Annotated in this window: 56 protein-coding genes and 1 riboswitch (2 of these 57 only partly in view); of the genes, 25 read left to right on the forward strand and 31 right to left on the reverse strand. The window is 66.3% G+C overall.

The window, feature by feature from the left end; genetic code table 11:
• A protein-coding gene (gene ectA, locus ACU0DV_RS11795; protein ID WP_100929013.1) for a diaminobutyrate acetyltransferase crosses the window boundary here: on the reverse strand, nt 1–383 show its 5' portion. It extends 148 nt beyond the left edge of the window; only the first 383 of its 531 coding nucleotides appear in the window; the start codon lies at nt 381–383; its stop codon lies beyond the left edge, outside the window.
• A gap of 234 nt (nt 384–617) precedes the next feature.
• Between ectA and ACU0DV_RS11800 the strand changes: the two genes are divergently transcribed.
• From ACU0DV_RS11800 to choV, 4 genes are all read left to right on the forward strand, one after another.
• Entirely contained in the window at nt 618–1,109 is a 492-nt protein-coding gene (locus ACU0DV_RS11800; RefSeq protein ID WP_100929012.1) for a MarR family winged helix-turn-helix transcriptional regulator, read from the forward strand.
• Nucleotides 1,110–1,261: 152 nt separating this feature from the next.
• Nucleotides 1,262–2,182 carry a choline ABC transporter substrate-binding protein gene (locus tag ACU0DV_RS11805; protein ID WP_100929011.1) on the forward strand — a complete coding sequence of 307 codons (921 nt, stop codon included), beginning with the start codon at nt 1,262–1,264 and terminating at the stop codon, nt 2,180–2,182.
• A 319-nt stretch (nt 2,183–2,501) separates the two neighbouring features.
• Complete coding sequence (gene choW / locus ACU0DV_RS11810; RefSeq protein ID WP_100929010.1) at nt 2,502–3,335, forward strand: choline ABC transporter permease subunit; 834 nt, start codon at nt 2,502–2,504, stop codon at nt 3,333–3,335.
• A 1-nt stretch (nt 3,336) separates the two neighbouring features.
• Nucleotides 3,337–4,416: a choline ABC transporter ATP-binding protein gene (gene choV, locus ACU0DV_RS11815; RefSeq protein WP_446242642.1), complete on the forward strand. Its 1,080-nt coding sequence runs from the start codon at nt 3,337–3,339 to the stop codon at nt 4,414–4,416.
• 25 nt (nt 4,417–4,441) lie between these two features.
• On the opposite strand, the gene ACU0DV_RS11820 is transcribed toward choV, so the two are convergent.
• The gene (locus ACU0DV_RS11820; RefSeq protein ID WP_283981360.1) at nt 4,442–5,146 is read right to left on the reverse strand and encodes a GntR family transcriptional regulator; all 705 of its coding nucleotides are present in this window, start codon (nt 5,144–5,146) and stop codon (nt 4,442–4,444) included.
• Between the two features lie 169 nt (nt 5,147–5,315).
• Here ACU0DV_RS11820 and ACU0DV_RS11825 point away from each other — a divergent pair, with 169 nt between their 5' ends.
• From ACU0DV_RS11825 to ACU0DV_RS11865, 9 genes are all read left to right on the forward strand, one after another.
• Nucleotides 5,316–6,356, forward strand: a complete 1,041-nt coding sequence (locus ACU0DV_RS11825; RefSeq protein ID WP_100929008.1) for a TRAP transporter substrate-binding protein — start codon at nt 5,316–5,318, stop codon at nt 6,354–6,356.
• Between the two features lie 107 nt (nt 6,357–6,463).
• Nucleotides 6,464–8,545 carry a TRAP transporter large permease subunit gene (locus tag ACU0DV_RS11830; protein WP_283981361.1) on the forward strand — a complete coding sequence of 694 codons (2,082 nt, stop codon included), beginning with the start codon at nt 6,464–6,466 and terminating at the stop codon, nt 8,543–8,545.
• A 9-nt stretch (nt 8,546–8,554) separates the two neighbouring features.
• Entirely contained in the window at nt 8,555–8,677 is a 123-nt protein-coding gene (locus ACU0DV_RS11835; RefSeq protein WP_100929006.1) for a dihydroxy-acid dehydratase, read from the forward strand.
• Nucleotides 8,678–8,946: 269 nt separating this feature from the next.
• Complete coding sequence (gene araD, locus ACU0DV_RS11840) at nt 8,947–10,686, forward strand: L-arabinonate dehydratase (RefSeq protein ID WP_446242641.1); 1,740 nt, start codon at nt 8,947–8,949, stop codon at nt 10,684–10,686.
• A complete protein-coding gene (locus ACU0DV_RS11845; protein WP_446242640.1) occupies nt 10,687–11,130 on the forward strand; it encodes a hypothetical protein in 444 nt (147 codons plus the stop codon). It abuts the gene before it with no gap.
• An 81-nt stretch (nt 11,131–11,211) separates the two neighbouring features.
• Nucleotides 11,212–12,111 (forward strand): dihydrodipicolinate synthase family protein, encoded by a 900-nt coding sequence (locus ACU0DV_RS11850; protein ID WP_370313111.1) that lies wholly within the window; start codon nt 11,212–11,214, stop codon nt 12,109–12,111.
• A gap of 9 nt (nt 12,112–12,120) precedes the next feature.
• The gene (locus tag ACU0DV_RS11855; protein ID WP_446242639.1) at nt 12,121–12,846 is read left to right on the forward strand and encodes a ribonuclease activity regulator RraA; all 726 of its coding nucleotides are present in this window, start codon (nt 12,121–12,123) and stop codon (nt 12,844–12,846) included.
• The gene (locus ACU0DV_RS11860; protein ID WP_446242638.1) at nt 12,843–14,396 is read left to right on the forward strand and encodes a UxaA family hydrolase; all 1,554 of its coding nucleotides are present in this window, start codon (nt 12,843–12,845) and stop codon (nt 14,394–14,396) included. Before ACU0DV_RS11855 ends, ACU0DV_RS11860 begins: the two co-directional genes overlap by 4 nt.
• A 26-nt stretch (nt 14,397–14,422) precedes the next feature.
• The gene (locus tag ACU0DV_RS11865) at nt 14,423–15,946 is read left to right on the forward strand and encodes an aldehyde dehydrogenase (NADP(+)) (protein ID WP_283981366.1); all 1,524 of its coding nucleotides are present in this window, start codon (nt 14,423–14,425) and stop codon (nt 15,944–15,946) included.
• Nucleotides 15,947–16,324: 378 nt separating this feature from the next.
• On the opposite strand, the gene ACU0DV_RS11870 is transcribed toward ACU0DV_RS11865, so the two are convergent.
• The 9 genes from ACU0DV_RS11870 to ACU0DV_RS11910 all read right to left on the reverse strand — a co-directional run bounded on the left by ACU0DV_RS11870 (nt 16,325) and on the right by ACU0DV_RS11910 (nt 26,278).
• Nucleotides 16,325–16,813, reverse strand: coding sequence for a TIR domain-containing protein (locus ACU0DV_RS11870; RefSeq protein WP_446242637.1), 489 nt, complete (start codon nt 16,811–16,813; stop codon nt 16,325–16,327).
• A gap of 42 nt (nt 16,814–16,855) precedes the next feature.
• Nucleotides 16,856–18,058 carry a TIR domain-containing protein gene (locus ACU0DV_RS11875; protein WP_446242636.1) on the reverse strand — a complete coding sequence of 401 codons (1,203 nt, stop codon included), beginning with the start codon at nt 18,056–18,058 and terminating at the stop codon, nt 16,856–16,858.
• Between the two features lie 110 nt (nt 18,059–18,168).
• On the reverse strand, nt 18,169–19,044 hold the full coding sequence (locus ACU0DV_RS11880) for a DUF4231 domain-containing protein (RefSeq protein ID WP_446242635.1): 876 nt from the start codon (nt 19,042–19,044) through the stop codon (nt 18,169–18,171).
• Nucleotides 19,041–19,436, reverse strand: a complete 396-nt coding sequence (locus tag ACU0DV_RS11885) for a TIR domain-containing protein (RefSeq protein WP_446242634.1) — start codon at nt 19,434–19,436, stop codon at nt 19,041–19,043. Before ACU0DV_RS11885 ends, ACU0DV_RS11880 begins: the two co-directional genes overlap by 4 nt.
• Before the next feature lie 541 nt (nt 19,437–19,977).
• Nucleotides 19,978–20,115: a cytochrome bd-I oxidase subunit CydX gene (gene cydX / locus ACU0DV_RS11890; RefSeq protein WP_446242633.1), complete on the reverse strand. Its 138-nt coding sequence runs from the start codon at nt 20,113–20,115 to the stop codon at nt 19,978–19,980.
• 20 nt (nt 20,116–20,135) lie between these two features.
• A complete protein-coding gene (gene cydB, locus ACU0DV_RS11895) occupies nt 20,136–21,299 on the reverse strand; it encodes a cytochrome d ubiquinol oxidase subunit II (protein ID WP_446242632.1) in 1,164 nt (387 codons plus the stop codon).
• Nucleotides 21,300–21,304: 5 nt separating this feature from the next.
• Nucleotides 21,305–22,903: a cytochrome ubiquinol oxidase subunit I gene (locus ACU0DV_RS11900; protein WP_446273546.1), complete on the reverse strand. Its 1,599-nt coding sequence runs from the start codon at nt 22,901–22,903 to the stop codon at nt 21,305–21,307.
• 163 nt (nt 22,904–23,066) lie between these two features.
• The gene (locus tag ACU0DV_RS11905; protein ID WP_446242631.1) at nt 23,067–24,710 is read right to left on the reverse strand and encodes an amino acid ABC transporter ATP-binding/permease protein; all 1,644 of its coding nucleotides are present in this window, start codon (nt 24,708–24,710) and stop codon (nt 23,067–23,069) included.
• Complete coding sequence (locus ACU0DV_RS11910) at nt 24,707–26,278, reverse strand: ABC transporter ATP-binding protein/permease (protein ID WP_446242630.1); 1,572 nt, start codon at nt 26,276–26,278, stop codon at nt 24,707–24,709. The genes ACU0DV_RS11905 and ACU0DV_RS11910 overlap by 4 nt, the downstream gene beginning before the upstream one ends.
• Nucleotides 26,279–26,408: 130 nt before the next feature.
• Here ACU0DV_RS11910 and ACU0DV_RS11915 point away from each other — a divergent pair, with 130 nt between their 5' ends.
• A complete protein-coding gene (locus tag ACU0DV_RS11915) occupies nt 26,409–26,909 on the forward strand; it encodes an RrF2 family transcriptional regulator (protein WP_446242629.1) in 501 nt (166 codons plus the stop codon).
• Nucleotides 26,910–26,944: 35 nt separating this feature from the next.
• On the opposite strand, the gene ACU0DV_RS11920 is transcribed toward ACU0DV_RS11915, so the two are convergent.
• Together ACU0DV_RS11920 and ACU0DV_RS11925 are read right to left on the reverse strand one after the other, a co-directional pair.
• The gene (locus tag ACU0DV_RS11920; protein WP_446242628.1) at nt 26,945–27,496 is read right to left on the reverse strand and encodes a hemerythrin domain-containing protein; all 552 of its coding nucleotides are present in this window, start codon (nt 27,494–27,496) and stop codon (nt 26,945–26,947) included.
• Between the two features lie 31 nt (nt 27,497–27,527).
• Nucleotides 27,528–27,941 carry a universal stress protein gene (locus ACU0DV_RS11925; protein ID WP_100928991.1) on the reverse strand — a complete coding sequence of 138 codons (414 nt, stop codon included), beginning with the start codon at nt 27,939–27,941 and terminating at the stop codon, nt 27,528–27,530.
• A 286-nt stretch (nt 27,942–28,227) separates the two neighbouring features.
• On the opposite strand from ACU0DV_RS11925, the gene ACU0DV_RS11930 reads away from it, so the two are divergent.
• Both ACU0DV_RS11930 and ACU0DV_RS11935 read left to right on the forward strand, forming a co-directional pair.
• Nucleotides 28,228–28,917: a winged helix-turn-helix transcriptional regulator gene (locus ACU0DV_RS11930; RefSeq protein WP_100928990.1), complete on the forward strand. Its 690-nt coding sequence runs from the start codon at nt 28,228–28,230 to the stop codon at nt 28,915–28,917.
• Between the two features lie 103 nt (nt 28,918–29,020).
• Entirely contained in the window at nt 29,021–30,349 is a 1,329-nt protein-coding gene (locus ACU0DV_RS11935; protein ID WP_446242627.1) for an MFS transporter, read from the forward strand.
• Between the two features lie 24 nt (nt 30,350–30,373).
• Here ACU0DV_RS11935 and ACU0DV_RS11940 read toward each other — a convergent pair whose 3' ends face one another.
• The gene (locus ACU0DV_RS11940) at nt 30,374–30,691 is read right to left on the reverse strand and encodes an antibiotic biosynthesis monooxygenase family protein (RefSeq protein ID WP_283981373.1); all 318 of its coding nucleotides are present in this window, start codon (nt 30,689–30,691) and stop codon (nt 30,374–30,376) included.
• A gap of 189 nt (nt 30,692–30,880) precedes the next feature.
• Here ACU0DV_RS11940 and ACU0DV_RS11945 point away from each other — a divergent pair, with 189 nt between their 5' ends.
• Together ACU0DV_RS11945 and ACU0DV_RS11950 are read left to right on the forward strand one after the other, a co-directional pair.
• Nucleotides 30,881–31,588 carry a DUF484 family protein gene (locus tag ACU0DV_RS11945; protein ID WP_100928988.1) on the forward strand — a complete coding sequence of 236 codons (708 nt, stop codon included), beginning with the start codon at nt 30,881–30,883 and terminating at the stop codon, nt 31,586–31,588.
• Between the two features lie 146 nt (nt 31,589–31,734).
• The gene (locus tag ACU0DV_RS11950) at nt 31,735–32,661 is read left to right on the forward strand and encodes a tyrosine recombinase XerC (protein WP_446242626.1); all 927 of its coding nucleotides are present in this window, start codon (nt 31,735–31,737) and stop codon (nt 32,659–32,661) included.
• Nucleotides 32,662–32,663: 2 nt separating this feature from the next.
• Here ACU0DV_RS11950 and ACU0DV_RS11955 read toward each other — a convergent pair whose 3' ends face one another.
• Together ACU0DV_RS11955 and ACU0DV_RS11960 are read right to left on the reverse strand one after the other, a co-directional pair.
• Entirely contained in the window at nt 32,664–33,251 is a 588-nt protein-coding gene (locus ACU0DV_RS11955; RefSeq protein WP_446242625.1) for a ferric reductase-like transmembrane domain-containing protein, read from the reverse strand.
• A 13-nt stretch (nt 33,252–33,264) separates the two neighbouring features.
• On the reverse strand, nt 33,265–33,759 hold the full coding sequence (locus ACU0DV_RS11960) for a twin-arginine translocation pathway signal (protein WP_283981376.1): 495 nt from the start codon (nt 33,757–33,759) through the stop codon (nt 33,265–33,267).
• Nucleotides 33,760–34,269: 510 nt separating this feature from the next.
• On the opposite strand from ACU0DV_RS11960, the gene ACU0DV_RS11965 reads away from it, so the two are divergent.
• The gene (locus ACU0DV_RS11965; protein WP_100928984.1) at nt 34,270–34,875 is read left to right on the forward strand and encodes a glutathione S-transferase; all 606 of its coding nucleotides are present in this window, start codon (nt 34,270–34,272) and stop codon (nt 34,873–34,875) included.
• A 128-nt stretch (nt 34,876–35,003) separates the two neighbouring features.
• Here the strand turns inward: ACU0DV_RS11965 and ACU0DV_RS11970 are convergent, their stop codons facing one another.
• Nucleotides 35,004–35,657, reverse strand: coding sequence for an outer membrane protein (locus ACU0DV_RS11970; protein WP_100928983.1), 654 nt, complete (start codon nt 35,655–35,657; stop codon nt 35,004–35,006).
• 231 nt (nt 35,658–35,888) lie between these two features.
• On the opposite strand from ACU0DV_RS11970, the gene petA reads away from it, so the two are divergent.
• The 4 genes from petA (at nt 35,889) to ACU0DV_RS11990 (ending at nt 39,768) form a co-directional block, all read left to right on the forward strand.
• Nucleotides 35,889–36,485, forward strand: a complete 597-nt coding sequence (gene petA / locus ACU0DV_RS11975; RefSeq protein ID WP_100928982.1) for a ubiquinol-cytochrome c reductase iron-sulfur subunit — start codon at nt 35,889–35,891, stop codon at nt 36,483–36,485.
• Between the two features lie 12 nt (nt 36,486–36,497).
• Entirely contained in the window at nt 36,498–37,844 is a 1,347-nt protein-coding gene (gene petB / locus ACU0DV_RS11980; RefSeq protein WP_100928981.1) for a cytochrome b, read from the forward strand.
• Nucleotides 37,845–37,864: 20 nt separating this feature from the next.
• Nucleotides 37,865–38,710, forward strand: coding sequence for a cytochrome c1 (locus ACU0DV_RS11985; protein WP_100928980.1), 846 nt, complete (start codon nt 37,865–37,867; stop codon nt 38,708–38,710).
• Between the two features lie 137 nt (nt 38,711–38,847).
• Nucleotides 38,848–39,768, forward strand: a complete 921-nt coding sequence (locus ACU0DV_RS11990; protein ID WP_446242624.1) for a PLP-dependent cysteine synthase family protein — start codon at nt 38,848–38,850, stop codon at nt 39,766–39,768.
• On the opposite strand, the gene ACU0DV_RS11995 is transcribed toward ACU0DV_RS11990, so the two are convergent.
• From ACU0DV_RS11995 to ACU0DV_RS12010, 4 genes are all read right to left on the reverse strand, one after another.
• The gene (locus tag ACU0DV_RS11995) at nt 39,758–40,267 is read right to left on the reverse strand and encodes a DUF6653 family protein (protein WP_446242623.1); all 510 of its coding nucleotides are present in this window, start codon (nt 40,265–40,267) and stop codon (nt 39,758–39,760) included. The genes ACU0DV_RS11990 and ACU0DV_RS11995 overlap by 11 nt on opposite strands.
• A 65-nt stretch (nt 40,268–40,332) precedes the next feature.
• Nucleotides 40,333–41,031 carry a thiamine ABC transporter ATP-binding protein gene (locus ACU0DV_RS12000; protein ID WP_446242622.1) on the reverse strand — a complete coding sequence of 233 codons (699 nt, stop codon included), beginning with the start codon at nt 41,029–41,031 and terminating at the stop codon, nt 40,333–40,335.
• Entirely contained in the window at nt 41,018–42,529 is a 1,512-nt protein-coding gene (locus tag ACU0DV_RS12005; protein WP_446242621.1) for a thiamine/thiamine pyrophosphate ABC transporter permease ThiP, read from the reverse strand. The genes ACU0DV_RS12000 and ACU0DV_RS12005 overlap by 14 nt, the downstream gene beginning before the upstream one ends.
• Nucleotides 42,505–43,491, reverse strand: a complete 987-nt coding sequence (locus ACU0DV_RS12010) for a thiamine ABC transporter substrate-binding protein (RefSeq protein ID WP_370313462.1) — start codon at nt 43,489–43,491, stop codon at nt 42,505–42,507. The genes ACU0DV_RS12005 and ACU0DV_RS12010 overlap by 25 nt, the downstream gene beginning before the upstream one ends.
• 40 nt (nt 43,492–43,531) lie before the next feature.
• Nucleotides 43,532–43,642: riboswitch (TPP riboswitch) on the reverse strand.
• A gap of 91 nt (nt 43,643–43,733) precedes the next feature.
• Between ACU0DV_RS12010 and aroC the strand changes: the two genes are divergently transcribed.
• The gene (aroC, locus tag ACU0DV_RS12015; protein ID WP_100928975.1) at nt 43,734–44,837 is read left to right on the forward strand and encodes a chorismate synthase; all 1,104 of its coding nucleotides are present in this window, start codon (nt 43,734–43,736) and stop codon (nt 44,835–44,837) included.
• 9 nt (nt 44,838–44,846) lie between these two features.
• On the opposite strand, the gene ACU0DV_RS12020 is transcribed toward aroC, so the two are convergent.
• From ACU0DV_RS12020 to ACU0DV_RS12040, 5 genes are all read right to left on the reverse strand, one after another.
• A complete protein-coding gene (locus ACU0DV_RS12020) occupies nt 44,847–46,973 on the reverse strand; it encodes a methyl-accepting chemotaxis protein (RefSeq protein WP_446242620.1) in 2,127 nt (708 codons plus the stop codon).
• Nucleotides 46,974–47,107: 134 nt separating this feature from the next.
• The gene (locus tag ACU0DV_RS12025; protein WP_446242619.1) at nt 47,108–48,001 is read right to left on the reverse strand and encodes a DMT family transporter; all 894 of its coding nucleotides are present in this window, start codon (nt 47,999–48,001) and stop codon (nt 47,108–47,110) included.
• 139 nt (nt 48,002–48,140) lie between these two features.
• Complete coding sequence (locus ACU0DV_RS12030; RefSeq protein ID WP_446242618.1) at nt 48,141–48,800, reverse strand: cupin domain-containing protein; 660 nt, start codon at nt 48,798–48,800, stop codon at nt 48,141–48,143.
• Nucleotides 48,801–48,948: 148 nt separating this feature from the next.
• A complete protein-coding gene (locus tag ACU0DV_RS12035) occupies nt 48,949–50,046 on the reverse strand; it encodes a site-specific DNA-methyltransferase (protein WP_370316213.1) in 1,098 nt (365 codons plus the stop codon).
• A 114-nt stretch (nt 50,047–50,160) separates the two neighbouring features.
• On the reverse strand, nt 50,161–50,760 hold the full coding sequence (locus ACU0DV_RS12040; protein ID WP_283981386.1) for a ribonuclease HII: 600 nt from the start codon (nt 50,758–50,760) through the stop codon (nt 50,161–50,163).
• Between the two features lie 160 nt (nt 50,761–50,920).
• Between ACU0DV_RS12040 and ACU0DV_RS12045 the strand changes: the two genes are divergently transcribed.
• Nucleotides 50,921–51,352 carry a gamma-glutamylcyclotransferase family protein gene (locus ACU0DV_RS12045; protein WP_446242617.1) on the forward strand — a complete coding sequence of 144 codons (432 nt, stop codon included), beginning with the start codon at nt 50,921–50,923 and terminating at the stop codon, nt 51,350–51,352.
• A 3-nt stretch (nt 51,353–51,355) separates the two neighbouring features.
• On the opposite strand, the gene ACU0DV_RS12050 is transcribed toward ACU0DV_RS12045, so the two are convergent.
• The 5 genes from ACU0DV_RS12050 to ACU0DV_RS12070 form a co-directional block, all read right to left on the reverse strand.
• Nucleotides 51,356–51,622, reverse strand: coding sequence for a hypothetical protein (locus tag ACU0DV_RS12050; RefSeq protein ID WP_446242616.1), 267 nt, complete (start codon nt 51,620–51,622; stop codon nt 51,356–51,358).
• Between the two features lie 267 nt (nt 51,623–51,889).
• Complete coding sequence (groL, locus tag ACU0DV_RS12055; protein WP_100928968.1) at nt 51,890–53,533, reverse strand: chaperonin GroEL; 1,644 nt, start codon at nt 53,531–53,533, stop codon at nt 51,890–51,892.
• A 49-nt stretch (nt 53,534–53,582) separates the two neighbouring features.
• On the reverse strand, nt 53,583–53,894 hold the full coding sequence (locus ACU0DV_RS12060) for a co-chaperone GroES (RefSeq protein WP_005854733.1): 312 nt from the start codon (nt 53,892–53,894) through the stop codon (nt 53,583–53,585).
• Nucleotides 53,895–54,132: 238 nt separating this feature from the next.
• Nucleotides 54,133–54,561 (reverse strand): PACE efflux transporter, encoded by a 429-nt coding sequence (locus tag ACU0DV_RS12065; RefSeq protein ID WP_446242615.1) that lies wholly within the window; start codon nt 54,559–54,561, stop codon nt 54,133–54,135.
• Nucleotides 54,562–54,647: 86 nt separating this feature from the next.
• Nucleotides 54,648–54,792, reverse strand: partial view of a transglutaminase-like domain-containing protein gene (locus ACU0DV_RS12070; RefSeq protein WP_446242614.1) — the final stretch only. 632 nt of this gene lie beyond the right edge of the window; only the last 145 of its 777 coding nucleotides appear in the window; its start codon lies off the right edge, out of view; it ends in the stop codon at nt 54,648–54,650.

Consider the following 54,792-nt stretch of genomic DNA (forward strand, 5'->3'; position numbering starts at 1 on the left):
CAGGACGCCTTGTTGTCGCTCGTGATCGTGGTCTGCAGACGGGTCACGTCCGCACACACGTCACGGTTCAGGATCTCGGCCAGCATCTTGCCGCCAAGGCCCATGCCGCGTGCCTTTTCGGACACGGCGACCTGCCAGACGAACAGCGTCTCGGGATCGTTCGGAAGGATGTAGGCAGACACCCAGCCGATAGCTTCACCGCCCTTGTCCGCCACCACGCAGGTGTCGGAAAAGTGGTCGCACTGCAGAAGGTTGCAATACATCGAGTTCTCATCGAGCGGCTTGCAGGCGCGCACAAGCTCCCAGATGCCCGAGCCGTCCTCGGATACCGGGGTGCGCAGTGTCGGCAAGGCCTGCCGGGCAAGGTCACGCGGATGTTGCATGTATCGGTTGCTCCATTTTGCTTCGTTAATCTAAATAGCGCGGGCCGGGCATTGCTTCAATAGGCAAAGTAAATATTCTTCGGTTTCGCGCCATGTTTCGCGCAAAACCCCGCTATAAGCGCCTACAAGCCCTTTATATGGCTAAGGGCACATCCTTCGACAAGCTAACCTGTGACCTGCTTGACGCAATGGTTAGCCGTCCTTATATTTAGACAGTCTAACAAAGGAGGTTCGATGGATCGCATCGATACGTCGTTGATCGCATTACGCAGGATTCTCCGCGCGACAGAGCTGTTCGGTCGCGAACTGAAGCAGGTGGCAGGTATCACCGCGCCCCAGTTCCGCGCCTTGCAGATCATCGCGGAGAACGGTTCCGCCACCGCGACAGAGATCGCGCAACGCATGAGGGTGACTCAGGCGACGGTGACGTCGCTTGTCGACAAACTCGTGCGGCAGGAGCTCGTTGTCCGGGAGAAATCCGCCGCCGACCGCCGTCAGACCAACATCCAGGTGACGCCGCTGGGATACAAGACGCTCGACCGGGCGCCCGACCCCCTGCAGCAGCGTTTCGTGCGCAAGTTCGAGGCCATGGACGACTGGGAGCAGGCCATGCTCGTGGCGTCCCTCGAACGCGTTGCAGCCATGCTCGATGCGGAGGATCTGGACGCGTCCCCAGTGCTGGACACAGGCGACATTCGCCACGCCGCAAGGAACGGCGCGCACTGAGCGTGCCCCGGGTTCACCCCGTACGACCGGTGCCGGCGCGGAATGCCGCCTGACATGACCCTCTGACACGCCCGCGACAAGATTGCTTGAAGACAGGGCGACATTGCCGGATGTTGGGATGCATCAAAATGACCCGACAGCGGAGAAACCAGATGAAAAAGACCTTCACCCTTTGCGCCGTAGCGGCTCTTTCGGCCAATGGCGCTTGGGCCGATTGCGAGACGGTTGTCCTGTCCGACGTCGGCTGGACCGACATCACCGCCACCACCGCCGCCACCTCCGTCGTGCTTGAGGCGCTCGGTTACGAGACCGACGTGAAGGTGCTGTCCGTGCCGGTGACCTATACCTCCATGGCCTCCGGCGACGTGGACGTGTTCCTCGGCAACTGGATGCCCACGATGGAGGCCGACATCGCGCCTTACCGTGAAGCCGGGACCGTCGACACCGTCCGCGCCAACCTTGAAGGGGCGAAGTACACGCTGGCCGTCAACAAGGCCGCTGCCGACCTCGGCATCAAGGACTTCGCCGACATCGCCACCCACAGGGACGCGCTCGAAGGCAAGATCTACGGGATCGAACCGGGCAACGACGGCAACCGCCTGATCCAGTCCATGATCGAGGAGAACGCCTTCGGTCTCGAAGGGTTCGAGGTCGTCGAATCCTCCGAGCAGGGCATGCTGAGCCAGGTCGCCCGCGCCGACCGCCGCGACGAACCCGTCGTCTTCCTCGGCTGGGAACCGCACCCGATGAACGCCAACTACGAGATGTCCTACCTCACCGGCGGCGACGACTACTTCGGTCCGAACCTCGGCGGCGCGACCGTCTACACCAACACCTCCGCCGGTTTCGCCGAAGAGTGCCCGAACCTCGGCGCGCTGCTCAACAACCTCGAATTCTCCCTCGCGATGGAGAACGAGATCATGGGCAAGATCCTCGACGGCGGCGCAGACCCGGAAGATGCCGCGACCGAATGGCTTCAGGCCAACACCGGCGTGCTGGACGGCTGGCTGACCGGCGTGACCACCAAGGACGGCGGCGACGCCATGGAGGCCGTGAAGGCCGCGCTGGAATAAGCGCCCGACGACCACCCCATCAAACGCCCCCGCAGACCGCGGGGGCGTCTTTCGTTTCAGCCGCGCGCCGACCGCCGCGACCGGGGCAGAGGCACCGGAAACGAAGACCACCCGCCGGGCCGACAGGGCGATTCGCCCGGGCCCGGCAAAGCTGCCGACCTCCGCATCAACCCGGATTTCCCGGCACGCGCGGCGGAAAGAACATGAACATTCCGAAGGGTTTTGCGATAGTGCGCCGGACCCGAACCGCCAGCCCCCTTTAGAAATTGGCGCGCTTGCGGTAGTTGACTGACGGATCAATCAAGAAAGAGGGCGTGACATGGAATGGCTGGAAGAACACAAGTTGCCGATCGGCAGCGTGGTCAGGGACGCGGTTGACTGGCTGACCGACAACGCCGTGTGGTTCTTCGACGGGCTCTCCCTTGCGCTGGAATCGGTGATCGACGCGCTGCTCTGGTGCCTCCAGACGCCGCCCGCGCTGCTGATCGTCGCGCTCATCACCCTGCTGTCGTGGTTCGCCCGCCGCTCCGTCGGCTTCACGATCTTCACCGCAGCCGGGCTCCTGCTGATCATCAACCAGGGCTACTGGGAAGAAACCACCGAGACGCTGGCACTGGTGATCGCCGCCGCCGTGGTCTGCATGGGGGTCGGCGTTCCCGTGGGCATCGCCGCCGCGCGCCGTCCGTGGCTCTATAACGCGCTGTCGCCGGTGCTGGACCTGATGCAGACGATTCCGACCTTCGTGTACCTGATCCCGGCGCTGATCCTCTTCGGGCTGGGCATGGTGCCGGGGCTGATCGCCACGGTGATCTTCGCCATCCCCGCCCCCATCCGCCTGACCCACCTCGGGATCACTTCCACCCCCACCGCACTGATCGAGGCGGGCGAAGCCTTCGGCGCCACCCGCCGCCAGCTGCTCTACAAGGTGGAACTGCCTTACGCGATGCCGCAGATCATGGCCGGGCTGACCCAGACGATCATGCTGTCGCTCTCGATGGTCGTCATCGCCGCGCTGGTCGGCGCCGACGGGCTGGGCGTGCCGACGCTGCGGGCACTGAACTCAGTCAACATCGCGCAGGGCTTCGAGGTGGGCATCGCCATCGTCCTCGTGGCGATCATCTTCGACCGCATGTTCAAGAAGCGGGGGGCCTGAGATGAGCGATCCCGTGATGAACCGCCCCATGGTCCGCTTCGACGCAGTCAACATCGTCTTCGGCGACGCGCCGGAAACCGCCCTCCCGCTGATGGACGAAGGCCTCTCGCGGCCCGAGATACAGGAACGCACCAACCAGGTGCTGGGCGTGCACGACTGTACCCTCGACGTGCACGACGGCGAGATCCTCGTGCTGATGGGCCTCTCCGGCTCCGGCAAGTCGACGCTGCTGCGTGCCGTCAACGGGCTGAACCCCGTGGCGCGCGGCAAGGTGGAGGTCCGCGTCGACGACAGGTTCGTCGATGTCGCCAAGGCCTCGCCGAAGGCGCTGCGCCAGATCCGCACCCAGCGTGTCGCCATGGTCTTCCAGCAGTTCGGCCTGCTGCCGTGGCGCACCGTCATCGACAACGTGGCCTTCGGGCTGGAAATCGCGGGCGTCCCCGCCGCCGAACGCCTCGACCGCGCCCGACGGCAGCTCGACACCGTGAACCTCGGCGAATGGGCCGACCGCAAGGTGCAGGAACTGTCCGGCGGGATGCAGCAGCGCGTGGGCCTTGCCCGGGCGCTTGCCACCGAAGCGCCGATCCTCCTGATGGACGAACCGTTCTCGGCCCTCGATCCGCTGATCCGCAACCGTCTTCAGGACGAGCTTCTGGAACTTCAGCAAAAACTCGGGCGGACGATCATCTTCGTCAGCCACGACCTCGACGAGGCGCTGAAGATCGGCAACCGGATCGCGATCATGGAGGGCGGGCGCATCGTGCAATGCGGCACGCCGCAGGACATCGTCCTGACCCCCGCCACCGAATACGTCGCCGATTTCGTAGCGCACATGAACCCGCTCAACGTCCTGCGCGCGATGGAGATCATGGGCCCCGCCCCCGACACTCCGCCCGCTTCGGCGCGGCACGTCGCCCCCACGACACCAATCCGCGAGATCCTTCCCCTGCTCAGCCAGGACACCGATCCGCTGATCGTGATGGAGGACGGCAGGCCCGTGGGCACGATCGACACGCGCGCCCTGCTGACCGCCCTGATGAACGAACAGCGGCAGGTGGCAGAGGTCCGCGAAAGCGCCTGAACGCCCAGAGCGCCCCGGCGGGACGTCAGCTCGAAAAGAACTCCGGAAACTGCCCGCGGAGCATGTCGAGCCGGCGGATCGTCCCCGACAGATGGACGCGGATCGCCTCCATCGCCTCGTCGGGGTCGCCCTGCTCGATGCCGTGCAGGATGCGCCAGTGCTTCTCCACGATGTCGGCCATCTTGCCTTCGGAGGGCAGGTCCAGCATCTGGCAGCGGAACAGGTGGCCCAGCCTGCGGATCAGGATCTGCTGCAGGTTGGTCATGCCGACACCCGCGAACAGCGTGCGGTGAAAGGCGCGGTCGAGCTCGTTGAACAGCCCCATCTGCGTAGTGTCGCCGTGCAGCGATTCCTGCATGTTCATGATCGCCCGCGCGCGTGAGATCACCTCCGGATCGGGGTCGAGCGCCAGCCTGCGCACCACCTCCGTCTCCACCGAGACCCGCAGGAACTGCGTTTCGCGCAGCTGGTCGACGTCGATGCGCTTCACCACCGTGCCGGATTGCGGCATGATCCGGACCAGCCCGTCTTCCTCCAGCCGCTGCAGCGCCTCGCGCACCGGCGTCAGGCTGACCCCGTATTCCTGCGCGATGGCCGTGCGCGACAGGACGGTGCCCGGCGGATAATCCAGCGACACCACCTTCTTGCGCAGCGCGTCATAGACGGTGCCCGCCGCCGAGACGGGGTGCTTCTCTCCATGTTCGCCGAAGGCCTGTTCGATGATCGCCATGTCCGTTCCGATTGCGCCACCGTGGCGGCCTTGCCTCCACTCAATATCGGCGCTTCGCCAATTCAATCAAGATTGACCGTCTAATTCAACTAATATATTAGTCTGACCAGCTCGTGAGCGCCGGTCGAGGAGGGCCGCGTCGCGTGCACTGCACCTAGGGAGGAATTCAATGAAAACCGACATCCTGAAGAACATGTCAAAGGCGGCGGTCCTTGCGGCCTCCGTCGCGGCACTGGCCACGGCGGCAAGCGCCGCAGACAAGACGCTGAAGATCCAGACCTCGTCCAACGCCAGCCACGCCTCGCTCGCCTACCTGAACGAGGAATGGGTGCCGAAGCTGGAAACCATGACCGGCGGATCGCTGGGGGTGGAGCTTCTGCCGATCGACGCCGTGGTGCCGCGCCGCGAGACGGCCGAGGCGATCTCGGTCGGGATCCTCGACGGCGACCTCACCTCGATCAACTACTTCGCGGGTGTCGACCCGGCCTTCGCGCTGATGGGCGACCTGATCGCAGGCTACGACTCGGCCGACCAGATCCAGGCGTTCTGCGCGCAGGGCGGCGGCAAGGAGATGCTGCAGAAGCTCTTCGACGCGCATTTCGAGGGCGTGCACGTCGTCGGCTGCGGTGCCTACGCGCGTGAGGCCTTTGTCTCCAAGGTGCCGATCCGGGGTGTGGCGGACTTCGAGGGCGTCAAGGTGCGCTCCCCCGAAGGGCTTGCGGCGGACGTCTTCAAGCGCGTCGGTGCAGCGCCCGTGTCCATGTCCGGCTCCGAAACCTACGGCGCGCTCGAAAAGGGCGTGATCGACGCGGCGGACAACTCCGCCTATGCCAACAACGACGCCAACGGGATGCACAAGATCGCCAAGTACCCGATCTTCCCGGGCATCCACTCCACCCCGATCCTGCAGTTCACCGTCTCCCAGGCCGTCTGGGACGAGATGTCCGAGCAGGAGCAGGTCGCGCTCGAAACCTGGTATCTCGCCGCCTACAACGGACTGCGCCAGCACTTCGACCGCCTCGACCGCCAGCTTGTCGCCCGTGACAAGGCCGCCGGCGAGCTGGAAGTGATCGACTGGCCGCAGGAAGAGCGCGACGCCTTCCGCAAGGTGGCACAGCAAGCGTGGGAAGACTTCGCCAAGGGCTCCGACCTCGCGCAGGAAGTCTACGACGCGCACATCGCCTTCATGAAGGAAGCCGGGCTGCTCTGACGCACTCCCGCAGAGACCCGATGGCGCCCCCGGCCAAGGGGGCGCCGCAGCACCTCTAGGGCCCGTCCGCGGCCCTCTTTTCCCGGCCCCGAGGGAGGACTCCCGCTGTGACCCGAAACATCGACGACGCCATCGCCCAAACCGATCTGGAAATCGCCGATCAGGACCCCCTCGCCCACGCGGAGGAGCGGGACCTGCCGATGTCCGACTACACGGTGGTCGACCATGCCAGCCACATCACCGGCATCGCCATCTCCTCCTTCTACCTCGTCGCGGCGCTTGCCACGCTGTACGAGGTCTTCTCGCGCTACGTGCTGAACCACCCGACCTTCTGGGCGTTCGAGACCGTGATGACCACGGTTGCCGCCGCGTGGATGCTGTCAGCGGGATACGTCACGCTGAAGAAGCGGCACATCGCGATCACCGTCATCCACGGGCTGACCACCCGGCGCCAGAAATGGTGGCTCGACCTCTTCGCCATGCTGGTGGGGATCTTCGCGCTCTACATGCTGCTGACCGACGCGCCGATCCGCGCCTATGTCAGCATCGAACGCGTCGAGAAATCCGGGTCCGCCTTCAACTCCCCGCTGCCGATGATGATGAAGTCGCTGATGGTGATCGGTGCCTTCATGTACCTCGCGCAGCTCATGATGAACCTGCACCGGCACCTGAACTCCGACCTCGGGCGCCTGCTGGTCAAGATCGTCTCCGCCTACTTCGTCCTCTACTTCGCCTCCGCCTTCCTGGCCGAGGTCTTCGCCTTCGCCCCGGCCGAGATGTTCTCGGGCTTCATCTCCGGGATCGGCAAGGCGCTCGACCCGTCGCAGGCGCTCGACATGCGGTCCATGGACCTCGGCACCGTGTCGCTCATCATGGTGGTCATGCTGATCGCGCTGATGATGACCGGCATGCCGCTGGGCATCGTCACGCTGATCGTGTCGGTCATCATGGCCATCGGCTTCTTCGGGCCGCGCGGGCTGTTCCTCGTGTCCTCGAACGCGGTGGGCCTGCTGGAACACTACTCCCTCGTCGCGGTGCCGTTCTTCGTGCTCATGGCCTCCATCCTCGAACGGGCGGGCATCGCCGAGGACCTCTTCGACGCCATGTCGATCTTCGCGGGCAACCTGCGCGGCGGCGTGGCCGTGCAGACCACCGTCGTCGCCGTGATCCTCGCCGCCATGTCCGGCGTCATGGGGGGCGAGATCGTCATGCTGGGCCTCGTCGCCCTGCCGCAGATGTTCCGCCTGGGCTACGACCGCAAGATCACCATCGGCCTGATCTGCGCCGCCGGTGCCCTCGCCACGCTGATCCCGCCGTCGATCATCATGATCGTCTACGGCCTCTCGGCCGAGGTCGGCATCGGCGACCTGTTCATGGCCGGCGCCATCCCCGGCATCATGCTGGCGGTGTTCTACGCGGGCTACGTGCTGATCCGGGTCAACATCACTCCCTCCATGGCGCCCACCGCCCGGGAAGTGGCCGAGATCACCGGCACCGAACAGAAGCTCTCCTCCGAACGGATGACCGCCGTGATCCTGTCGATCGCGCTGATCGCCACGGTCATGGGGTCGATCTACGCCGGGATCGCCTCCGTCACCGAATCCGCCGCCGTGGGCTGCATCGGCGCCATGGTGATCGCCGCCATCCGCAACCGCTTCAACTGGGAGGTGGTGACCGCCGCGCTCATGGGCACCATGGCCACCGTCGGCACGATCATCTGGCTGATCCTCGGCGCGGTCTCCTTCGTGGGCATCTTCAACCTCGTCGGCGGCGGAGAGTTCATGCGCTCGCTGTTCCTCGACCTCGGGTTGTCGGCCATGGGCACCGTGATCGTCATGATGCTGATCCTGATGGTGCTCGGCACCTTCATGGAATGGATCGCCATCGTGCTGATCACCGTCCCTGTCTTCGCCCCGGTGGTCATGACGCTGGCCCCCGAACTCGGCCTGACCGAGGACCAGGCCAAGATCTGGTTCGGCATCCTCTTCGTGATGAACATCCAGATCTACTTCCTCTCGCCGCCCTTCGGCCCGGCCTGCTTCTGGCTGAAGTCGGTGGCGCCGAAGGACGTGACCCTGCAGGAGATCTTCCTCGCGGTGCTGCCCTTCATCGGCCTGCAGATCATCGGCCTCGTCCTGGTGATGGTCTTCCCGCAGATTGCCCTTTTCCTTCCCGAACTCCTGAACTGAGGTAGAGCCATGATCGGACGCGACTCACGTGAAGACATCGACGGCTACGGCATCTGGCCGTGGCTCCTCGGGCTTGTCCTGGTGGCGGTCATCATCGGCATCATGTTCGGTGCCGCACAGCCGATTTCGTGAACGCCGGCCCGTGGGAGGGGGAAGAGATGCCAGAGCACCCGACGCCCCCGCACGGGCCCCGGCGCGGACCGGACGCCGCCAAGCCCGGGGACGAACCGTTCGCAGAACCCGCCCAAGACCCCATCGGGGCCCACGTGACCACGAGCCCCGCAGATGGCATGGTGGTGCCGGGCAGCATCCTCCGGACCCCGTGCCAAACCCTTCTGCCGCGCGCCGCCGGCAATGACCCGGCCAGCGCCGCCAGTTTCGAATACCAGTAAGGAAAGACCATGACCGACCGCCGCAAGTCCCCCGAAGAGCTCCGCTCCGCCCGCTGGTTCGCGCCCGACGACCTGCGCTCCATGGGCCACAGGTCCCGCGCGATGCAGATGGGCTGGGACGACGAGGACTGGACCGGCAAGCCGGTGATCGCCGTCATCAACACATGGTCCGACCTCTCGCCCTGCCACCACCACCTGCGCGACCGGGCAGAGTTCGTGAAGCAGGGCATCCTGCAGGCGGGCGGCCACCCGGTCGAGATGCCGGTGCACTCGTTCTCCGAACAGTTCCTGAAACCCACCTCCATGCTCTACCGCAACATGGGCGCGCTCGAGGTGGAGGAAACCCTGCGCTCCCACCCAATCGACGGGGCGGTGCTGCTGGGCGGCTGTGACAAGTCCACGCCCGCGCTGGTCATGGGCGCGGTCAGCATGGGCTTGCCGTTCATCTTCATGCCCGCGGGCGCCATGCTGCGCGGCAACTACGCCGGGCAGAAGCTCGGCTCCGGCACGGATGTCTGGAAATACTGGGACGAACGCCGCGCCGGCACCATCGGCAAGGAAGAGTGGATGGGCGTGCAGGGCGGCATCGCCCGCAGCTACGGCACCTGCATGACCATGGGCACCGCCTCCACCATGATGAGCATCGCCGACGGCTGGGGCCTGACCCTGCCCGGCGCCTCCTCGATCCCCGCGCCTGACGCGGGCCACAAGCGCATGGCCAAGGCCTGCGGGCGCCGCATCGTCGACATGGTCTGGGAGGACTTGACCCCGAACAGGATCATGACAGAGGCCTCCACCCGCAACGCCGTCACCGTCGCCATGGCCACCGGCTGCTCGACCAACGCCATCATCCACATGATCGCCATGGCCCGCCGCGCGGGCATCCCGCTGACGCTCGACGACCTCGACGAGATCGGCAGGACGACCCCGGTGATCGCCAACATCCGCCCCTCGGGCAAGGAATACCTGATGGAGGACTTCTTCTACGCCGGCGGCCTCCCGGCGCTGATGAAGGAACTGGGCGACAAGCTCGACCTGTCGGTGATGACCGTCTCAGGCAAGACGCTGGGCGAAACCATCGAGTCGGCGGTGAACTACAACGACGACGTGATCCGCCCGCTGTCCAACCCGCTCTACCACGAAGGCTCGCTCGCCGTGCTGCGCGGCAACCTCGCCCCCGATGGCGCGGTCATCAAGCCCGCCGCCATGGACCCGAAGTTCCAGACGCACACCGGCCCCTGCATCGTCGCCGACAGCTACGCGGAGCTGAAGGAGATCATCAACGACGAGAATTACCCGATGACCCCGGACCACGTCCTGGTCCTCAGGAACGCCGGGCCGCAGGGCGGGCCGGGGATGCCGGAATGGGGCATGATCCCGATGCCCAAGGCGCTGCTCAAACAGGGCCACCGCGACATGGTCCGCCTGTCCGACGCGCGCATGTCCGGCACCTCCTACGGGGCCTGCATCCTGCACGTCGCGCCCGAAGCCTTCGTCGGCGGCCCGCTCGCCCTGATCCGCACCGGCGACATGATCGAGATGGACATCCCGAACCGGCGCCTCAACGTGCAGATCTCCGACGCGGAGATGGCCGAACGCCGCGCCGCCTGGACCGCGCCCGAACCGCGCTTCGAACGGGGATACGGCTACGTCTACACCAAGCACGTCGAACAGGCCGACAAGGGCTGCGACTTCGACTTCCTGACCAGCGAATTCGGCGGCCCCGTGCCGGAACCGGAAATCAACTGAGTGTCGGAGGTGGCGGCAGACGACAGGCCGGAGGGCCTTCCCGGTCCGGTGCTCTTCGGCGCACTGGCGGCCTTTGCGCTGGCGGCGCTGGCGCTGCTCTACGGCGTGCTGCTGACCGGCGTGCTCGTGGACATGTTCACCGCAGACCGCCTCTCGCGCCGGGACCTGATGCTGTCGCCGCTTTACGTCGGCCTCTGCCCGCTGATGATGGGGATCGCGTTCTGGAACGCGGTGCACTTCGTCCGCCTCTTCCGCACACCCGCGCGGCCCGCGCCGCGCGGCCTGCGGGCCGGGCTCTGGCTCATCGCTTCGGTCTGGGTCGTCTTCACCGGCATCGCGATCCGCTTCGGCGCGCTCGAAGACCCGGGCGCCCTACCCTACATCGCGGGCCCTGCGCTTCTGGCGCTCCTGTGCCTCAACGCCCTCCGGAAAGGGCAGGCATGACCCGCATTCCTCCCATCCATTTCTTCACCTGTGGCGCGCGATCCTGCCGAAGGACCGCCGCCCGGCTTCACGGAGAACCCCATGCCATCTGACCTCCACAAGAGCCTGACCGGCGTTTCCGGCATCCTCGTCACCCCCTTCGACGAGGCGGGCGAAATCGCCCCCGACCTGCAACGCCCCATCGTCGAGCGCGCCATAGAGGCGGGCGTTCACGTCCTGACTGCCAACGGCAACACCGGCGAGTTCTACGGCCTGACGCTGGAAGAGGCGCAGGCCATGGTCCATGCCGCGGGCCAACACATCGACGACCGCGTGCCCATGGTCGCAGGTGTCGGGCGCGGCGTGCGCGACGCGCAGGCGCTGGCCGAGGCGTCGGGGCTTGCCGGGGCCTCCGCCCTGATGATCCACCAGCCGCCCGATCCCTTCGTCTCGCCCCGTGGCCTCGTCCACTACGTCGAAGCGGTGCGCGAGGCCGGCGACGGCCTGCCCATCGTGCTTTACCTCCGCAACGACGCCATCGGCACCGAGGCGATCCGCGCCATGTGCCTGATCGACGGGGTGATCGGGGTCAAATGGGCCACCCCCAACCCGATGAAGCTGAAGGCCGCCATCGCCGCCTGCCCGGACGACATCGTCTGGACCGGCGGCCTGGCCGAGGTCTGGGCCCCCACCTTCTACGCCGTGGGCGCGCGCGGCTTCACCTCCGGGCTGATCAACGTCTGGCCGGAACGCTCCGTCGCGATCAACACCGCGCTCGAAGGCGGCGACTACGACGAGGCGCGCAGCCTGATCGCCGGGATGCAGGTGTTCGAGGACATCCGCGCCGAGGAACAGGGCGGCGCCAACGTGCCCGGCGTGAAGGCCGCGCTCCAGATGATGGGCGAGGACTGCGGCGCCGCCCGCCCGCCCGCCGCCTGGCCGCTCTCCGACAGCCAGCGCCAGCGGCTGGAAACCTTCATGACCGCCAACGGCCTGATCTGAGGACACCGCATGACCGACTTTCCGCTCAAACCCGACACCAAGGCGCAGCTCGAACGGGTCTCTGTCGCGACGCTGGCCACCGCGCTCTTCAAGCGCGGGCTGAAGAAGCAGGTGCTGCAGGACGTCCACCCGGTCGCGATGAAGGGACGCAACATGGTCGGCCCCGCCTTCACCCTGCGCTACATCCCCGCCCGCGAGGACCGCAACGGGATCGAGGTCTTCCGCAACCCCGACCACAAGCAGCGCGTCGCGGTCGAAACCTGCCCCGAGGGCCACGTGCTGGTGATGGACAGCCGCGGCGACGCCTCCATGGCCTCCGCCGGGGACATCCTCATCACCCGGCTGATGATGCGCGGCGGCGCGGGCATCGTGACGGACGGAGGCTTTCGTGACGCAATGAACATCGCGGGGCTGGAGATGCGCGCCTACCACCAGCGCCCCTCCTCGCCCACCAACCTCACCAACAACGAGGCGATCGAGATCAACGGCCCCATTGGCTGCGGCAACGTCGCGGTCTTTCCCGGCGACATCATGGTGGGCGACGACGACAGCGTGATCGTCATCCCCGCGCACCTCGCCGACGAGATCGCCGCCGAGGCGACCGAGATGACCTCCTACGAGGATTTCGCGCTGGAACAGGTAAAGGCCGGCGCGACCATCATCGGCCTCTATCCCTGCACCAAGGACGAGAACCGCCAGAAGTACGAGGACTGGCGGCAGAAGACCGGGCGATGACCGATACCCTGACAGCCAGCCCGGCGCACACAGTGCGCGGCCCCCTGATCCGCCTCGATGCGCAGGACAACACCGCCGTCGCGCGCGTGGCCATCGCCGCGGGCACCGACCTGGGCGACGGTCTGGTGGCGCTTTCGGACGTGCCCGCGGGCCACAAGGTCGCCACCCGGCACATCGCCCGTGGCGCGCCGGTGCTGAAATACGCCACGGTCATCGGCTTTGCGGGCGAGGACTGCCCGCCCGGCACCTACCTGCACGCCCACAACGTGCTGATGGACGAGGTGCAGAAGGACTACCGCTTTGCGCAGGACTACCGCGCCCCGGACCTGCTGCCGCCGGAACAGCGCGCCACCTTCCTCGGCTACGCACGGGGCGACGGCCGCGTCGGCACCCGCAACTACATCGGCGTCTTCATCACCGTGAACTGCGCCGCCACCGTCGCCCGCAAGGTCGCCACGCATTTCGACGAAGACCGGCTCGCGGACTTTCCCAACGTCGACGGCGTCGTGCCCTTCATCCACCAGCAGGGCTGCGGCATGGAAGGCACGGGCGAGGCGATGGACCTCCTGCACCGCACGCTGGCGGGCTACATCCGTCACCCCAACGTCGCGGGCGCGCTGGTCGTCTCGCTCGGCTGCGAACGCAACAACCTAGACCGCTTCTTCCGCGACACCGCGCTGGAAAGCGGCAAGATGCTGCACACCGTCCGCATGCAGGACGTGGGCGGCACCGCCGCCGCCATCGCCGAGGGCAAGGCCGCCATCCGCGCCATGCTGCCCGAAGCGAACGCCGCCACCCGCACGCCGCAGTCCGCCAAACACATCACCGTGGGCCTGCAATGCGGCGGCTCCGACGGGTTCTCCGGCCTCTCCGCCAACCCCGCGCTCGGCCGCGCCGTCGACCTCCTGACCCGCAACGGCGGCACCGCGATCCTGTCGGAATTCCCCGAACTCTACGGCATCGAACACACCCTGACCGCCCGCGCAAAGGACGAGGCCACGGGCCGCGCCATCCTCGACCGGATCAGGTGGTGGCTCGACTACACCGACGGCAAGGACGTGCAGATGCAGGGCGTCGTCGGCCCCGGAAACATGCAGGGCGGGCTCGCCAACGTCATCGAAAAGGCGCTGGGCGGCGCGAAAAAAGGCGGCTCCTCCGGCATTCAGGCGGTCTACCGCTACGCGGAGCCGGTGACCGCGCACGGGCTTGTCCTCATGGACACACCCGGTTACGACCCTGTCGCCGCCACCGGACAGATCGCGGGCGGCGCCAACCTGATCGCCTTCACCACCGGGCGGGGGTCGTGCTTCGGATCCTACCCCGCACCGACGATCAAACTGGCATCCAACACGCCGATGTACACGAAGATGCTCGGCGACATGGACATCAACTGCGGAACCGTGATTGATGGCGCCACCACGCTCGACGCCCTGGGTGAAACGATCTTTGCCCGCATCCTCGCCACCGCATCCGGCGAGGCCACGAAAAGCGAAGCCGCAGGCGTCGGCGCAGATGAATTTGCCCCATGGCCGATCGGAGTGACCGGCTGAGGCACCGACCACAAAGGGAGAGAACTATGCCCAAAGACACATTCACCCCCCACGGCAAGCACCTGATCGCAGGCGAATGGATTGCCTCCGACCAGACGTTCCAGTCCGAACCTGCCCACGGCCCGGCCCATGCCTATGCCGTCGGCACGCCCGACCTCGTGGACCGCGCCTGCGAGGCGGCGGAAGAAGCCTTCTGGACCTACGGCTACACCACCCGCGAGGAACGCGCCGCCTTCCTCAACGCCATCGCGGACGAGATCGAGGCCCGCGCCGACCAGATCACCGAGATCGGCACGCAGGAAACCGGCCTCCCCGAAGCACGCCTCCAGGGCGAGCGCGGCCGCACCACCGGCCAGCTCCGGCTGTTTGCCACGCACATCCAGAAGGGCGACTACCTCGACCGTCGCCATGACGAGGCCCTGCCCGACCGCCAGCCGCTGCCCCGCCCCGACCTGAAGATGGTGCAGCGCCCGATCGGCCCCGTGGCCGTCTTTGGCGCCTCGAATTTCCCGCTGGCCTTCTCCACCGCCGGGGGCGACACCGCCGCCGCGCTGGCCGCGGGCTGCCCGGTCGTGGTGAAGGGCCACTCCGCCCACCCCGGCACCGGCGAGATCGTGGCCGAGGCGATTCACGCCGCCATCGAGAAATGCGGCATGCCCAAGGGCGTGTTCTCCCTGATCCAGGGCGGCAAGCGCGACGTGGGCCAGTCCCTCGTCCAGCATCCGCTGATCAAGGCCGTGGGCTTCACCGGCTCGCTCGGCGGCGGTCGCGCGCTCTTCGACCTCTGCGCCCAGCGTCCCGAACCGATCCCCTTCTTCGGCGAGCTCGGCTCCGTAAACCCGATGTTCCTGCTGCCGGAGGCCGCCAAGGCCCGCGGCGCGCAGATCGGTGAAGGCTGGGCCGGGTCGCTGACCATGGGCGCGGGCCAGTTCTGCACCAACCCCGGCATCGCCGTGGTCGAGGCAGGCCCCGAGGGCGACGCCTTCGTGCAGGCCGCAGCCGAGGCGCTGAAGGGCGCCAGCAGCCAGTGCATGCTGACCGACGGCATCGCGCAGGCCTACAAGGACGGCAAGAAGCGGTTCGACGGCCGCAACGCCGTGCGCCCGGTGCTGGTCACCGACAGCGAAGGCCGCAACGCGCTGCCCAACCTCTACGAGACCGACGCCTCCGACTACCTGCAGGACCACGCCCTGGGCGAAGAGGTCTTCGGCCCGCTCGGCCTCGTGGTGCGCGTCACCGGCCCCGACGAGATGGAGACCCTGGCCAAGGGCTTCGAAGGCCAGCTTACCGCGACGCTGCACATGGACGACGGCGACACCGCGCTCGGCAAGCGCCTGATGCCCGTGCTGGAGCGCAAGGCAGGCCGCATCCTGGTGAACGGCTTCCCCACCGGGGTCGAAGTGGCCGACGCCATGGTCCACGGCGGCCCCTACCCGGCCTCCACGAACTTCGGCGCGACCTCCGTCGGCACCCTCTCCATCCGCCGCTTCCTGCGGCCGGTCTGCTACCAGAACATGCCCGACGCCCTCCTCCCCAGCGACCTCGGCTGAGACAGGGGGCCACGGGCGACACAAAGGGCCCCGGAGCGATCCGGGGCCTTTTTTTGTGTGGGAGCGGATCTCGACCGGCCAGAGTGTGCCTTGCCAAATACGGCCCAAACCGGACCTTCGCTTTACTTCCACGATGCCGCGATCGCAGCCCGTCTTGCGGTCATTCGCGGCAGAGGCAAAAAACTTCACACTCCTGTAGCTCGGGAACGCGGACACTCCCCACTCGCTACAAGGCAGTCGCAAAAGCTATTCGTGAAAAAAGCCGAGAATGACATTTTTTCCACGCACTGACGAGCCACATCCGCATCTGGAGCTTTATGCGGCGGTATCGTCAAGAACCCGTTGTTCGGCAAGCTTAACTTAGACAAACAGCATCATTCAGTCGAATCTTGAGTAATACCTCCATCCACCGTTGATTTCAGCCTTGCTCAATCTTCTAAATTCAATTGGCCAATTGGCCATCGTGAATTTAAGCGCTTCAAGTGTGTAAGGAATATGTACGACGCAGCCCTTGTCCCGAATGATTGCAGGGCATTGTGCGTCATCCTGCCCATTTTTCTTGTTTAAGTTGGCAGCTATTATCGGCAGCCCGAGCGCCAGTGCCAACTCCAATTCCCATCGAACAAATTTATACAAATTCTTAGTCTTTTCGCCGACCAGCACAACAACGGCTGCAGACTGCATCATTCTCTCTTTGAGCTTAGACTTAACATACTGCTCGTTTTGAGCGCGACTAGTCATCGTGTCCAAATCATGAGCGTTCTGGTATGAAAAGTCGATGTTCCGGTTCGCTTTCCAGCCATTCATGTAGCGGTAAGCCCAACCGTCATTATCGCCGTCGAATACAACGTATGCAGCGCCGGACATTTTTGTCTCCTCCAGTCTGTCTGCCTCGCTCACCAAAGGGTACTACCCCATGATTTCGTTCCAATCGACGTCGAAGCCAGCCTCTTTTAACTCTTTGCCTAGAGCTTGTTGCCATGCCCCGGCCCCATCAAGCTGAATATATACCACTCCACCAAAATCAGACGGAACCTCCACATCGCCTTGCTTGAAAACCGCCACACGTGAACGGCCCAGTTTTCCGACGAAGTAGCCTAACTCCAATATCACGTTTTGGCGGGCGCGCGGCTGCGTGCTTCCCCCCAGTGGTCCGCCCACATCATCAGGCGTCAATAAGACCACAGCAAATCCAACATCGCTATTGGCTTCGATCTTTTCGATCACTGTGCGATTCCCGCTTGCTTGCTCGTGCAGAATGATCGGTTCGAAATCGAGGCGCGAAAGAAGTCGCGCCATTTTCTCTTTGGCGGCTTCACTATGGCCATGAACAACAAAAACTTTACGTGCCGTCGATACAGTCCGTTCGGGGATGGTGGTTAACTCGACTATACCGGTCTCTTGTTTTACGTGGTCGATGAAGTCGCGACCAAATGGGACGAACACTTGCGCCACCATGCCTTGAAGTTCAGGTGTAATCTTTCGACCGCCGCTGTTGTAAAAGGTATGAGCGAAGTTGATGGCTCGATCAGGTTTGTCCGCGAACCAGTGCGCTAGAGCAATTGTCATGCCCAGTTCTTCGCGTGGGTCAACTGGCCAGTCTAGTTCCGCACTTCCAACCATACCACCTTGTGTGGCTTCTCCAGCGGCCAGCCATGCGTCCAAGTCGACCAGCTCTACTAGCTCATCCGACAATTCAATAACTTCATCAGACTTGAGCAGATTGGACAGTTTCTTGATGTGACGATCGAAAGTGTTCATGTCTGCCCATTTCAGGTCATCAATCGTGTTTTCGATCTTCCGAAAAATTGTACCGTCCATATGCTCACTTTCATCGCGTCTATCTGCGGCTATTGTCTGTGCTTTCGCAGCACGCTGTTCAATCTGTTTCTTCAAGTTGGCCTTAATGCCATCAGTCAACTCTTTAACCATTGGATTACGCGCATAGGTCGCCACACTTGCATCTACCGCGCCTTCCATCTTTGAGATGGCGGCATGAATGCTTCCAGGTTGGTTGGGATCGAATTCAACAGTCGTCAAACTGCCGTCGAGGCGCGCAAGCGCCTTTTGTGCCTGATCAAGTTCCTTAAGGAGTTTGTTCAACCCCTGCATTACCACCTCCAGCACTCGTCCAACGGGCTTGTTTTTTGGCGTGATCAGAAAGCTGCTACTCTTGCTGTTCTATTTCTGCCAGCGGAAGCACAAACTTGTTGTTGATGAATCTAGCTTGCATCTCGTCTAGCGACCCACTGTGTATGTTCCCTCGAAAACGCCAGCTCCGCTTCATTGATGAAGTCAGAAAGCTCCTCCTCTGACGTCACTGACTCTGAGTTGCCGCGAATGATCCCGATCTCGTGGGCTGTGAGGTTGTAACTCGCCATCAGCTCGCCGTGCCGTTTCATTTGCAGCCAGCCAAGGGCTGAGGTCACAACGACAATCAGAGGATCGAATGCTAGCGTTGCCTGAGGTAGACCAAGCTGCTCTGCGTTAAGCGTAATCGCTGCAACGATATACAGGACGATGGTGGCCGCGACCCAGAACATGAGAGCATTCTTATTTGCTTTCGATTTCTTTGAATACCACGTCCGCTGATTATCAATTCTGTTTTTCACGTAGTAATCCATCCGCTGATCAAGCGGCAATTTCCTGATCTCTACCATCGAGTCGGTGACCTGTTCAGTCACCGATGTTTCAAGGTTCGCTGCAATATATCTGTTGGCTTGCAAGATATCCCTTAGGAGGTTTCTGAAATTGGCCTTTGGAATCTCAATGCTGCTCGTATCCTCAAATGGATGCGCCCGCATTGAAAACCGCCATGTCGATGTCTTAACCGACTCCGCAAGCGCGCGGCAGCGATACCAGTCCTGATCCAGCCGCTTGAATATTTTGAACACGAAAAGACCCGCCAGCACGACCAACAGCAACGTAGTGATGAGCGGGTTAATCCCGGTCATCCCACGCGTGGCACTTGCAACGCTAACGCAGAACAGCAGGAAGTATTCGAGCCTAATCGTTCGCAGGAAGCGACTCTGCGCTTTGATCGAGCCATTGTTCGCGCTGTCGTATAGCGCCGGGTATTTAAGATCGGGAGCGCTCAAGTGATCTGCCTTATGCCTGCAACGATCGAGTCCGAGTTCCAGTTCACCACCAAATCAGATGCCTGAGCAACCGCAAGCGGCATGACATGCGCTCCCCGCGGGCGCACACCAAGCACTGGTTTGTTGATGCTATTTGCGAAGTCCATCTCGAACTTGATCCAATCACTGTGGTTGGCCCACATCCCCCCGATGATGATCACACAGTTGACCGGACGAATTTGACCGCGCAGTTCTTCTTCCATCTTGTACCGCGCCATAGGTCCAAAAGCCTTGGTTTCTGGCACGGAGTAATTGGTAAAGTTGAAATACGGGCGATTATTAAGCAGGTTCACCATAGCATTGTAGCGTTCGCTGTATGACCACGAGTGGCTGATGAAGAGCCGAGTCGACATTTAGTACCTTTCACTCAACGAGATCCCAATGAGTTGTTACCATGAGGCGAACTAAAGGGGAACATGTGATTGTGCATCCTTGCTGGTTGAAGCGCTCATAGCAAGCACGATCACCGAACAGCTTGCCAACTGTTTTGAATTCGCAAACGAAGGCACGAAGATGGGACCCCGGACCCGTCGGCCTACCGGGTGCGAATTTGCCCCAACTATTTCGGATCGATTGGCCCCCTGAACTTGCACATCTCTCAGTTTGCCCGCTTGCGCCGAAGCGAGCCCCGAAGTGACCGTTGTGATCTCGATTGTGCGTGAACGTCTGCTATCGAAATGCCAGGGAATTTCTTTGGCACCAGCAGCGAACTTCCGCTTTCCGCCCTTTCCGGATGAGGCAAGGCAGCCGAAACTGCGAACGCTTCCTGAGAGGCGGAGAAATCTGCACGGACGGCATTTCGAACAAACGCACCGGCCGGTCCGATCTCCCCCCGCACCCGATACCAAAAGGCCCCGGATCACCCCGGGGCCTTTTCCACGTCACGACGCAGCCTCACCGCGTCGCTTCGTCCTCCTCGCGGTCCGCGTCCTCGGCGGTCCATGCGTCGGAACGCAGTTCGAGCCACATCGCGTTCATCACCGCGAACAGCGCGGCCAGGGGCAGGCCCAGAAGCCAAGCGAAATACCACATATCCCGTCTCCTTTCGTCGATCAGTAGAGCGCGTCGGAATTGCCGGTCACGTCGTCCTCGGTGACCTTGCCCCAGAGCACCCGGTAGACCCACGCGGTGTACACCAGGATCAGCGGCATGAAGATCACCGCGCAGACCAGCATGATGAACAGCGTCAGGTGCGAGGACGAGGCGTCCCACACTGTCAGAGAGCTGTCCGGGTCCACGGTGGACGGCAGGATGAACGGGAACATCGTCAGCCCGACGCTGGAGATGATGCCGAGGATGCCCAGCTTCGACGCCAGCAGCGTCGTCACCTCGCGCCCCGCTTTCAGCCCCATGACCGCCAGCGCGATCCCGGCAAAGCCCATAAGCGGCGCCACGGCGATCCACGGACGCTCCGCATAGGCCGAGAGCCACGAACCACCGCGCACCACCTCGCTCAGAAGCGGGTTCGACGGGCCGTCCGTCACCGCCTCTCCGGCAAAGGCGAACCCGTCGACGCCCACCGCCAGCCACAGCCCGGCCAGCGCATAGCCGCCCGCGGCGACCATCCCGGCGGTCACGCCGATGGCGCGGGCCCGGTCCTTCACCGCGCCCTCCGCCTTCACCGACAGCCAGGCCGCGCCGTGCATCAGCAGCATGGCCATCGACACCACGCCCGCCAGCAGCGCGAAGGGGCGCAGCAGGCCCACGAACTTGCCCAGCATCGACCCGTCGTACATCGGCATCAGGTCCTGCGTCAGGTGGAAGGGCACACCCAGAAGCACGTTGCCCACCGCCACGCCGAACAGCGTCGCCGGCACCGCGCCACCCGCGAACAGCGCCCAGTCCCAGCGTTCCCGCCAGGCCGGGTCCTCGCGCTTGGAGCGGTACTTGAACGCCACCGGGCGCACGATCAGCGCGGCGAGGATCACGAACATCGCGATGTAGAACCCGCTGAACGACACGGCATAAAGCGGCGGCCACGCGGCAAAGATCGCGCCGCCGCCCAGGATGAACCACACCTGGTTGCCTTCCCACACCGGGCCGACCGTGTTGATGACGACCCGGCGTTCCACGTCGGTCTTCGCCACGAAGGGCAAAAGCGCGCCCACGCCCATGTCGAAGCCGTCCGTCAGGGCAAAGCCGATCAGCAGCACCCCCAGAAGGCCCCACCAGATGACGCGCAGCGTCTCGAGATCTATCAGGTCCGAAAGGATCATGTCGCTTACTCCGCCGGGGACACGACGCCGCGCGAACGCAACCGCGCCTCGTGCCGCCGTTTCCAGTCTTCGGTCTCCGCAACGTCCTGGAACGGACCCTTGCGGATGTATTTCACCATCAGGCTCACCTCGATCACGAAGAGCACCGTGTAGAACAGGATGAAGCCTGCCAGCGTGAACAAAACATCAGCCACGCTGAGGTGCGACACCGACATCGCCGTGGGCAGCACGCCCGAGACGGTCCAGGGCTGGCGGCCGAACTCCGCCACGAACCAGCCCATCTCGGCGGCGATCCACGGCATCGGGATCCACGCGACCGCGCCCCACAGCGCCCACCGCGGGAAGGTCATCCGCCGGAAGGACGCGCGCCAGAAGAAATACGCCGTCAGCAGGATGAAGCTGAAGCCGAGGCCCACCATGATCCGGAACGCCCAGAACAGCGGCGCGACGCCCGGCACGGTGTCCCATGCCGCCTGGTCGATCTGCTCCTCCGTGGCGTCGCGCGGGTCGTCGACGTAGCGCTTCAGCAGGAAGGCATAGCCAAGGTCCATGGAGTTCTGCTCGAACACGAAGCGCGCCTCGGGCGGGACATCCCCGCGGTTCTCGCGCACGGTCATCAGCGCGTCGTAGGCGATGATGCCGCGGCGCACGCGCTCCTTGTTCTCGGCCACCAGATCCTTGATGCCCGGGATCTCCTCCGTCAGGCTGCGGGTGCCGATCAGGCCCATCAGCCAGGGGATCTCCACCGCGTAATGTGTCTCGCGCGCTTCCTGGTCGGGCAGGCCCACCAGGGTGAAGGGCGCGGGCGCCTCGTGCGTCTCCCACATCGCCTCGAGGGAGGCGAGCTTCATCTTCTGCACCTGCCCGGCGGAATAGCCCGACTCGTCGCCCAGAACGACCACCGACAGCGCCGAGGCGAGGCCAAAGGCCGAGGCGACCGCGATCGACCGCCGCGCGAGGTCGGTGAACCGGCCCTGCAGCAGGTAAAGCGCCGACACCCCCAGCACGAAGAGCGAGGCGGTCACGTAGCCCGCACTCACCGTATGCACGAACTTCGACTGCGCCACCTCGTTGAAGATCACCTCGAAAAAGTCGGTCATCTCCATGCGCATGGTCTCGGGGTTGAACTCCGCGCCGACCGGGTTGTTCATCCAGCCGTTGGCGATCAGGATCCACAGCGCCGAGATGTTGGACCCGATGGCCACCAGCCAGGCGACGACGCAATGCGCGACCTTCGACAGCTTGTCCCAGCCGAAGAAGAACAGCCCGACGAACGTGGCCTCAAGGAAGAAGGCCATCATCCCCTCGATGGCCAGCGGCGCGCCGAACACGTCGCCCACGTAGTGCGAATAATACGACCAGTTCATGCCGAACTGGAATTCCATCGTGATGCCCGTCGCGACGCCCAGCACGAAGTTGATGCCGAACAGCGTACCCCAGAACTTCGTCATTTGCCGCCAGATCGGACGGTTCGTCATGACGTAGACGGTCTCCATGATGGCGACGATGATCGACAACCCCAGCGTGAGCGGCACGAAGAGGAAGTGATACATGGCCGTCAAAGCGAATTGCAGGCGCGACAGCTCGACCAGTCCGATCTCCATGAGAGAGCTCCTTGGTGTTTATTTCCGCATCCGGGATGCGGAATTCGTGGCGCTTATATATTCCACATTCGCGATACGAAATTGACACAGGTCAAATTCCGCATCACGGTTACGACATTAGCCCACTCGCCCGGGAGGGGAATGTCACAGATTGGCGCGGGTCTCAGGACGCGGGCGGACGCAGCGTCACCACCCGGTCGGCGCCCGCGATCTCGGCCTGTCGGTGGGCCGCCAGCAGGATCGCCGCATCGGGCAACGCCGCGCGCAGACCGGCCATGACACGCTCGGCCGTCGCGCGGTCCAGACCCTCTGTGGGTTCGTCCAGCAGCAGCACCTCGGGCCGCCGCAGCAGCGCACGGGCCAGCACCAGCCGCCGCGCCTCGCCGCCCGACAGGCCCGCGCCGTGGAACCCCAGCGGCGCGTCCAGCCCGCCCTTGCCTGCGACGACATGGCTCAGCGCCACCGCCTCCAGCGCCGCCGTCAGGTCCGCCTCCGTGGCCTCCGGCGCCGCCAGCCGCAGGTTCTCCGCCACGGTTCCGGCGATCAGCGCGTGGCGCTGCGGGACCATCGCGACCGTCCGGCGCAACGCGCGCTCCGGAACCGCCGAAACATCCGTCCCGCCCAGCGTCACCCGTCCGCCAACCGGCGCCAGCACCCCCGCCGCCATCAGGAGGAGCGTGCTCTTGCCGCTGCCGCTCGGCCCGGTCAGGGCCACCGTCTCGCCCGCAGCGACCCGCAGCGACACCGGCGCGAACAGCGCCCGCCCCTGCCCCTGCGCGAATGTCACGTCCTCCAGGACCAGCACCCCGGACGGCGCCACACCCCCGGCCTCCTCCGGCACATCCAGCGCCGGCGCCACCCGCCGCGCGGCAGAGATCATGCGCCCGACCTCCGCCAGCGCCCGCCGGACCGGGGCCACCGTCTCGCCCAGCGCCAGCGCCGCCAGCGTCCCGACCGCCACCTCCGGCGCGCCGATCTCTCCGGCCCGCGCCAGCGTCGCACCAAGGCCAAGCGCCCCGCCGACCACCAGCGTGCCGATCAGGTCGAGGCCGAAACCCATGCGTCGCTCCACCCGGTCGACCTCCGCCCGCGCCGCCGCATGGCACGTGACCGCGCCGCGCACCGCCTCTGCCGCGCGGCCAAGCTGCCCGAAGACCGCCAGGTCCTCGCGCGCGCCCACCATGTCCACAAGCCGCGACCGCATCGCCTGCATCGCCGCCTCCGCCCGGCGTGCGGGGCGCCGCGCCAGCCGCGCCCCGAACAGGAACACCAGCGTCGGCCCCACGAGATACCCGCAGGCGACCCACAGCCCGACCCACGGGTGCACCAGCCAGGCCAGCACCAGCCCGCTCGCAAGGATCACCGCGCCGCCCGCCAGCCCCGGCAGCAGCAGCCGCAGCATCACCCCGTCCAGCGCGTCGATATCGGCCACCAGCCGGTTCAGCACGGCCCGCGCCCGCAGCCGCTCCAGCCGCCGCCAGGGCGCCGCGACCAGCCCCTGCATCAGCCGCACCCGCAGCCGCGACAGGGCGCGCAGGGTGGCGTCATGGGTCAGCACCCGCTCGCCATAGCGTGCCGCCGTCCGCCCCAGCGCCAGCAGCCGCACCATAGCCGAGGGCACGAAGACGTTGAACAGCGCGCCCGTGCCAGCCAGACCGGCGACCGCCGCCGCGGTGATGAACCACCCCGACACGCCCAGCAGCGCCACGCCCATGACCAGCACCAGCACGGTCAGCGCAAAGCTCCTGAGCACCGCCCGGACCTCTCCGGCCACAAGCGGCCCGACGATGCGCCACAACGCCCTCATGACCCGGCCTCCAGCGTCACGATCCGGTCCATGCGCGCCGCAAGCCCCACGTCGTGTGTCGCCACGATCAGCGTGCCGCCCGCCTGCGCGAAGGACAGCAAAGCGCCCGCCACCGCCTCTGCCGTCGCCTTGTCGAGGTCCGCGGTCGGCTCGTCCGCCAGCAGCGCGCCCCGGCCGGCCATCAGCGCGCGGGCCAGCGTCACGCGCCGCGCCTCGCCGCCCGACAGGCCCGCGCCGCGTTCGCCCAGCACGGTCAGCGCGCCGCGCGGCAGGGCCGCCAGCACCTCCGCCAGTTGCGCCCGCGCCACCACGTCCCGCGGCACCTCCGCGCCAAAACCCACGTTGTACCGCAGCGACCGGTCGAGGAAATGCGGCGCCTGCGGCATCCAGCCCAGCCCCGCACGCCAGCCGTCGATGACCTCCGGCAGGGGGCGTCCGCCGACAAGCACTTCGCCCGCCGAAGGCCGCTCAAGCCCCGCCAGCACGCGCAGCAGCGTCGTCTTGCCTGCACCGCTCGGGCCCATGACGGCCACGCTTTCGCCCGGGGCCACCTCCATCTCCGGCAGCGCGATGCCCCGCGCCACCACGCCGCGCAGCGACAGCGGCCCGGCGGGCGGCACCTGCTCACCGCCGCGCATCAGCTCCGGCCGGGTCTCGGCGCGCCACGCGGTCAGCTCCGCCTCCACCGCCTCGGCCGCGGCCTTGTCGTGCCACGCGGCAGCAAGGTCGCGCAGCGGCTGGAAGAACTCCGGCGCCAGCAGCAGCAGCCAGATGCCCGCCGCCGGGGACAGCGCGCCGCCCCAGGTGCCCCAGCCGATCACGCCCAGCAGGTGAAAGCCGGTCCAGACCGCCACCATCGCCACGCCCAGCGCCGCGAAGAGCTCAAGCACGGTGGAGGACAGGAAGGCGATGCGCAGCACCGCCATGGTCCGCGCCCGCAACCCTTCGGAGGACGCCGCGAAGCCGCTCACCACCGGCCCGCCCGCTCCGACCAGCCGCAGGTCGGCCAGCGCCGACAGCCGGTCCACCAGCAGGTCGCTCAGGTCGCCGATCTCCACCATCTGGCGCGCGCTGGCCTCTTTCGCCGCCCAGCCGACCAGCGCCATGAAGACCGGGATCAGCGGCCCCGACATCAGGAAGATCAGCGCCACGGCCCAGGACTGCGACACGGCAATGGCGAGGATCAGCAGGGGGACGACCATGGCGCGCAGCCGGGCGGGGCGGTAGCGCATGAGGTAGGGGCGCAGCGCCTCCAGCTTTTCCGCCAGAAGCGCGGCCAGCGCCCCCGGTCCGCCCAGGCCCGAGGGCGCGGCGGCCTTCGCCTCCACCGCCACGATCTCGGCCCGGGCGGCGCCGATGCGGGCCTCCGCCAGCGCCGAAAGCTGCGCCTGCGCCACCTGTTCGAGGGCCGCGCGCAGCACGCCCAGCGCCACGAAGCCGCCCGCCATGCCCCAGACCGGCAGCGCGCCGGTCCCGGCCAGCAGGTCGGCCAGCAGCGCCGCCAGCAGCCACGCCTGCACCGGCCACACCAGCGCCTGCGCCAGCGAGGCCACCTGTCCGTTCTGCATCGTCACCCTCCGTCCGCGGCATTCCGCTCCGCCCCGTGCCGTGGCCCGGGACCGCGCCGCGCGCCCTGATCTGGATCAAGGTTATTCCGCACCGCGGATGCAAGAAAGACGCCCAGCCAGAGGAGCGGCCATGCGTCTCACCACACGAACCAACCTTGCCGCACGTGTCCTGATGTTCTGCGCCGTCAATCCCGGCACGCGGGTCCGCAGCGCCGAGATCGCCGCCGCCTGCAATGCCTCCGCCAACCACATAGCCCGCGTGGTGCAGCAGTTGCAGGCCGAGGGCTTCCTCGACACCCAGCGCGGGCGCGCCGGGGGGCTGCAACTGGCCCGGCCGCCGGCGGCCATCTCCATCGGCACGGTCTTCCGCCTGTTCGAGACCGAGATCCCCTTTGCCGAATGCTTCGACCCGGCGTCCAACACCTGTCCGCTGACCGGCGCCTGCCGCCTGCGCGGCTTCCTGACCCGCGCGCTCGACGCCTTCTATCATGAGCTCGACCGCGTGACGCTCGACGACCTGACGCGCGGCAATTGCGGGCTTGAGCAGCTCCTGGCGCTGGCCCCGGCGCTTGCGGGGGCCTGCGACGGCACGGATATGGCAACCGCACCCGTCCCGCGCATCCGTTCGTAGGGCGGGGCTTTGCGCCGCCTCCCCCAGCCTGCCGCTCAGTGCAGTCCGTCGGGTCCGTGCTTCAGGATCACCGGCACGATCAGGTCTTCCTCGTCGGCGAGGTGCCGGCGCAGCAGCGTCTCGAAGCCGATCACGTCCTCTCGGAAGGTCCCGGCCTCGCGCTGGCCGCGCAGCACGCCATTCGCACCATCGGCGAATCGCGCGATCAGCCCGTCCATCGCGTGGTGGTCGCGGTCGAGGATCTCGAACCCCCGGTCCAGCCGCGCCTCGCGCGCCTTCAGCACCGGGAAGTAATGCATGTCCTCGATCTGGTGGTGGCCGTGCAGGTTCTGCACCAGCATCCCGCCGTAGCGGCTCAGCCGGGCCTGCATCTCGCGCGGGTCCATCCGGCCGTCGACCACGCCCTCCGCATCGGTCCGCATCACCTCGCAGAGCTGGCGGAACATCTCGTGCCGGTCCAGCCAGAAGGCCACCAGCCCGGCAAAGTTGGGGTGCGCCTGCCAGTCGGCACGCGGGAACGCCTCCAGAAGCACCCTCAGCGCCTCCGGCAGCCCGTCCCGTTCCGTCAGATCGTAAAGCTTGTCCATACGCGCACATCTGGGCGCGCAGGGGTCCTTGTCAACGCACCACGTGCACAGCACAGGTCACATGACGCACAACATGCGCCGCGACCGAGCCGATCAGCAGGTCCTGCATCCCCGGCCGGTGCGAGGCCATGACCACAAGGTCCACGCCGTGATCCTCCACCCAGTCGACGATGGACCGCCCCGCGTGGCCGGTGATCACGGCAGGCACGCCGCCCGGCACCTCCTCGGTCAGATGCGCGATCTCCTCCGCGATCCGCTGCCGCGCCTCGGCGAGATAACCCGCCGGCAGGTAGCCCTCGATGTAGCCCGGCACCTCCTCGACCACGTGCAGCACGGTGATCGTCGCGTCCTCGCCCGCCAGCCGCCGCGCCACCTCCAGCACCTTCGGGACCGCGGGTCCCCCCGCCTGGTCGAGCGCGACCGGAACCAGAATGTTGTGATACATGGAAAGGCCTCCTGCCCCGCCGCCCGTCCGCCGGGCCGGCTCTCGGGCTCATCCTGCGCCCGGCCGCCGCGACCCGCCTTGATTCAGGTCATGCCGCGCCCGCGCCGGAAAGCGGCCACAATACGCACACATTGCACACGTAACCCGTTAAGCAGGTGACAGAACGCACCTCCCTCCGCGCCCGGCCGCCAAAACGGCTCCTCCCGTGCGCGCACCGACTGCCATGTGCGTGGCCCGCTCCGGGCCTGCCGCAGCGGACACGCTCCCGATCAGAGTGAGGAGACCGATGCGTTACCTGATTGCCGAAACCGACTGGACCTTGATGACCCTCGCCGCCGAGCTTGCCGCGAACGGCACGCTGATGACGCGCACCGACCGGATCGAGGACATCCCCCACTTCATGCGCCATGGCGAGGCCGACCTGCTGATCGTCGCCGCCGACCAGCTCGGGCCGCGCGGCCTGTCGCTCGCCGCGATCCGCCGTGCCGCGCCGGACATGCCGGTGGCCCTCGTGACGCCCAGGCCCACGCCGGAACAGATCGCCGCGCTGCTCGACGGCGGCGCCGACTGCGTGCTCGATTCGGCCCGCCCCGCCGAGGAGAACGTCGTCACCCTGCAGGCCGTCGCCCGCCGGTCGCGCGGGCTGGGCCGTCCGCAGATCCTCCACGGCCCGCTGCGCATCGACCTGCTGACCCGCAAGGCCTACCTGCTGGCCTGCCCGATCAAGCTCTCGCCGAAGCTCTACGAGCTGCTCGAATACCTCGCGCTGCGGCCGGGGCGGCTGGTCACGCGGTCGGAACTGCTGTCCCACATCTACGGGCTTGAGAACGAGCCCGACGCCCGGGTCTTCGACGTCTATGTCTGCAACCTGCGCGCCTGCCTCGCGGCGGCGGACGGGGCGGTGGACATCGAAACCGTGCGCGGCTCCGGCTTCCGATTTGCCGCCGCCGACCTCGTCACCCCGATCGCGGCCTGATCCCCGCCTGATCGGGAAGACCCTTGGCCGGGGTCGTGAAACGACGCCGCAAGGACGCAGATCCCCGATGATCCGGACCCCGGCCCTGTGCTAGGGTCCGGACATGCTGAGCGTCCTCGCCCACCCCGTCTACAGCCGCCTTTTCACCGCGCAGGTCATCGCCCTGCTCGGCACCGGGCTGATGACCGTGGCGCTCGGCCTTCTGGCCTACGACCTTGCCGGGGACCGCGCCGGGGCCGTGCTGGGCACCGCGCTCGCCATCAAGATGATCGCCTACGTGGGCCTTGCTCCGCTGGCCAACGCCGCCGCCGAACGCCTGCCCCGCAAGGCCGTGCTGATCGGCGCCGACCTCCTGCGCGCCGCCGTGGCGCTGGCGCTGCCCTTCATCGACGCGGTCTGGCAGGTCTATGTCCTGATCTTCGTGCTTCAGGCCGCATCCGCCACCTTCACCCCCGCCTTCCAGGCGCTGATCCCCGACATCCTGCCGGAAGAGGCCGACTATACCCGCGCCCTCTCGCTGTCGCGGCTGGCCTATGACCTCGAAAACCTCGTCAGCCCGATCATCGCGGGCCTATTGCTGCTGGTCATGAGCTACCACGGCCTTTTCGCGGGCACAGTGGCGGGTTTCCTCGCCTCTGCGCTGCTCGTCGGCGTCACGCCGCTGCCCGCGCGCGGCGAGACCGCCCGCCGCAGTTTTGCCGACCGGCTGACCCGGGGCGCGCGCATCTACCTCGCCACGCCGCGGCTGCGCGGGCTTCTGGCGCTGAACCTCGCGGCGGCGGCGGGCGGCGCCTTCGTCATCGTCAACACCGTGGTGATCGTCCGCGCCGCCTATGCCGGGACAGAGGCCGACGTGGCCTATGCGCTCGCCGCCTTCGGCGCGGGCTCGATGCTGACCGCGCTGGCCCTGCCGCGCCTGCTCGACCGGCTGGCAGACCGGCCGGTGATGATGACGGCGGCGACGCTTCTGGCGGCGGTCACGCTGGGCCACGGCCTCTGGCGCCTGACCGGCGGCGCCGTGCCCTGGGCCGCCCTCCTCGCGCTCTGGGCGGTGAACGGGATGCTCTACTCCGCGATCCTGACACCTTCGGGGCGGCTTTTGCGCCGGTCCTCCGCGTCCGGCGACCGGCCCGCGCTGTTCGCCGCGCAATTCGCGCTGTCCCACGCCTGCTGGCTGCTGACCTACCCGCTGGCGGGATGGGTCGGCGACGCCTTCGGCATGACCCCGGCGCTTCTGCTGCTGGGCGGGCTGGCGGCCGCAGGCGTGCTGACAGGCGCACGGGTCTGGCCCGCAGGCGACCCGTCCGAACTGGCGCACGACCACCCGGACCTGCCGCCCGATCATCCGCACCTGAAGGCCTTCGGTCACAAGCGGCACCGGCACGTCTTCGTCATCGACGACGAACACCGCGCCTGGCCCTCCCACGGCTGACCCGGCCCGCCGCTGCGGCAAAGGTCAGAACGTCGCCGCCACCTCGTAAAGCACCGGCTCGAAGCTGCGGCAGAGCGTGTTGAACCGCTTGTTGTGCGCGCGCATCTCCTCCGACCGCAGCATCTTGAGAAAGTCCTCGCGGTGCCGCCACTGGGAATAGTTGGCGATCCGCGTCTGCGCGTCGTTGACGTGCAGCGCCGCCGCAACGAACCCCGGCTGCTTCGAGATGAAGCCGGCATAGGCCTCCTTCAGGGCGTCCAGCAGGTCCTCGCAATTGCCGGGGCTGGTCTCGAACGTGGTGATGACCGTCTGGCGGTCGGTGGTCTGTCTGATCTCGGGCATGGGTGTGGTCCTCCTGCCCCCAGCTTTGCACAGCACGCGCCGTGTCCCAAGTGTCCCGTCACCCGGTTAACACCCCGGATTATCCCTTAAAATCTTGACAGCGGCGGCGCCCTTGGGACACAAAACCCGCAATCCATCAAAACCGGCGCGGCAAACGCGCCACGGGCAGCATCACGGGACAGGCACAGCATGAGCAGCATTGCACGAATCGAGGAGTCGCTCCGCGAGACGATCATTTCGCGGCCCGACATGATCCTCGACGACAAGGATCTCATGCACGCCCTGATCGCGGCGAACGAACGGGCCATGGGCGGCAACATCGTCGACCTGCGCGGCATCGCGATGGAACGGCTCGAGGCCCGGCTCGACCGGCTCGAGGACACGCACCGCTCCGTCATCGCCGCCGCCTACGAGAACCTCGCAGGCACCAACCAGATCCACCGCGCGATCCTGCGCATGCTCGACCCGCTGGAATTCGAGCCCTTCCTGAAGGACCTCGGCGGCGAGGTCGCGCAGATCCTGCGCGTCGACGTCATCAAGCTGGTCCTCGAAAGCAAGCAGAACGACCGCGAGCCGGTGATCCGCCGCCTGGGCGAGGTGCTGTCGGTCGCCGAACCCGGCTTTGTCGAGGATTTCATCGCCTCGGGCCGCGAGGCACCGATCCGCGCGGTCACGCTCCGCCAGGTCAGCCACGGCGACGGCCGGGTCTACGGCACCCGGGCAGAGTTCATCCGGTCCGAAGCCTGCCTGAAACTCGACTTCGGCCCCGGCCGCCTGCCCGGCCTCTTGGTCATGGGTTCCGAGGACCCGCACCAGTTCACGCCGCAGCAGGGCACCGACCTGCTCGCGTTCTTCGCGGGCGTCTTCGAACGCTCCATGCGGCGCTGGCTGAACTGACCGCACCACGGGCGCCCACCGCCCGCAATACCACTGTCGGGCGTATACCGCCCGCAATACCACCGCGGGCGCACACCGCCCGCACGACCACAGGCGCTGCCAGCCTGACCACAGTACCCCGGGGGACAGATGCGAAAGGCAGCGCCATGACGCTCGAGATTTCACCCGCCGCCCGCACCGCGCTCGCCGACTGGCTCGAACACGCCAAGGCGCTGCGCGATGCCTCCGACAACACGATCACCGCCTACCGCGCGGATGTCGTCGACTTCATCGCCTTCCTCACCCAGCACCACGCGGAACCGCAGGGCCTCGCCCCGCTGGCGCGCGTCACCACCGCCGACATGCGCGCATGGATGGCCCACCTGCGGCGCACCCAGATCAGTTCGCGCTCCATGGCGCGCAAGCTCTCGGCGGTAAAGACCTTCTACCGCTGGCTCTCGGAACGCGAGGGGTTCGAACCGACCGCCGTGCTCGCCACCCGCGCACCGAAGTTCCAGAAGAAGCTACCCCGCCCGCTGTCCGAGGACGCCGCCCGCGCCATGATCGACACGGTGGAACTTCAGTCCACAACAAGCTGGCAGGGCGCCCGAGACGCCGCTGTGGTCACGCTGCTCTACGGCTGCGGCCTGCGGATCTCCGAAGCGCTCTCGCTCACCGGGCGCCACCTGCCGCTGACCGACAGCCTGCGCATCGTCGGCAAGGGCAACAAGGAACGCATCGTCCCGGTCCTGCCCGTCGCCCGCCGCGCGGTCGAGACCTACCTCAGCCTCTGCCCCTATCCGCCGGAACGGGACCTCGCGCTGTTCCGGGGCGCACGTGGCGGCCCGCTGAACCCGCGCCAGATCGCCAAGGTCACCGAACAGGCCCGGATGCAGCTTGGCCTGCCCGCCACGGCCACGCCGCACGCCATGCGCCACAGCTTTGCCACGCACCTGCTGCACGCGGGCGGCGACCTGCGCGCGATCCAGGAACTGCTGGGCCACGCCAGCCTCTCGACCACGCAGGCCTATACCGCCGTCGATCAGGTCCACCTGATGAAGATCTACGATGCCTGCCATCCCAAGGCGGGCTGACCCTAGCGCGCCACCAGCCGCCACACCCGAAGCCGGATCAGCACCCGCAGCAGCACCGCCACGGTGACGGCGCACAGCGCCACCTTCGACAGGGTGCCCATGGTCCCCTCGATAAGCAGGGCGTGCACGACGCTGCCCGTGACGATCGCCACCGCCAGCGCCGAATGGCCCAGCCGCCAGCCCCGCGCGCTCAGCCGGTCGCGCAGTAGCGCCAGAACCGCCGTGGCGAACAGCGCCCACATCGCCACCACGCCCCAGGGCGAAAACGGCGTGGGCGAGGTGAAGGTCAGCGCATCCACCATGTCCGGCGGCGAGGTCACCCACAGCCCGCCCACGTGGATCAATACGGCCACCAGCAGCGCGGCACCCGTCCAGCGGTGCACCCGCCGCCCCGCCTGCATCCGCACGCCGGGCAGCAGACCGCCCGCCAGCAACGGCTGGGCCAGCACCAGCAGCATCGCCACGATCCCGGCAAAGCCCGCGGCGATGTAGACCGGTTGTCGCCACTGAAGCAGCGGGCTGAACGCCGCCTCGAGGATCGCGGCCACGGCGATCATGCCCAGCCCGCCCCAGATCAGGTATCGTATCATGGAAAGGCGCGCGTCACGCCGGTTGCAGCACGAAGTCGGCGGTCAGGCTCGTCTCCTCTGCGCTGCGCATCACCGGCCGCAGGAACACCGTCTCGAAATCGCCGCTGTCATAGGCGAGGTGCCCGTGCGGCTGGCCGAAGGCCGGCACGATCTGCGGCATGTCCATCCGGAACACGCCGTTTTCGTCGGTCAGCGTGGCGCCGTGGCTTTGGGGGTCGCGCTCGTGCCCTTCGGTGGTGTGTGCCCAGATCTGGATGCGCACGCCCTTCAGCGGCGCGCCGTCCCCGGCCCGGCGCACCGTGCCGGACATCAGGAAACCGCCCCCGCCGATCCGCTCGACTATGGGCGCGCCGGGACGATAGTTGTTCGCCCCGCCCCGCATCGACGGGGTCGGCGCGACACCCGCCGCGCGGGCGGGCACGCTCAGGCCGGACAGCAGTCCGGCGGCTCCGGTCAGGATCAGGCTGCGGCGGGTCATCGGGCCGAAGGCCCTGGGGCGGGGGGTCATGGCGGTGCCTCCTGTCGGTCGGTGCGGCCGCGCGGCAGACGCGCGGCCCGCGTGTGTCACCTCTGCAAGGGAGTATGGGTCATTCCGCGCCGAAGGGAACGGGTCCCGCGCCGATCCAACGCCATCGTGAAGGTGGCGTGGCCCGCGCCTTCCGGCGGCGTTCAGGGGCTTTCCGGGGCAGGTTAACAGGAAAAATCGCCGCGCAACGGTTTTGCGGCGGCCGAATCTGCCAAAGGTTAACAACCGGCCGGGAATCGGGGTCCAATCGGCCGGTTCGTCCCTTAATGCCCCGGGGCCATCGGTAAACTTCCGTTAAACCGTTGTGGTGGGTGGCGTCCGCTGCCGCCACATGCTGTGGCTGTCCGCACCGTGCGCCCCGTTACCCCGGCGCGCGCCGCGTTAACCGGCAAGACCCCGGCAGGGCGGGTTAACGCCATGCCGCGCGGAGGCCCTTGAGACCCCGGGGGCGCTCTGCCAATCATGGGCGCAGGCAATTTGCGGAGAACCCCCATGAAACTTCTGAAGCACGGCCCGTCGCCGTTTGTGCGCAAGGTCGTCGTGACCCTGCACGAGACAGGACAGATCGGGGATGTCGAACAGATCGACGTGGTGGCCTCGCCCATGGCGCCGGACCCGGCCCTCACCTCCGCCAACCCGGTGGGCAAGATCCCCGCCCTGATCCGCGAAAACGCCCCCGCGCTCTACGACAGCCGGGTGATCTGCCGCTATCTCGACGCCAAGGCCGGGGCAAACCTTTATCCCGAAAGCAGAATCTGGGACACGCTGACGCTCGAGGCGACCGCCGACGGCATCCTCGAAGCCGCCCTCCTCATCATCTACGAGGAACGTTTCCGCTCGCCCGAGAACGCGTCGATGGAGTGGATCGAGGGCCAGTGGGGCAAGGTCTCCCGCGCCCTCGACGCGCTGGAAACCCGCTGGATGAGCCACCTGAACGGCCCCCTCGACATGGGCCAGATCGCCGTCGGCTGCGCGCTGGGCTACCTCGACTTCCGCCATGACGTCCGCGGCTGGCGCACCGGCCACGACGCGCTGGCCCAGTGGTACGCCCGCTTCTCCGAACGGGAGTCGATGAAGGCCACGCAGCCCACCGCCTGACCGGCGGTACGGATCGGAGGGCGGGGCTGCGCGCCGCCTTGCAGGCCCGTCAGGTCATGTGAAAGCTGTTGGAAAGAAACGGGATTTTCGTAGGGCGGGGCTATGCGCCGCCCGCCCTTCGAAATCCTTCAGAACTTCATCGAGATGCCGACGTTCAGCGCGTTCGTCTTGATGTCGGTCTCGAAGGTGCCGCCCTCGTCGAACTCACCTTCGTTCGACGAATAGGTGAACTGGTATTCCCCGAAGACGGAGAACCGGTCGTTGATCGGATAGCTCGCACCCGCCATCAGCCGCGCCGCCGGGCCGGTCACCTGGAACCCGTAGGTCCGGGAGCCGGAGTCGTGCTTGGCATCGACATGCGGGAAAGCCACACCCAGACCGCCGCCGACATAGGGCGTCGTCTTGCCCCAAAGCTCCGGCCAGCGCTTCATCACGTTGACGGTCGCCACGTTGTGCCCGTCGGTGAACTCCAGCCGCGAAAAGCCGAGCGCATCCATCGTGTCGTCGGGCGCATAGGCCTTGGTGTGGGTGTATTCGACGCCGAAGCCCAGGTTATCGGCCCGCCACCACGTGGCGCGTGCACCGTAATAGGGCGGCATTTCAAAGGGCTTGCCTTCCCAACCGACCAGCTCGTCATACGATCCGCCACCGTTGGGCAGGTCGCCCGAAATGCGGCTGTGCGGGAGGGTCTGCCACCCCAGGTAAAAGGACAACTCGGTTTCGGCCGCTGCCGGGGCAGCCATTGCGCAGGACAACCCCGCGGCGAGAATCAGACGCTTCATGGGGTGTTCTCCCTCTGCTCGGGTCCTCATCTAAACCCCTGAAAGCGGGCTTTCAACCGCGACACATGCGCACGAACGGCAATCTGTGGCTTTTGCACGCTTTACCACCTGAAAGGTGACGGGTAGATACCGCTCTGAAATGTACGGGAGAGTCGACCGACTCGTTCCCTTCATTGGACGTATCTCGGCCGGAGGGCGCTTCCTCGGGCCCGAAACAAGGGAGCGACAATCGTGTCTCACGCAGACGATCATGATGCCACCCGCAGGGACTTCCTCTACTACGCCGCTGCCGGCGCCGGGGCCGTCACAGCGGGCGCCGCGGTCTGGCCGCTGGTCAACCAGATGAACCCCTCCGCCGACGTGCGGGCGCTGTCGACCATCCGCGTCGACGTGTCCGGCGTGGCTCCGGGCTCGCAGCTGACGGTGAAGTGGCTGGGCAAGCCGGTCTTCATCCGCCACCGCACCGAAGCGGAAATCGAGCGGGCCAAGGCGCAGGACGAGGAATTTGCGGCAGGCGTCAGCGTCGTCGATCCGCTGGCCCGGAACGAGAACATCGATCCGAACGCTCCCGCGACGGACATGAACCGCACGATGCCGAGTCCCGAGGGTTCGGACGAGGCCGCCGAGAGCTGGCTGGTGCAGATGGGCGTCTGCACCCACCTGGGCTGCGTGCCGCTTGGCGACTCCGGCGATTTCGGCGGCTGGTTCTGCCCCTGCCACGGGTCGCACTACGACCTGTCGGGCCGGATCCGCAAAGGCCCCGCACCGCAGAACCTGCACATCCCGCCGACCTCCTGGGTCGATGGCACCACCATTCTGCTGGGTTAAGGAGCGCGCACCATGGCTGGAATCCCGCACGATCATTACGAGCCGAAGACCGGCGCCGAGCGTTGGGTGCATTCGCGCCTGCCGATCATCGGCCTGCTCTACGACACCATCATGATCCCGACCCCCAAGAACCTCAACTGGATGTGGATCTGGGGCATCATCCTGACCTTCTGCCTTGTTCTGCAGATCGCCACCGGCGTCATCCTCGTGATGCACTACACGCCGCATGTCGACCTGGCCTTCGCCTCGGTCGAGCACATCATGCGCAACGTGAACGGCGGCCACTTCATCCGCTACCTGCACATGAACGGCGCATCGCTGTTCTTCGTCGCGGTCTACGCGCACATCTTCCGCGGTCTCTACTACGGTTCCTACAAGGCCCCGCGCGAGATCACGTGGATCATCGGCATGCTGATCTACCTCTGCATGATGGGCACCGCCTTCATGGGCTACGTTCTGCCCTGGGGTCAGATGTCCTTCTGGGGTGCGACCGTGATCACCGGCCTGTTCGGCGCCATCCCGTTCATCGGTGAGCCGATCCAGACCTGGCTGCTGGGCGGACCCGCCGTGGACAACGCCACGCTGAACCGCTTCTTCTCGCTGCACTACCTGCTGCCCTTCGTGATCGCCGCCCTCGTGGCCGTGCACATCTGGGCGTTCCACACCACGGGCAACAACAACCCGACCGGTGTCGAGGTGCGTCGCGGGTCGAAGGCCGAAGCGCAGAAGGACACCGTTCCCTTCTGGCCGTACTACGTGATCAAGGACCTGTTCGCCCTCGCGGTGATCCTGGCCGTGTTCTTCGCCATCGTCGGCTTCATGCCGAACTACCTTGGCCACCCGGACAACTACATCGAGGCGAACCCGCTCTCGACGCCTGCGCACATCGTGCCGGAATGGTACTTCTTGCCGTTCTACGCCATCCTGCGCGCGTTCACGTCCGAGGTCTGGGTCGTGCAGATCGCCAGCTTCATCACCGGCGGCATCGTCGATGCGAAGTTCTTCGGCGTGCTGGCGATGTTCGGCGCGATCCTCGCGATGGCACTGGCACCCTGGCTCGACACCTCCTCCGTGCGCTCGGGCAAGTACCGCCCGATGTTCAAGTGGTGGTTCTGGCTGCTGGTCATCGACTTCATGGCGCTGATGTGGCTCGGTGCGATGCCGGCAGAGGAGCCCTACGCCTCCTTCTCGCTGATCGCCTCGGCCTACTGGTTCGCGTACTTCCTCGTGATCCTGCCGCTGCTTGGCGTGATCGAGAAGCCGCTGCCGCGCCCGACGACCATCGAAGAGGATTTCGACGCGCACTACCCGCCGAAATCCGACACTTCCGGCCAAACCGCCAACGCTCCGGCGGAATGACCTCGAAAGGATCGCAAGAGATGTTCAAGAAGCTCACTTTCGCGGCCCTGACGGCCATCGGTCTTGCCTCCGGCGCACATGCCGCCGGGGGAGAGTCCCACGTCGAGGACTTCGCGTTCTCCTTCGAAGGCCCCTTCGGCGCCTACGACCAGATGCAGCTCCAGCGCGGCCTCAAGGTCTACACGGAGATCTGCTCGGCCTGCCACGGCCTGCAGTACGTGCCGATCCGTGACCTGTCGGCGCTCGGCTACAACGAGGACCAGGTCTTCGCCTATGCCGAGAACTTCCAGGTCTGGGACGAGGAACTGGCCGATGGCGACGGCGATTTCCGTCCCGCCCGTCCCGCGGACAACTTCCCGCGTGTCACGTCGGCCGGCGCACCCGACCTGTCGCTGATGGCGAAGGCACGGGCAGGTTTCCACGGTCCCTACGGCCTCGGCATCAACCAGTTCCTGAAGGGCATGGGCGGCGCGGAATACATCGCCTCGCTGCTGACCGGCTACCACGAAGCACCGGAATGTGCGCCCGAGGACTTCTCCGGCAGCTACAACACGGTCTTCACCGCGGGCGGCTACCCGGCAGAGTGCCTCGACGAGGAAGGCAACCACACCGTTCCGGGCAGCTGGATCGGCATGGCGCAGCCGCTCTACGGCGAGGACGTCGACTTTGACGACGGCCACTCCAACTCCCTGCACCACGAGGCGCAGGACGTCGCGGCCTTCCTGATGTGGGCGGCGGAACCGAAGATGATGGCCCGCAAGGAAGCAGGCTTCATCGGCGTGTTCTTCCTGATCATCATGTCCGCGCTGCTCTACCTCGTGAACAAGCGCATCTGGGCACCGATCAAGCGCAAGCCGCACGCCTGATCCTGATCGGACAGTGAAACGGAAAGCCCCGCCTCAACCGGCGGGGCTTTCTGCTTTTGGAGCGGTGCGCCGCCTGTGGCCCTTTGCCTCCGCCCGCGCGACCCGTTACCCATCGGGAAACCACGAAAGGCCCGCCCATGCCCGTCTCTGTCCTCGACCTTATCGGCAACACGCCCCTCGTGGCGCTGACGCGCTGCCATGACGGGCCGGGGCGTATCCTGGCAAAGGCGGAGTTCCTGATGCCCGGCGGCAGCGTCAAGGACCGCGCCGCGCTGGCCATCCTAAGCGCCGCCCGCACCGGCGGACGCCTGCAGCCCGGGATGCCGGTGGTGGAGATGACGTCCGGCAACATGGGTGCAGGTCTGGCCGTCGTCTGCGCCGCCCTCGGCCATCCGTTCATCGCGACCATGTCGGCCGGCAACAGCCCCGCCCGCGCCCGCATGATGGAGGGCCTCGGCGCGCGTGTCGTGCTGGTGCCGCAGGTCGACGGCGTCCCCGGGCAGGTCACGGGCGCCGATGTCGCCGCCGCCGCGGAGGAGGCGCAGCGCCTCGCCACCACCGAAGGCGCCTTCTACGTCGACCAGTTCAACGCGACCGAGGGCATCGCCGCACACGAGATCACCGGCGCCGAGATCCTCGCCCAGGCAGACGGCCCGGTGGATGCCTTCGTCGCGGCGGTGGGCACCGGGTCCACATACCTTGGCATATCGAAGGCGCTGAAAGCCGCGAACCCCGCGACCCTCTGCGCGCCGGTCGAACCGGAAGGGAGCGAACCGCTCGCAGGCAAACCCGTGGTGAAGGCCCGACACATGCTGCAGGGCACCGGCTACGGCCTCGTGCCCCCACACTGGGATGCGGCGCTGATGGACTTCGGACTGACCGTCACCGACGCGGAGGTCACCGACTGGCACCGCCGTCTTGCCGCGCAGGAGGGGCTCTACGTGGGTTACTCCGCCGCCGCCAATGTCTGCGCCGCGGCCAAGCTGCTGGCGTCGGGCCGTCTCGCGCGCGACGCGACCGTGGTGACGGTGCTCTGCGACACGGGTCTCAAATACTGACCGTCTGCCGTCCCGCTGCCTGCAGATCGCGGCGGGCGCGCACCATCACGTCCATCAGCCACAACTTGCCGCCCATGGCGAGGACAAGGCCCACCAGCGTCAGGGCGACGTTCAGCCAGACCAGCCCGACGATCAGCAACACGCTCCCGATGCCGCTGGCCCCGGTCAGAAGGCGCACCATGGTCCGGTGATGCGCCACCTCCGGGGCGTCGCCCTGTGCCAGCCAGTCCCGCTCACCCAACACCGCCTGCGTCATCCAGGCGTCGGTTGTTCGGGGCACCGGGAACAGCCGTGGGTTCAGCCAGACCCACAGCAGCACGGCGGCGACGGGCAGCAGCGCCCAAGGTCCGATCCACACGCGACTCCAGATCGCCAGCGCCAGCAGCGGCAGGATCGTGACGCGCGACCACGCGCTCCACGGGTTGGCATGGCGCGCCCATGTGGCCTCGTCCATGCCCATCACCCGCTCGGAAAGCCGGAATGACGCCCGTCTGTCCATGCTCTCTTACCCCCGCACCTTTGTTGGCCCGAGGATAACCGGACCGGCGGACAGACGGGAACCCCTCACTCCCCGAGATAGTCCCGGAACGCGGGCGGTGGCGCGGCAAAGAAGGCCTCTGTCGACACCGGTGCATGCACCCTGCCGTCCGCCACCAGCACGACCTCCTCGGCAAAGGCGCGTGCATCGCCCGGGTCGTGCGTGACCATGATCGTCAGCGCGCCAAGGCTTGCGCCGACCTCGCCCACCAGCGCCAGCATCTCGCGCTTGAGGCCAGGGCCGAGCGCGGCGAAGGGTTCGTCCAGCAGAAGGATCGGCCGGGCCATCAGCAGTACGCGCGCAAGGGCCGCCCGCGATTGCTGCCCGCCCGACAGCGTGCCGGGCTTGCGCGCCGCCATACCCTCCAGCCCCACACGCCGCAGCGCCTCCTCGATGCGCGCGGTGTCCTCCGGGCCGGGGCGCCTTCCGTCCGGGCGCAGCACCAGCCCGAGGTTCCGCTCCACGTCGAGATGCGGGAAGAGGTTGCCGTCCTGGAAGAGGATCGACACCGGGCGCTTCTCGGGCGGCACCGTCGTCAGGTCGCGCCCGTCCCAAAGTATGCAGCCGCTCCGTGCGGTCCTGAACCCGGCCAAGAGGTCGAGCAGCGTGGACTTGCCCGCCCCGGACGGCCCCAGCACCGCGACACGCCGCCCCGGCGATAATGACAGATCGGCCGACAGCGTGGTGCCATCCATGTCGGCGTGCAGTGCCTCAAGCGTCAGCAAGGCGCCCTCCCCGGTCGAGCATGACAAACGCGCCAAGGCTGAGCCCCAGCAACAACAGGGCCGCGCCCGCCGCAGCCTCCATCTGGTAGGACCCCATCAGCCGGTAGACCTGCAGCGGCAGCGTCGCCCGGTCCGGGTCCGCGAAAAGCGCGATGACCCCCAGGTCGCCCATCGCCAAGGCCGCCACCAGCCCCGACGCGAACCCCAGCGGACGGCGCAGGCGGGGCAGCCAGACCAGCCACCACCACGCCAAGCCCGTCATGCCCAGCGAGGCGCGCAGCCGGCCAAAGCCGGATTCCACCGCCTCTGCCTGCGGGACGATGATCCGCAGCGCGAAGGGCAGCCCCATCAGCGCATTGACCAATGCCGTCACCGGCAATGCCATGCTGAACGGATTGACGAAGGGCCGCAGCATCAGGAAAAGCCCGGTGCCCAGCACCAGCGGCGACACGGCGATGGCCGCCAGCGCCAGAAGCTCTCCGCGCCGGTTGGCGAGCGCCATGGCCCAGGCCATGCACAGCACAGTGGAGGCCAGCGCCACGGCGATCGAATGTCCCGCCGCGCGGAAGGTGTCCGGCCCCAGCAACAGCAAGCCGGGCGCCCCCCGTGTCAGGACAGTGCCCAGCGGCACCAGCAGGAACAGCGCCGCCGCCACGATCCAGGCGTAGTCCACGCCCCGGACCCAGCCCCTGCCGTCGCTGCGCGGCACGATGCGGTCTCGGCCCACGCCGAACCCTTCGCCCCGCGCGATCTTCAGCGCCGCCAGCCCGGCGACCAGACCGAGCGCAAGCTGCACCAGGGCCAGGACCGACGCCCGCCCGAGGTCGAAATCGAATCGCATCGCCTGGTAGATCGCCAGCTCGACGGTCGTCGCACGCGGCCCGCCGCCAAGCGTCAGCGCCACGGCAAAGGACGTCAGGCAGATCACGAAGATCACCACGAAGGCGCCGGGCGCCACGCGCAGCACGACCGGCGCGTCGATCACCCGCCACATCGCTCCGCGCGACAGGCCGAGCGAGGCCGCAAGGCGCAGCCGCTCGCCCGGCACCGCCTGCCAGCCGTTCAGCAGCATCCGGACGGCAAGGGGCAGGTTGAAGAACACATGCGCCAGCACCACGCCATGGAACCCGTAAACATCGACCAGCGGCAGGCCGAGTGCGCCCAGCATGCCGTTCACCAGTCCGTTCCGGCCGAAGACCGCGATCAGGCCCATCACCGCCACGATCACCGGCAGGATGAACGGCGCCCCCATAAGCGCGACCAGCGCCGCGCGTCCGGGAAAGCGTTGCCGCATCAGCGCCCGCGCGACCGGCATGGCCAGTGCCACGCTGACCGCCGCCGAGATCGCCGCCTGCACAAGCGTGAAGCGCAGCGCGGCGAGGTCGCCGGGCGCAAGCGCACCAAGCCCCCCGGCCCGCAGCAGCACAACCGCGACCGGCCCAAGCGTCAGCGATGCAAGGGCCGCGCCCGCGATCAGCGGGAGAGCGCGCGCCGCCATTCCTCGATAGCCTCGTCCCTGAGCGCCGCGGCCTCGTCCTCGGAATAGAAGATCACCTCTTCCGGCAGGTCGAGCTGCTGGAACCCTTCCGGCCATTCGTCCTTCGGCAGAGCGGCCGGGATCGACCAGTTGCCGGTCGCGATCATCGACTGGAAATCGTGGCTGAGGATGAAATCCATGAACTGTTGCGCCAGTTCCGGCTGGTCGCTGCCCGCGACCTTCGCCGCCAGTTCGACCATGAAGTAATGACCCTCGGGGAAGATCGCCGCCTTCTTTGTCTCGTCGCCCTCGGCGATGATGTGATAGGCGGGCGAAGTCGTGTAGCTGAGCACCATGTCGGCCTCGCCATCGGTGAACAGCCCGTAGCTTTCCGACCAGCCCTTCGTCACGGTGACGATGTTCGGCGCCAGCGCCTCCCAGAAGGTGCCTGCCTCCTCGCCGTAGACCGACTTGATCCACAGCACCAGCGCAAGGCCGGAGATCGAGGTGCGCGGGTCCTGGATGACGATGCGCACGTCTTCGGGCAGCGTCTCCATCGCTTCGAGCGAGGCCGGCGGCTCCATCTTCGTGGCGTCGTAGACAAACGCCGTGTGCCCGTAGTTGAACGGCAAGAAGACCTCGTCGGTCCAGTCCAGCGGCAGGGTCAGCGGCGACAGGTCGACCCCGTGCGGCGAGAAGAGGCCGCTTTCCCGCGCCTTCTGCGTGACATCGGTGTTCAGGCCGATCACCACGTCGGCTTCGGTCCGGTCGCCTTCAAGCATGATGCGGGGCAGCAGCTCGCCCGGCTTGAACTGCAGGTCGCAGCCGCACTGGGCCTCGAACAGTTCCTCGATCTTCGGGCCCGGGCCCCACTCCGAGACGAAGTAGTCCGGGGCATAAACAGTCAGAACCTCCTGCGCAGCGGCAGCCGTGACGGCGCCGGTGGCAAGAAACAATCCCGCTGCAAAAGTGAAGGTCTTCATCATCTTCCTCCAAGTTTCGCTCACGAGAGGGCAAGATTCGGAGTCAGACCGATACCTTCCCTCCGCCGGTGCTAACCGGTTCAGGTTCAACGGGTTGATGCGGCTACGCAAATCTCAGGCGGATCGTGCTCCGCCACCCCGAGGTAGGGCGGACCCTAGGGCTGTGCGCTCCGGCTGGCAAGGCGAAACCCCTTGAGCGCCCGCGCGCCCTGCCCTAGGACACCGCCCAAAGGAGACCGCCCATGAGCCTCAACACCTTCGGCCATATCTTCCGCGTCACGACATGGGGCGAAAGCCACGGCCCCGCGCTGGGGGCAACCGTCGACGGCGTGCCGCCGGGGGTGGAGATCGACGAGGCGATGCTTCAGCGCTGGCTGGACAAGCGCAAGCCCGGGCAGAACAAGTACACCACGCAGCGGCGCGAACCGGACGCCGTGCGCATCCTGTCGGGCACGTTCGAGGGGCGCACCACCGGCACCCCGGTCCAGCTGATGATCGAGAACACCGACCAGCGGTCGAAGGACTACGGCGACATTGCCCAGAAGTTCCGGCCCGGTCACGCCGACATTACCTATTTCCAGAAGTACGGCATTCGCGACTATCGCGGCGGCGGCCGGTCCTCCGCGCGGGAGACGGCCGCGCGCGTGGCGGCGGGCGGTCTGGCACGGGCGGCGCTGAACGCCTTGGCCCCGGATGTGGAGATCCGCGGCTACATGGTGCAGATGGGCCCGCGGAAGGCGGACCCCGCCCGCTACGACGATGCGCAGATCGAGCAGAACCCGTTCTGGTGTCCGGACGCCGAGACGGCGGAAGACTGGGCGGGCTACCTCGACGACCTGCGCAAATCCGGCGACAGCGTCGGTGCAGTGATCGAGGTCGTGGCACGCGGTGTGCCCGCCGGTCTCGGGGCGCCGGTCTACGGCAAGCTCGACACCGATCTGGCCGCCGCGATGATGTCGATCAACGCGGTGAAGGGCGTCGAGATCGGCGAGGGCATGGCAGCGGCGGCGCTGACCGGATCCCAGAACGCCGACGAGATCTTCATGTCCAACACCGGGCCGCGCTACAGTTCGAACCACGCGGGCGGCATCCTTGGCGGCATCTCGACCGGACAGGAGATCGTCGTGCGCTTCGCGGTGAAGCCGACTTCGTCGATCCTGACGCCGCGCAAGACCATCACGCTGACCGGCGAGGAGACGGAGATCGTCACGAAGGGCCGTCACGACCCTTGCGTCGGCATCCGCGCGGTCCCGGTGGGCGAGGCCATGATGGCCTGCGTCATCCTCGACCACCTGCTGCTGCATCGCGGCCAGATCGGCGACGCGGGCGGACGTATCGGCGGCTGAACCGCCGGATCAGAACTCGTCCCAGCTGACCGGGCCGGAGGCGGCAGAGACCACTTTTTTCGGTGCGGGGGACCGCGCCGCGGCGGGCGCGTTGACCGCCACCTTTTCTTCTTGGACTTCGACCGGGCGGGGATCGACGTTCTCCCCCTCCCAGCTGCCATGCAGCAGGCGTTCTTTCTGTTCGGCAGAGGTCCCGTCGTCGGCCCTGTCACGGCCACGAGATGCGCCGCCCTTTGCGCCTGACGTGCCCGCACCGGCGTCCGCTGTGTCATCGGAGCTTACGGCCTCAGACTTGATGGCAGGGCGACGGGCCCCGGTGCCAACCCGGGTCTCCAAAGGGGTCTCAAGCGTGAAATCCATTCCGAAGAGTTCCGGCACACCCGGCGGGACGGAGGTGGATGCGGATACTTCCGTCCCGCCAGTGAATTGCGCCAGAAGGTCGGACAGGCGCGTCGCCTCGACCGTCAGTTGTTGGCTCGATGCGCTGGTCTGGTTGACCATGGCGGCGTTGTGCTGGGTCACCTTGTCCAGTTCGGCGATGCCAACGTTGATCTCCTGAACGCCGCCCGCCTGTTCGCGCGCCATCCGTGCGATCGACGACACGAGGCCGGAGACCTCCGACACGCTGTCCACGATGTGCGACAGGGTCTGGCTGGTTTCCTGCACGAGCCGCTCGCCGTCCTCGACCTGGTCGACGCTGTTCATGACGAGCTCCTTGATCTCGCCCGCGGAGGCGGACGCGCGCTGCGCCAGCCCCCGCACTTCGGAGGCGACCACGGAAAACCCCTTGCCCGATTCGCCCGCGCGCGCCGCCTCGACCCCGGCATTGAGCGCCAGCAGGTTGGTCTGGAAGGCGATGTCGTCGATCACCGTGATGATCTGGCTGATCTGTTCTGAGCTTTTCGCGATGGAGCTCATGGCTTGCAGGGCGCGGGCCATGACCTCGCCGCCTTCCTCTGCGCGCCGCCTGCCCTCGACGACCTTTTCGTCGGCGTCCCTGGCCTTGTCCGCCGCCGATTGAACGCCGCTCGACAAGGCGTCTAGGGCCGCGGCGGATTCCTCAAGCGTCGCGGCCTGCACCTCTGCACGGCGCGACATCTCCTCCGACATACCGGACAGCTCGGTTGCGTTGCTCCGCACGGTCTGGGTGCTGTCGCGCAGCGAGGCGACCAACGTTTCGAGCGCCTGCGTCAGGTCGTTGAAATCGCGGCACAGCTTGACGTAACTCTCGCCGAGATCCTCCCAGTCCTCCGCTTCGATCCGCTGCCCCAGCTTGCCGCCGCGCAGCTGGCTCATGGAGACACCGAGCGCCTGGAAGAGGTCGATCCTGCGACCGTTTTCGGCCCGCGTACGCTCTTCGGCGCGTTCGGCATCGACCAGCTTTCGGCGCAAGTCCTCGAGCGCGCGGGCGATGGCGCCAACCTCGTCCCCGCGGTCCCGATCCTCGATCGGGCTGTCGTAATCGTTCTGGACCAGGCGGCCGATCCGCTCCCGCGCACGTTCGATCGGCTGGGAAAGCTGGCGCCCGAAGAAATACGCGAGGAGTATGCCCGCGGCGGCGGCAAAGCTGTTCGCCAGCAGGATGCGAAGTTCGGCAGACTCGAGCGTCGTTTCCGCCTCTGCACGGGCCGAGGCCGCCGCGTCGTTGATCGAGTCCATGAGGTCACCGACATGCTGCTCGGCGGTGTCGAGTTTCGGCAGGATGTCCCGGCGGATCGTGTCGAGTCGACCGAAGAGCGCCTCGCTCTGCGCCTCTTCGAAATACTGCGGGATCTGCTCCAACGCGATCCGGACGCCTTCCAGTTGCGAGCGGGCGAAGGTGTGCCTCTCCGACGGCTTGGTGAACAGCGCCTCCGCCGCGGCGAGGTTTGTCAGAGACGCGGCATAACCCTCCGCAAACGTTTCCCAATTGCCGTCCGGTGCCACTCCGAACAGCAGAAGGTTGGACACGGATTCGTCGATTTCCTCCATCAGGGCATTCAGCGCCGCGCTCTCCTCGGATGTGTTGTTGCCGCTCTGGATCACGGCGCCCAGCTGGCGTTGGGTGACCCAGCCAAATCCGGACACCACCAGCAGCGACCCGACGAGAACCGCGGCCAGGAGGAAGATCTGCAGTCGAATGGAGAGCCGGCTCATGCTGTACCTCGCGTCGATGGCTGGCACGCGGGGACAGAAAACTCCGCCCCACGGCCCTGGCGCGACCCTAGATGCGATGGGTAAACAAAACCTGCCGCCGCCTTCGGCAAACTGCCGTGGTTTTCGCAGGTTTTTTAGCTGTCGCGCGGCACGGGGGCAGAGGCGGCGGGCAGTTTCGCAAGCTGCACCAGAAGGATACCGCCGGCGATCACCGCCACGCCGACCAGGTCGAGCAGGCGCAGTTTCTCACCCAGCAGCGCGGCCGCGATGGCCACGCCGAGGAACGGGTTGAGGAAGTGGAAGGTCGACGCCCGGACCGTCCCGATGCGGTTGACCAGCAGCACCCAGACGAAGGTGGCCGCAAGACCGGGCACCAGCGTCGTATAGGCGAAGGCCGCGATCAGCCGCGGCGACCACGTGATCGCTGGTGTCTCGAGCGCGAGAGCAGGCACCCAGAGCACCGCGCTGCCGATCAGCATCTGCAGGCCCACGACCATCATGAAGTTCCCGCCCGAGGTCGCCCCCCGCAGCGACAGGGTGGCTACGGTCAAGGCCAGCACCCCCAGAACACAGAGCGTCACACCGAAGAGGTCGAGCCCCCCGCCGAAGCGTGCGCCCATGATGATCACCACGCCCAGCACACCGGCCACCAGCCCCAGCGCGGCCTGACCCACCAGCTTTTCACCCAGGAAGAGCCACCCGGCAAGCGCCACCAGGAGCGGCATGGTCGACGCGATGATCGCGGCCAGCGATGCCTCGATGGTCTGCATGGCGACGAAGTTGAGCCCGAGATAGAGCGCGTTCTGACAGATGCCGAAAACGATGGTCGCACGCCATTGCGCCGCCGTCAGCCGCCAGCTTTGCCGCATGATCAACGCGATCACGACAGCGATGAGGCCCGAGATCAGGAACCGCAGCGCCAGTGCCGTAAGCGGCGGAGCGGCGGCGACGATGATCCGGGCGGAGGTGAAGGCAGAGGACCACATCGCCGCGAAGGCCAGTCCCATGAGTATTGCGCGCATGTCCATGGCGCCAAGGCTTAGGCCCTGCGCCGACCGAGGGAAAGGCCCGCCGCACAGGTCCCGCGCCGGGGCGGCGCACAGCCCCGCCCTACAGGGTGTCCCGACGGTCCGTAGGGCGGGGCTATGCGCCACCCCGCGCGACGGCTCAGAACGGAAGGTGGCCGGTCTTCACATAGAGCAGGCAACCGTCCTGCGATCCCCGGCTTGTGCCCGCGCCGTCCGGACTGCGCAGCCAGGTCCCCGCGGGACAACGGCCGGTGTCGTCCTCCAGGACGCCCTCGACCACGAAGATCTCCTCGGATGGACCCTTGTTCGCCATGTCCAGCCGTGCGCCCGGCGCAAACCGCACCATGCGGACCCGTTCGCCCGGTACATCGTGCAGGAGAAGCTCGCTCACACCCGGCGCCCTGCCCGGCTGGAACTGCGCCGTCCGGGTGTCGATGACCTTCTGTTCAGTATCATTTTCGTCGAACTGGCAGAGCTTCACGAGGATCGTCGCACCTTCGGGGCCGATGCGCGGCGTGTGGCGCGTGCCGATGGGATTGCGCACGTAGGTGCCCACCGGGTAGTCGCCGAACTCATCGGAGAAGACGCCCTCCAGCACGAGGTATTCCTCGCCGCCGCCGTGCGTGTGGGGATCGAAGGCGCTGTTCGGGGCGAAGCGCACGATGGTGGTGGCGCGGGCCACCTCGTCGCCGATCCGGTCCAGCATCATCCGGTCCACGCCGCTCGCCGGGGACGACCGCCATTGGTAATCCTCCGGACGCACCACCTCGCGCCGCGTAAAATCCGCTCTCAACCGCATGGGCAGTCCTCCCTTTCCGGTCAGGATAACCGGACCCGGCCGCAAAAAAAGCCCCGTCTGCAGGGCAGACGGGGCAAGTCAGTGCCTGTGGCAGCCCACAGTGCACCGGCGGTGTTCTTGAATTAGGGGAAACCCTCTGGGGGTGTTCTTACATCTCCGAGCGGATCTGCTGGCGCAGAACGTCGATCGGCACCGTCTTGCCGTCGCGGCGGAAATGCCAATAGGTCCAGCCGTTGCAGGAGGGCGCGCCCTCGAGCTTGGCCCCCACCTGGTGGATGGAGCCTGTCACGCCGTCGCCCACCAGCGTACCGTCCGCGCGCACCTTGGCCATCTGGCCACGGCCGTTGATCAACATCTCGCCGGGCCGCAGCATGCCGCGCTCGACCAACTGGCCGAAGGGCACGCGGGGCTCTGCCCGCTTGGAGGTGCTGACCTCCAGCGCGCCCTTGTCGAAGGCCCGCACGTCACCCATCCGCTTCAGCGCGACCTCGCGGTAGGCGGATTCGCGTTCGATGCCGATCCAGTCACGGCCCAGCATCTTGGCGACGGCGCCGGTCGTGCCGGTGCCGAAGAACGGGTCCAGCACAACGTCACCCGGGTTGGTCGAGCCGACGATCACACGGTGCAGCAGCGACTGCGGCTTCTGCGTCGGATGCGCCTTGTCGCCGTTGGCGTCCTTCAGGCGTTCACCACCGTTGCAGATCGGCAGAACCCAGTCAGAGCGCATCTGGATTCCCTCGTTCAGGGACTTCAGCGCCTCGTAGTTGAAGGTGTACCTCGCGCCTTCGGACTTCGACGCCCAGATCATCGTCTCGTGAGCGTTGGTGAAGCGCTTGCCGCGGAAGTTGGGCATCGGGTTGGCCTTGCGCCAGACCACGTCGTTCAGGATCCAGAAGCCTGCGTCCTGCAACGCGGCGCCGACACGGAAGATGTTGTGATAGGAACCGATCACCCAGATCGCGCCATCCGGCTTGAGCAGCCGGCGCGCCGCACGCAGCCAGTCCTTGGTAAAGGCGTCATACGCGGCGAAGTTGCTGAACTGGTCCCAATGGTCGTCCACCGCATCCACGCGGGAGTTGTCGGGACGGTGCAGCTCTCCCTTGAGCTGCAGGTTGTAAGGCGGATCCGCAAAGATCAGGTCGACGGACGCCTCCGGAAGACTGTCCATCACCTCGATACAGTCTCCAGCCAATATCTGATTGATCGGGAGCGCGGCGGCGCTCTTCGCACGTGTCATCGTTGTCATTCTCTGCCTCTGTCCCCGGCGTGTTTTCACGCTCAGTCGTTGGCTTCGAATCTGAGTCCAAACCGATTCGCGGTCAATTTATTTATTGAATCAGTGGGTTGCAGTTTTGACTTGTCACAAGATATCGCGCACCGGCTTGAAGGAACGTCTATGGAAAGGCGTAACCCCAAGATTTCGGAGGGCAGATTTGTGACACTTGGTCGGATATCCGGCGTTCGTTTCCCAACCATAACCCGGGTACTGTGTCGCGGCCCTCTTCATGACATCATCCCGCCAGATTTTGGCCACAATTGAAGCCGCCGCGATGCTCGGGCTGCGGCCGTCTCCGCCGACGATGCAAGTCGCGTCACATGGAATGCCGCCGGGCGCGCGGTTGCCATCGACCAGAAGATGGTCCGGAGCCTTGGGCAGACCTTCGACGGCCCGCCGCATCGCAAGGAGACTGGCCTGCAGGATGTTCATCTCGTCGATCTCCTCGACGGACGCCTGGCCGATGGACACCTCGGCGCTTTGCCACAGGAGTGGCGCGAGGAACTCCCGCCGTTTTATCGACAGTTTCTTGGAGTCGTTCAGCCCGTCCGGGATCGACGCCCGGTTCAGAACCACCGCCGCTGCCACGACCGGCCCGGCGAGTGGCCCGCGCCCGACCTCGTCGACGCCTGCCACCCGGTCCATGCCCTGCGCCCAAAGCGCTTCTTCGAATCTCATCTCCATACTGGGGTTCAAAGCGCATGATGAGCCTTGCGGCAAGCGCCTCGATCCGCGTCGGCCGGTACGAAAAAGGCGCACCGTCGCGTAAGGAAAGGCAAACGGGGCTTCACCCATGGCCCCCGATTTCCTATCAAGCGGGACCCAGGCGGATGGAACCCAGACGATGACCCTACTCTTTGTATACGGCACCTTGACCACGACCGCGGACCATCCGATGGGCGCGCTCTTGCGGCGGCACGCGTCCTCTGTCGGCGAGGGCACGATCCGCGCGCGGCTCTACCTGATCGACGACCCGGACGATCCCGGCCAGAACGCCTATCCCGGCGCCCTGCCCTCTCCGGATCCGGACGACCGGGTGCATGGCGAATTGCACCACATCCACAACCCGGACGCGGTCTTCGGCCCGCTGGACGATTTCGAGGGCTGCTCTCCTGACTGGCCCGAGCCGCATGAATACGTGCGCCGCACCATCGAGGTCATCCTGCACGATGGCACGCGCCACGGCGCCGAGTGCTACCTCTACACCTGGGACGTCAGCACGGCCCGCCCGATCCCCGAGGGCCGCTTTTCGGACGTGGCGCCGGACGTGCGCTGACCCTCAGACCACGGCTGAGATCAGCGAGAGCACGGCAACCTCTGCGTTCACGCCGCGTGCAGTCATCCAGATGTCCAGCCGGGCCTGTTCCTCCGTGGACAGCTGCAGGAGGATGGGACGGCTGTTGCCGGGGGTGATATCGACCTCCCAGCCCGCCTCTCCGTCCAGCGCGCGGCGCAGGGCCTGTCGCGCGAGATAAGCGAGGGGGAGGAACTGCGCGGAGGTGGACACCAGACGCTTCCGGAGTTCGTCCGGAAGACGCAGCTCCATCGCTTTCCTGCTATCCCGACGACTCATGAACGCGTCCCATTCAATGCTGCAGCAGGATAGCCAGAGGGCGCCGGTTTCGCGAGGGGAATTCCCCTCAGGTTTGTCAGTCACGCAAATCCGAAACGCCGGGCAAAGCAGGGGAGCGCCCCGAACCATCTTCGGTAGGGCACTGGTGCAAGGGCCACGCGCCTTCCCCAATGGGCCCGGGAAAAAGAAAAGGGCCGGTGAAACACCGGCCCTTCCCTGAATTCATCTGCGGCGGGCAGATTACATCATGCCGCCCATGCCGCCCATGTCGGGCATGCCTGCGCCGGCGCCTGCGCCTTCTTTCTGCGGCTTGTCGGCCACCATCGCTTCGGTGGTGATCAGCAGGCCTGCGATCGAAGATGCGTCTTCCAGCGCGGTGCGGACGACTTTCGCCGGGTCGATGACGCCGAACTTGAACATGTCGCCGTACTCGTCGGTCTGCGCGTTGTAGCCGAACTTCAGGTCGGTCGATTCACGGACCTTGCCAGCCACCACGGAGCCGTCGACACCCGCGTTCTGCGCGATCTGACGCAGCGGCGCTTCCAGTGCGATGCGCACGATGGAGATGCCGCGGTTCTGGTCGGCGTTCTGACCTTCCAGACCGTCCAGCGCCTTCGCACCCTGCACCAGCGCCACGCCGCCACCGACGACAACGCCTTCCTGCACGGCTGCGCGGGTCGCGTTCAGAGCGTCGTCCACGCGGTCCTTGCGCTCTTTCACTTCGACTTCGGTCATGCCGCCGACGCGGATGACAGCCACACCGCCTGCCAGCTTGGCAACGCGTTCCTGCAGCTTTTCACGGTCGTAGTCGGAGGTGGTCTCTTCGATCTGCGTACGGATCTGGGAAACGCGTGCCTCGATCTCGGACTTCTGGCCAGCGCCGTCGACGATGGTGGTCTCGTCCTTGGTGATGGAGACCTTCTTGGCGTTGCCAAGCATGTCCATGGTCACCGACTCGAGCTTCATGCCGAGGTCTTCGGAGATCACCTGGCCGCCGGTCAGGATCGCGATGTCCTGCAGCATGGCCTTGCGACGGTCACCGAAGCCCGGTGCCTTCACGGCTGCGATCTTCAGGCCGCCACGCAGCTTGTTGACCACGAGGGTCGCCAGCGCTTCGCCTTCCACGTCTTCCGCGATGATCAGAAGCGGCTTCTGCGACTGGATCACCTGCTCGAGCAGCGGAACCATCGGCTGGAGCGACGAGAGCTTCTTCTCGTGCAGCAGGATCATGCAGTCTTCGAGTTCTGCGATCATCTTGTCTGCGTTGGTCACGAAGTAGGGGCTCAGGTAGCCGCGGTCGAACTGCATGCCTTCGACGACATCGGTCTCGGTCTCGAGGCCCTTGTTCTCTTCGACGGTGATGACACCCTCGTTGCCGACCTTCTGCATCGCGTCGGCGATCTGACGGCCGATCTCGGCCTCGCCGTTCGCGGAGATGGTGCCGACCTGTGCGACCTCGTCGGAATTCTCGACGGTGCGGGCCGCGTTCTTGATGTGCTCGACGACCTTGGCAGTTGCCATGTCGATGCCGCGCTTCAGGTCCATCGGGTTCATGCCGGCTGCAACGGCCTTCATGCCTTCCTTGACGATGGCCTGGGCCAGCACGGTCGCGGTGGTGGTGCCGTCACCGGCTTCGTCGTTGGTGCGGGAAGCAACTTCCTTCACCATCTGCGCGCCCATGTTCTCGAACTTGTCTTCCAGTTCGATTTCCTTGGCCACGGACACACCGTCCTTGGTGATGCGCGGCGCGCCGAAGGATTTGTCCAGAACCACGTTCCGGCCTTTCGGGCCAAGCGTCACCTTCACGGCGTCGGCGAGGATGTTCACACCCTTCAGCATCTTGCTGCGGGCGTCGGTGTTGAATTTCACGTCTTTTGCGGACATTCGAAAGTCTCCTGTTTCAGAAGTTGTCGTTGGAAATCAGAACCGGCGTTCAGGCTGCCTTGGCAGCCGCGTCATCGGTGATGATGCCCAGGATGTCGCTTTCCTTCATGATCAGCAGCTCTTCGCCGCCGACATTGACTTCGGTGCCCGACCACTTGCCGAAGAGGACCTTGTCACCCTCTTTGACGGCCATATCGATCAGCTCGCCGCTGTCCTTGCGTGCACCTTCGCCACACGCGACAACCACGCCCTCTGCCGGCTTTTCCTTGGCGCTATCGGGGATGATCAGGCCACCAGCAGTCTTTTCGTCCGATTCTACGCGACGAACCAGCACGCGGTCATGAAGCGGTTTGAATGCCATCTTCGAGTCTCCTAGCTCAAAGTTACAACCTTGGCCCCTCGTCTTCGAGCGGGCCGTTAGCACTCAAGTGGAGAGAGTGCTAACGGCGCTGAAGTAAGGAACCTGCCGAGTCGTGTCAACATGAGGTGAAGAGATTTTTTGTGCGATTTCCGGGCGGGCCTGCCTGTGTCATCGCATTCACGGGACATATTCAGAACCGCCCGCGGAACCAAGCCCGTGCGGCGGAAGACCGCGCAGATCACGGGCGTCGGGCGTCCACCCGGATCGGGAAGATCGCGTCATAGGCCCAGTTGTAGGCGACCGTGAAGCCGAAGTAGAAAGCGGTCAGACCGATGTCCATCAGCAGCGCCTCGCCAAGGGAAACCCCGAGATAGAGCGCCATGAACGGGACAAGCAGGCCCGTCAGCCCGACCTCGAAGGCCACCGCATGAAGGATCCGCATGGGCACGGTCTTGCGCAACGGGCGCCCTGTCCGCACCAGCATGTGGTCGAACCAGAGGTTGAAGAGATACGTCCAGCCCATCGCAATGAGGCTGCTGATCACGGCAACCACCCCGAAATGCCCGACCGGCACGGCGAAGACCGCGCCGCCCAGCGGGGCGACGATCATCAGGGCCGTGATCTCGAACAGGACCGCGTGGCGGATGCGGTCGCGGGTCGTCCTCATGGGTCTGGGTTTCCGGCGGGCCTTCGGGGTGCAGCAGACCTACAGGACCGAGCGGCGGAGACAAGGCCGGATCGCCCGCCTGAACATCACCCGCGCGTCACGTTCACGGTCTGCTCGATCAGTTCTGCCGGAGCCTGCGACCCGAGGAACGCGATGTCGTAAGCGTCCCGTCCCACGGCGACGACGGCCAGGGCATCGGCCGTGCACATACCCGTCGGATCGACAAGGTGC

Source organism: Sagittula sp. (assembly GCF_052825245.1).

What these genes read in the sequence shown, in the direction of transcription:
- ACU0DV_RS11800 (WP_100929012.1), top strand. Translation starts at nt 618, where the DNA reads ATGGATCGCATCGATACGTCGTTGATCGCATTACGCAGGATTCTCCGC.
- ACU0DV_RS11805 (WP_100929011.1), top strand. Translation starts at nt 1,262, where the DNA reads ATGAAAAAGACCTTCACCCTTTGCGCCGTAGCGGCTCTTTCGGCCAAT.
- choW (WP_100929010.1), top strand. Translation starts at nt 2,502, where the DNA reads ATGGAATGGCTGGAAGAACACAAGTTGCCGATCGGCAGCGTGGTCAGG.
- choV (WP_446242642.1), top strand. Translation starts at nt 3,337, where the DNA reads ATGAGCGATCCCGTGATGAACCGCCCCATGGTCCGCTTCGACGCAGTC.
- ACU0DV_RS11820 (WP_283981360.1), bottom strand. Translation starts at nt 5,146, where the DNA reads ATGGCGATCATCGAACAGGCCTTCGGCGAACATGGAGAGAAGCACCCC.
- ACU0DV_RS11825 (WP_100929008.1), top strand. Translation starts at nt 5,316, where the DNA reads ATGAAAACCGACATCCTGAAGAACATGTCAAAGGCGGCGGTCCTTGCG.
- ACU0DV_RS11835 (WP_100929006.1), top strand. Translation starts at nt 8,555, where the DNA reads ATGATCGGACGCGACTCACGTGAAGACATCGACGGCTACGGCATCTGG.
- araD (WP_446242641.1), top strand. Translation starts at nt 8,947, where the DNA reads ATGACCGACCGCCGCAAGTCCCCCGAAGAGCTCCGCTCCGCCCGCTGG.
- ACU0DV_RS11850 (WP_370313111.1), top strand. Translation starts at nt 11,212, where the DNA reads ATGCCATCTGACCTCCACAAGAGCCTGACCGGCGTTTCCGGCATCCTC.
- ACU0DV_RS11855 (WP_446242639.1), top strand. Translation starts at nt 12,121, where the DNA reads ATGACCGACTTTCCGCTCAAACCCGACACCAAGGCGCAGCTCGAACGG.
- ACU0DV_RS11860 (WP_446242638.1), top strand. Translation starts at nt 12,843, where the DNA reads ATGACCGATACCCTGACAGCCAGCCCGGCGCACACAGTGCGCGGCCCC.
- ACU0DV_RS11865 (WP_283981366.1), top strand. Translation starts at nt 14,423, where the DNA reads ATGCCCAAAGACACATTCACCCCCCACGGCAAGCACCTGATCGCAGGC.
- ACU0DV_RS11870 (WP_446242637.1), bottom strand. Translation starts at nt 16,813, where the DNA reads ATGTCCGGCGCTGCATACGTTGTATTCGACGGCGATAATGACGGTTGG.
- ACU0DV_RS11875 (WP_446242636.1), bottom strand. Translation starts at nt 18,058, where the DNA reads ATGCAGGGGTTGAACAAACTCCTTAAGGAACTTGATCAGGCACAAAAG.
- ACU0DV_RS11885 (WP_446242634.1), bottom strand. Translation starts at nt 19,436, where the DNA reads ATGTCGACTCGGCTCTTCATCAGCCACTCGTGGTCATACAGCGAACGC.
- cydX (WP_446242633.1), bottom strand. Translation starts at nt 20,115, where the DNA reads ATGTGGTATTTCGCTTGGCTTCTGGGCCTGCCCCTGGCCGCGCTGTTC.
- cydB (WP_446242632.1), bottom strand. Translation starts at nt 21,299, where the DNA reads ATGATCCTTTCGGACCTGATAGATCTCGAGACGCTGCGCGTCATCTGG.
- ACU0DV_RS11900 (WP_446273546.1), bottom strand. Translation starts at nt 22,903, where the DNA reads ATGGAGATCGGACTGGTCGAGCTGTCGCGCCTGCAATTCGCTTTGACG.
- ACU0DV_RS11905 (WP_446242631.1), bottom strand. Translation starts at nt 24,710, where the DNA reads ATGAGGGCGTTGTGGCGCATCGTCGGGCCGCTTGTGGCCGGAGAGGTC.
- ACU0DV_RS11910 (WP_446242630.1), bottom strand. Translation starts at nt 26,278, where the DNA reads ATGCAGAACGGACAGGTGGCCTCGCTGGCGCAGGCGCTGGTGTGGCCG.
- ACU0DV_RS11915 (WP_446242629.1), top strand. Translation starts at nt 26,409, where the DNA reads ATGCGTCTCACCACACGAACCAACCTTGCCGCACGTGTCCTGATGTTC.
- ACU0DV_RS11920 (WP_446242628.1), bottom strand. Translation starts at nt 27,496, where the DNA reads ATGGACAAGCTTTACGATCTGACGGAACGGGACGGGCTGCCGGAGGCG.
- ACU0DV_RS11925 (WP_100928991.1), bottom strand. Translation starts at nt 27,941, where the DNA reads ATGTATCACAACATTCTGGTTCCGGTCGCGCTCGACCAGGCGGGGGGA.
- ACU0DV_RS11930 (WP_100928990.1), top strand. Translation starts at nt 28,228, where the DNA reads ATGCGTTACCTGATTGCCGAAACCGACTGGACCTTGATGACCCTCGCC.
- ACU0DV_RS11935 (WP_446242627.1), top strand. Translation starts at nt 29,021, where the DNA reads ATGCTGAGCGTCCTCGCCCACCCCGTCTACAGCCGCCTTTTCACCGCG.
- ACU0DV_RS11940 (WP_283981373.1), bottom strand. Translation starts at nt 30,691, where the DNA reads ATGCCCGAGATCAGACAGACCACCGACCGCCAGACGGTCATCACCACG.
- ACU0DV_RS11945 (WP_100928988.1), top strand. Translation starts at nt 30,881, where the DNA reads ATGAGCAGCATTGCACGAATCGAGGAGTCGCTCCGCGAGACGATCATT.
- ACU0DV_RS11950 (WP_446242626.1), top strand. Translation starts at nt 31,735, where the DNA reads ATGACGCTCGAGATTTCACCCGCCGCCCGCACCGCGCTCGCCGACTGG.
- ACU0DV_RS11955 (WP_446242625.1), bottom strand. Translation starts at nt 33,251, where the DNA reads ATGATACGATACCTGATCTGGGGCGGGCTGGGCATGATCGCCGTGGCC.
- ACU0DV_RS11960 (WP_283981376.1), bottom strand. Translation starts at nt 33,759, where the DNA reads ATGACCCCCCGCCCCAGGGCCTTCGGCCCGATGACCCGCCGCAGCCTG.
- ACU0DV_RS11965 (WP_100928984.1), top strand. Translation starts at nt 34,270, where the DNA reads ATGAAACTTCTGAAGCACGGCCCGTCGCCGTTTGTGCGCAAGGTCGTC.
- ACU0DV_RS11970 (WP_100928983.1), bottom strand. Translation starts at nt 35,657, where the DNA reads ATGAAGCGTCTGATTCTCGCCGCGGGGTTGTCCTGCGCAATGGCTGCC.
- petB (WP_100928981.1), top strand. Translation starts at nt 36,498, where the DNA reads ATGGCTGGAATCCCGCACGATCATTACGAGCCGAAGACCGGCGCCGAG.
- ACU0DV_RS11985 (WP_100928980.1), top strand. Translation starts at nt 37,865, where the DNA reads ATGTTCAAGAAGCTCACTTTCGCGGCCCTGACGGCCATCGGTCTTGCC.
- ACU0DV_RS11990 (WP_446242624.1), top strand. Translation starts at nt 38,848, where the DNA reads ATGCCCGTCTCTGTCCTCGACCTTATCGGCAACACGCCCCTCGTGGCG.
- ACU0DV_RS11995 (WP_446242623.1), bottom strand. Translation starts at nt 40,267, where the DNA reads ATGGACAGACGGGCGTCATTCCGGCTTTCCGAGCGGGTGATGGGCATG.
- ACU0DV_RS12005 (WP_446242621.1), bottom strand. Translation starts at nt 42,529, where the DNA reads ATGGCGGCGCGCGCTCTCCCGCTGATCGCGGGCGCGGCCCTTGCATCG.
- ACU0DV_RS12010 (WP_370313462.1), bottom strand. Translation starts at nt 43,491, where the DNA reads ATGAAGACCTTCACTTTTGCAGCGGGATTGTTTCTTGCCACCGGCGCC.
- aroC (WP_100928975.1), top strand. Translation starts at nt 43,734, where the DNA reads ATGAGCCTCAACACCTTCGGCCATATCTTCCGCGTCACGACATGGGGC.
- ACU0DV_RS12020 (WP_446242620.1), bottom strand. Translation starts at nt 46,973, where the DNA reads ATGAGCCGGCTCTCCATTCGACTGCAGATCTTCCTCCTGGCCGCGGTT.
- ACU0DV_RS12025 (WP_446242619.1), bottom strand. Translation starts at nt 48,001, where the DNA reads ATGGACATGCGCGCAATACTCATGGGACTGGCCTTCGCGGCGATGTGG.
- ACU0DV_RS12030 (WP_446242618.1), bottom strand. Translation starts at nt 48,800, where the DNA reads ATGCGGTTGAGAGCGGATTTTACGCGGCGCGAGGTGGTGCGTCCGGAG.
- ACU0DV_RS12035 (WP_370316213.1), bottom strand. Translation starts at nt 50,046, where the DNA reads ATGACAACGATGACACGTGCGAAGAGCGCCGCCGCGCTCCCGATCAAT.
- ACU0DV_RS12040 (WP_283981386.1), bottom strand. Translation starts at nt 50,760, where the DNA reads ATGGAGATGAGATTCGAAGAAGCGCTTTGGGCGCAGGGCATGGACCGG.
- ACU0DV_RS12045 (WP_446242617.1), top strand. Translation starts at nt 50,921, where the DNA reads ATGACCCTACTCTTTGTATACGGCACCTTGACCACGACCGCGGACCAT.
- ACU0DV_RS12050 (WP_446242616.1), bottom strand. Translation starts at nt 51,622, where the DNA reads ATGGAGCTGCGTCTTCCGGACGAACTCCGGAAGCGTCTGGTGTCCACC.
- groL (WP_100928968.1), bottom strand. Translation starts at nt 53,533, where the DNA reads ATGTCCGCAAAAGACGTGAAATTCAACACCGACGCCCGCAGCAAGATG.
- ACU0DV_RS12060 (WP_005854733.1), bottom strand. Translation starts at nt 53,894, where the DNA reads ATGGCATTCAAACCGCTTCATGACCGCGTGCTGGTTCGTCGCGTAGAA.
- ACU0DV_RS12065 (WP_446242615.1), bottom strand. Translation starts at nt 54,561, where the DNA reads ATGAGGACGACCCGCGACCGCATCCGCCACGCGGTCCTGTTCGAGATC.